General features: G+C 64.4%; 55 protein-coding genes and 7 tRNA genes (2 of these 62 only partly in view). 24 read left to right on the forward strand and 38 right to left on the reverse strand.

What is annotated here, in order from left to right:
- Both J2X52_RS12680 and J2X52_RS12685 read left to right on the forward strand, forming a co-directional pair.
- Positions 1 to 429, forward strand: the 3' portion of a protein-coding gene (locus J2X52_RS12680; RefSeq protein ID WP_310153868.1) for a hypothetical protein. Its footprint begins 171 nt before the window's first position; the window shows 429 of its 600 coding nt (coding positions 172-600); its start codon lies off the left edge, out of view; its stop codon occupies positions 427 to 429.
- A 762-nt stretch (positions 430 to 1,191) separates the two neighbouring features.
- On the forward strand, positions 1,192 to 1,386 hold the full coding sequence (locus tag J2X52_RS12685) for a hypothetical protein (RefSeq protein WP_310153871.1): 195 nt from the start codon (positions 1,192 to 1,194) through the stop codon (positions 1,384 to 1,386).
- A gap of 28 nt (positions 1,387 to 1,414) precedes the next feature.
- On the opposite strand, the gene J2X52_RS12690 is transcribed toward J2X52_RS12685, so the two are convergent.
- The 5 genes from J2X52_RS12690 to umuD all read right to left on the reverse strand — a co-directional run bounded on the left by J2X52_RS12690 (position 1,415) and on the right by umuD (position 5,531).
- Complete coding sequence (locus J2X52_RS12690; protein ID WP_310153874.1) at positions 1,415 to 1,963, reverse strand: hypothetical protein; 549 nt, start codon at positions 1,961 to 1,963, stop codon at positions 1,415 to 1,417.
- Positions 1,960 to 2,886, reverse strand: coding sequence for an SOS response-associated peptidase family protein (locus J2X52_RS12695; RefSeq protein ID WP_310153877.1), 927 nt, complete (start codon positions 2,884 to 2,886; stop codon positions 1,960 to 1,962). Before J2X52_RS12695 ends, J2X52_RS12690 begins: the two co-directional genes overlap by 4 nt.
- 68 nt (positions 2,887 to 2,954) lie before the next feature.
- A complete protein-coding gene (locus tag J2X52_RS12700; RefSeq protein ID WP_310153880.1) occupies positions 2,955 to 4,205 on the reverse strand; it encodes a Y-family DNA polymerase in 1,251 nt (416 codons plus the stop codon).
- A gap of 2 nt (positions 4,206 to 4,207) precedes the next feature.
- Positions 4,208 to 5,068, reverse strand: a complete 861-nt coding sequence (gene cho, locus J2X52_RS12705; RefSeq protein WP_310153882.1) for an excinuclease Cho — start codon at positions 5,066 to 5,068, stop codon at positions 4,208 to 4,210.
- Positions 5,052 to 5,531, reverse strand: coding sequence for a translesion error-prone DNA polymerase V autoproteolytic subunit (gene umuD / locus J2X52_RS12710; RefSeq protein ID WP_310153885.1), 480 nt, complete (start codon positions 5,529 to 5,531; stop codon positions 5,052 to 5,054). The genes cho and umuD overlap by 17 nt, the downstream gene beginning before the upstream one ends.
- A gap of 192 nt (positions 5,532 to 5,723) precedes the next feature.
- Between umuD and J2X52_RS12715 the strand changes: the two genes are divergently transcribed.
- From J2X52_RS12715 to J2X52_RS12730, 4 genes are all read left to right on the forward strand, one after another.
- Positions 5,724 to 6,254, forward strand: a complete 531-nt coding sequence (locus J2X52_RS12715) for a hypothetical protein (protein ID WP_310153887.1) — start codon at positions 5,724 to 5,726, stop codon at positions 6,252 to 6,254.
- A gap of 118 nt (positions 6,255 to 6,372) precedes the next feature.
- Complete coding sequence (locus tag J2X52_RS12720) at positions 6,373 to 6,651, forward strand: hypothetical protein (RefSeq protein ID WP_310153890.1); 279 nt, start codon at positions 6,373 to 6,375, stop codon at positions 6,649 to 6,651.
- Positions 6,652 to 7,222: 571 nt separating this feature from the next.
- A complete protein-coding gene (locus tag J2X52_RS12725) occupies positions 7,223 to 7,600 on the forward strand; it encodes a hypothetical protein (RefSeq protein WP_310153894.1) in 378 nt (125 codons plus the stop codon).
- Positions 7,597 to 8,187: a hypothetical protein gene (locus J2X52_RS12730; protein WP_310153896.1), complete on the forward strand. Its 591-nt coding sequence runs from the start codon at positions 7,597 to 7,599 to the stop codon at positions 8,185 to 8,187. Before J2X52_RS12725 ends, J2X52_RS12730 begins: the two co-directional genes overlap by 4 nt.
- A gap of 24 nt (positions 8,188 to 8,211) precedes the next feature.
- On the opposite strand, the gene J2X52_RS12735 is transcribed toward J2X52_RS12730, so the two are convergent.
- The gene (locus tag J2X52_RS12735; protein ID WP_310153901.1) at positions 8,212 to 8,775 is read right to left on the reverse strand and encodes a hypothetical protein; all 564 of its coding nucleotides are present in this window, start codon (positions 8,773 to 8,775) and stop codon (positions 8,212 to 8,214) included.
- A gap of 198 nt (positions 8,776 to 8,973) precedes the next feature.
- On the opposite strand from J2X52_RS12735, the gene J2X52_RS12740 reads away from it, so the two are divergent.
- The 3 genes from J2X52_RS12740 to J2X52_RS12750 are packed head-to-tail and all read left to right on the forward strand — an operon-like array spanning position 8,974 to position 10,029.
- On the forward strand, positions 8,974 to 9,321 hold the full coding sequence (locus J2X52_RS12740) for a hypothetical protein (protein WP_310153903.1): 348 nt from the start codon (positions 8,974 to 8,976) through the stop codon (positions 9,319 to 9,321).
- Between the two features lie 5 nt (positions 9,322 to 9,326).
- On the forward strand, positions 9,327 to 9,737 hold the full coding sequence (locus J2X52_RS12745; RefSeq protein WP_310153906.1) for a hypothetical protein: 411 nt from the start codon (positions 9,327 to 9,329) through the stop codon (positions 9,735 to 9,737).
- Positions 9,718 to 10,029, forward strand: a complete 312-nt coding sequence (locus J2X52_RS12750) for a helix-turn-helix domain-containing protein (RefSeq protein WP_310153908.1) — start codon at positions 9,718 to 9,720, stop codon at positions 10,027 to 10,029. The genes J2X52_RS12745 and J2X52_RS12750 overlap by 20 nt, the downstream gene beginning before the upstream one ends.
- Positions 10,030 to 11,478: 1,449 nt before the next feature.
- Here the strand turns inward: J2X52_RS12750 and J2X52_RS12755 are convergent.
- From J2X52_RS12755 to J2X52_RS12830, 16 genes are all read right to left on the reverse strand, one after another.
- Complete coding sequence (locus J2X52_RS12755; RefSeq protein ID WP_310153911.1) at positions 11,479 to 12,009, reverse strand: hypothetical protein; 531 nt, start codon at positions 12,007 to 12,009, stop codon at positions 11,479 to 11,481.
- 178 nt (positions 12,010 to 12,187) lie between these two features.
- Complete coding sequence (locus J2X52_RS12760) at positions 12,188 to 13,270, reverse strand: hypothetical protein (RefSeq protein WP_310153914.1); 1,083 nt, start codon at positions 13,268 to 13,270, stop codon at positions 12,188 to 12,190.
- Between the two features lie 84 nt (positions 13,271 to 13,354).
- On the reverse strand, positions 13,355 to 13,912 hold the full coding sequence (locus J2X52_RS12765) for a hypothetical protein (RefSeq protein WP_310153917.1): 558 nt from the start codon (positions 13,910 to 13,912) through the stop codon (positions 13,355 to 13,357).
- Between the two features lie 95 nt (positions 13,913 to 14,007).
- Entirely contained in the window at positions 14,008 to 14,883 is an 876-nt protein-coding gene (locus tag J2X52_RS12770) for a DUF4747 family protein (RefSeq protein ID WP_310153919.1), read from the reverse strand.
- A gap of 515 nt (positions 14,884 to 15,398) precedes the next feature.
- Positions 15,399 to 17,177 carry a hypothetical protein gene (locus J2X52_RS12775; protein WP_310153922.1) on the reverse strand — a complete coding sequence of 593 codons (1,779 nt, stop codon included), beginning with the start codon at positions 17,175 to 17,177 and terminating at the stop codon, positions 15,399 to 15,401.
- Positions 17,177 to 18,706, reverse strand: a complete 1,530-nt coding sequence (locus J2X52_RS12780) for a hypothetical protein (protein ID WP_310153925.1) — start codon at positions 18,704 to 18,706, stop codon at positions 17,177 to 17,179. Before J2X52_RS12780 ends, J2X52_RS12775 begins: the two co-directional genes overlap by 1 nt.
- Position 18,707: 1 nt before the next feature.
- Positions 18,708 to 19,427: a hypothetical protein gene (locus J2X52_RS12785; protein WP_310153929.1), complete on the reverse strand. Its 720-nt coding sequence runs from the start codon at positions 19,425 to 19,427 to the stop codon at positions 18,708 to 18,710.
- Positions 19,427 to 19,873 carry a GNAT family N-acetyltransferase gene (locus J2X52_RS12790; RefSeq protein WP_310153931.1) on the reverse strand — a complete coding sequence of 149 codons (447 nt, stop codon included), beginning with the start codon at positions 19,871 to 19,873 and terminating at the stop codon, positions 19,427 to 19,429. Before J2X52_RS12790 ends, J2X52_RS12785 begins: the two co-directional genes overlap by 1 nt.
- 2 nt (positions 19,874 to 19,875) lie before the next feature.
- On the reverse strand, positions 19,876 to 20,406 hold the full coding sequence (locus J2X52_RS12795) for a DUF6445 family protein (protein ID WP_310153934.1): 531 nt from the start codon (positions 20,404 to 20,406) through the stop codon (positions 19,876 to 19,878).
- 587 nt (positions 20,407 to 20,993) lie between these two features.
- Entirely contained in the window at positions 20,994 to 21,212 is a 219-nt protein-coding gene (locus J2X52_RS12800; protein ID WP_310153938.1) for a hypothetical protein, read from the reverse strand.
- Between the two features lie 857 nt (positions 21,213 to 22,069).
- Positions 22,070 to 23,488: an AAA family ATPase gene (locus tag J2X52_RS12805; protein ID WP_310153941.1), complete on the reverse strand. Its 1,419-nt coding sequence runs from the start codon at positions 23,486 to 23,488 to the stop codon at positions 22,070 to 22,072.
- Positions 23,488 to 23,967, reverse strand: coding sequence for a hypothetical protein (locus J2X52_RS12810; protein ID WP_310153943.1), 480 nt, complete (start codon positions 23,965 to 23,967; stop codon positions 23,488 to 23,490). Before J2X52_RS12810 ends, J2X52_RS12805 begins: the two co-directional genes overlap by 1 nt.
- Positions 23,964 to 24,269, reverse strand: a complete 306-nt coding sequence (locus tag J2X52_RS12815) for a hypothetical protein (protein ID WP_310153946.1) — start codon at positions 24,267 to 24,269, stop codon at positions 23,964 to 23,966. Before J2X52_RS12815 ends, J2X52_RS12810 begins: the two co-directional genes overlap by 4 nt.
- Before the next feature lie 610 nt (positions 24,270 to 24,879).
- A complete protein-coding gene (locus J2X52_RS12820; protein ID WP_310153948.1) occupies positions 24,880 to 25,869 on the reverse strand; it encodes a hypothetical protein in 990 nt (329 codons plus the stop codon).
- Positions 25,870 to 26,040: 171 nt separating this feature from the next.
- On the reverse strand, positions 26,041 to 26,739 hold the full coding sequence (locus J2X52_RS12825) for a hypothetical protein (protein WP_310153953.1): 699 nt from the start codon (positions 26,737 to 26,739) through the stop codon (positions 26,041 to 26,043).
- 418 nt (positions 26,740 to 27,157) lie between these two features.
- Positions 27,158 to 28,408, reverse strand: a complete 1,251-nt coding sequence (locus J2X52_RS12830; protein WP_310153956.1) for an integrase arm-type DNA-binding domain-containing protein — start codon at positions 28,406 to 28,408, stop codon at positions 27,158 to 27,160.
- A gap of 744 nt (positions 28,409 to 29,152) precedes the next feature.
- Here J2X52_RS12830 and J2X52_RS12835 point away from each other — a divergent pair.
- On the forward strand, positions 29,153 to 29,857 hold the full coding sequence (locus tag J2X52_RS12835) for a protein phosphatase 2C domain-containing protein (protein WP_310153959.1): 705 nt from the start codon (positions 29,153 to 29,155) through the stop codon (positions 29,855 to 29,857).
- A gap of 15 nt (positions 29,858 to 29,872) precedes the next feature.
- Here J2X52_RS12835 and dnaQ read toward each other — a convergent pair whose 3' ends face one another.
- The 3 genes from dnaQ to J2X52_RS12850 are packed head-to-tail and all read right to left on the reverse strand — an operon-like array spanning position 29,873 to position 31,734.
- Positions 29,873 to 30,598, reverse strand: coding sequence for a DNA polymerase III subunit epsilon (dnaQ, locus tag J2X52_RS12840; RefSeq protein WP_310153961.1), 726 nt, complete (start codon positions 30,596 to 30,598; stop codon positions 29,873 to 29,875).
- Positions 30,599 to 30,611: 13 nt separating this feature from the next.
- Complete coding sequence (gene rnhA, locus J2X52_RS12845; RefSeq protein WP_159679220.1) at positions 30,612 to 31,058, reverse strand: ribonuclease HI; 447 nt, start codon at positions 31,056 to 31,058, stop codon at positions 30,612 to 30,614.
- Positions 31,059 to 31,080: 22 nt separating this feature from the next.
- Entirely contained in the window at positions 31,081 to 31,734 is a 654-nt protein-coding gene (locus J2X52_RS12850; protein ID WP_310153966.1) for a methyltransferase domain-containing protein, read from the reverse strand.
- Positions 31,735 to 31,776: 42 nt separating this feature from the next.
- Between J2X52_RS12850 and gloB the strand changes: the two genes are divergently transcribed.
- Both gloB and J2X52_RS12860 read left to right on the forward strand, forming a co-directional pair.
- A complete protein-coding gene (gloB, locus tag J2X52_RS12855; RefSeq protein WP_310153969.1) occupies positions 31,777 to 32,541 on the forward strand; it encodes a hydroxyacylglutathione hydrolase in 765 nt (254 codons plus the stop codon).
- 11 nt (positions 32,542 to 32,552) lie between these two features.
- Positions 32,553 to 33,704 (forward strand): transglycosylase SLT domain-containing protein, encoded by a 1,152-nt coding sequence (locus tag J2X52_RS12860; RefSeq protein ID WP_310153972.1) that lies wholly within the window; start codon positions 32,553 to 32,555, stop codon positions 33,702 to 33,704.
- 103 nt (positions 33,705 to 33,807) lie between these two features.
- Here J2X52_RS12860 and J2X52_RS12865 read toward each other — a convergent pair whose 3' ends face one another.
- Positions 33,808 to 35,799 carry a SurA N-terminal domain-containing protein gene (locus J2X52_RS12865; protein WP_310153975.1) on the reverse strand — a complete coding sequence of 664 codons (1,992 nt, stop codon included), beginning with the start codon at positions 35,797 to 35,799 and terminating at the stop codon, positions 33,808 to 33,810.
- Between the two features lie 249 nt (positions 35,800 to 36,048).
- Between J2X52_RS12865 and J2X52_RS12870 the strand changes: the two genes are divergently transcribed.
- The 4 genes from J2X52_RS12870 to J2X52_RS12885 all read left to right on the forward strand — a co-directional run bounded on the left by J2X52_RS12870 (position 36,049) and on the right by J2X52_RS12885 (position 37,058).
- A complete protein-coding gene (locus tag J2X52_RS12870) occupies positions 36,049 to 36,330 on the forward strand; it encodes an HU family DNA-binding protein (RefSeq protein ID WP_159679230.1) in 282 nt (93 codons plus the stop codon).
- Positions 36,331 to 36,350: 20 nt separating this feature from the next.
- Positions 36,351 to 36,425 (forward strand) — tRNA-Val (locus J2X52_RS12875).
- Positions 36,426 to 36,440: 15 nt separating this feature from the next.
- A tRNA-Asp gene (locus J2X52_RS12880) sits at positions 36,441 to 36,517 on the forward strand.
- 464 nt (positions 36,518 to 36,981) lie between these two features.
- A tRNA-Asp gene (locus J2X52_RS12885) sits at positions 36,982 to 37,058 on the forward strand.
- Between the two features lie 296 nt (positions 37,059 to 37,354).
- On the opposite strand, the gene J2X52_RS12890 is transcribed toward J2X52_RS12885, so the two are convergent.
- Positions 37,355 to 40,150, reverse strand: coding sequence for a TonB-dependent receptor (locus J2X52_RS12890; protein ID WP_310153980.1), 2,796 nt, complete (start codon positions 40,148 to 40,150; stop codon positions 37,355 to 37,357).
- 250 nt (positions 40,151 to 40,400) lie between these two features.
- On the opposite strand from J2X52_RS12890, the gene J2X52_RS12895 reads away from it, so the two are divergent.
- From J2X52_RS12895 to arsC, 6 genes are all read left to right on the forward strand, one after another.
- Positions 40,401 to 41,810: an SH3 domain-containing protein gene (locus J2X52_RS12895; protein WP_310153985.1), complete on the forward strand. Its 1,410-nt coding sequence runs from the start codon at positions 40,401 to 40,403 to the stop codon at positions 41,808 to 41,810.
- 25 nt (positions 41,811 to 41,835) lie between these two features.
- Positions 41,836 to 42,933, forward strand: a complete 1,098-nt coding sequence (locus J2X52_RS12900; RefSeq protein ID WP_310153988.1) for a dipeptide epimerase — start codon at positions 41,836 to 41,838, stop codon at positions 42,931 to 42,933.
- A gap of 155 nt (positions 42,934 to 43,088) precedes the next feature.
- Positions 43,089 to 43,868, forward strand: a complete 780-nt coding sequence (locus tag J2X52_RS12905) for a hypothetical protein (RefSeq protein ID WP_310153991.1) — start codon at positions 43,089 to 43,091, stop codon at positions 43,866 to 43,868.
- Positions 43,865 to 44,332: a GNAT family N-acetyltransferase gene (locus J2X52_RS12910; RefSeq protein ID WP_310153994.1), complete on the forward strand. Its 468-nt coding sequence runs from the start codon at positions 43,865 to 43,867 to the stop codon at positions 44,330 to 44,332. The genes J2X52_RS12905 and J2X52_RS12910 overlap by 4 nt, the downstream gene beginning before the upstream one ends.
- Before the next feature lie 70 nt (positions 44,333 to 44,402).
- Entirely contained in the window at positions 44,403 to 45,689 is a 1,287-nt protein-coding gene (locus tag J2X52_RS12915; protein ID WP_310153997.1) for a cation:dicarboxylase symporter family transporter, read from the forward strand.
- Positions 45,686 to 46,036 (forward strand): arsenate reductase (glutaredoxin), encoded by a 351-nt coding sequence (gene arsC / locus J2X52_RS12920; RefSeq protein ID WP_310154000.1) that lies wholly within the window; start codon positions 45,686 to 45,688, stop codon positions 46,034 to 46,036. The genes J2X52_RS12915 and arsC overlap by 4 nt, the downstream gene beginning before the upstream one ends.
- Before the next feature lie 100 nt (positions 46,037 to 46,136).
- Here arsC and J2X52_RS12925 read toward each other — a convergent pair whose 3' ends face one another.
- Positions 46,137 to 47,711, reverse strand: a complete 1,575-nt coding sequence (locus J2X52_RS12925) for an FMN-binding glutamate synthase family protein (RefSeq protein ID WP_310154050.1) — start codon at positions 47,709 to 47,711, stop codon at positions 46,137 to 46,139.
- Positions 47,712 to 47,998: 287 nt separating this feature from the next.
- On the opposite strand from J2X52_RS12925, the gene J2X52_RS12930 reads away from it, so the two are divergent.
- Together J2X52_RS12930 and J2X52_RS12935 are read left to right on the forward strand one after the other, a co-directional pair.
- The gene (locus J2X52_RS12930; RefSeq protein ID WP_310154003.1) at positions 47,999 to 48,250 is read left to right on the forward strand and encodes a hypothetical protein; all 252 of its coding nucleotides are present in this window, start codon (positions 47,999 to 48,001) and stop codon (positions 48,248 to 48,250) included.
- Positions 48,247 to 48,555, forward strand: a complete 309-nt coding sequence (locus J2X52_RS12935; protein ID WP_310154006.1) for a hypothetical protein — start codon at positions 48,247 to 48,249, stop codon at positions 48,553 to 48,555. Before J2X52_RS12930 ends, J2X52_RS12935 begins: the two co-directional genes overlap by 4 nt.
- Positions 48,556 to 48,564: 9 nt before the next feature.
- Here J2X52_RS12935 and J2X52_RS12940 read toward each other — a convergent pair whose 3' ends face one another.
- The 10 genes from J2X52_RS12940 to kdsB form a co-directional block, all read right to left on the reverse strand.
- The gene (locus J2X52_RS12940; protein ID WP_310154008.1) at positions 48,565 to 49,539 is read right to left on the reverse strand and encodes a GGDEF domain-containing protein; all 975 of its coding nucleotides are present in this window, start codon (positions 49,537 to 49,539) and stop codon (positions 48,565 to 48,567) included.
- A 180-nt stretch (positions 49,540 to 49,719) separates the two neighbouring features.
- A tRNA-Leu gene (locus J2X52_RS12945) sits at positions 49,720 to 49,806 on the reverse strand.
- Positions 49,807 to 49,910: 104 nt separating this feature from the next.
- A tRNA-Gly gene (locus J2X52_RS12950) sits at positions 49,911 to 49,986 on the reverse strand.
- 46 nt (positions 49,987 to 50,032) lie between these two features.
- Positions 50,033 to 50,106: transfer RNA gene (locus J2X52_RS12955), tRNA-Cys, on the reverse strand.
- A gap of 75 nt (positions 50,107 to 50,181) precedes the next feature.
- Positions 50,182 to 50,257 (reverse strand) — tRNA-Gly (locus J2X52_RS12960).
- A 36-nt stretch (positions 50,258 to 50,293) separates the two neighbouring features.
- On the reverse strand, positions 50,294 to 50,893 hold the full coding sequence (gene pgsA / locus J2X52_RS12965; protein ID WP_310154011.1) for a CDP-diacylglycerol--glycerol-3-phosphate 3-phosphatidyltransferase: 600 nt from the start codon (positions 50,891 to 50,893) through the stop codon (positions 50,294 to 50,296).
- A gap of 18 nt (positions 50,894 to 50,911) precedes the next feature.
- A complete protein-coding gene (uvrC, locus tag J2X52_RS12970; RefSeq protein WP_310154053.1) occupies positions 50,912 to 52,801 on the reverse strand; it encodes an excinuclease ABC subunit UvrC in 1,890 nt (629 codons plus the stop codon).
- Between the two features lie 32 nt (positions 52,802 to 52,833).
- Positions 52,834 to 54,261 carry a thioredoxin-like domain-containing protein gene (locus J2X52_RS12975; protein ID WP_310154015.1) on the reverse strand — a complete coding sequence of 476 codons (1,428 nt, stop codon included), beginning with the start codon at positions 54,259 to 54,261 and terminating at the stop codon, positions 52,834 to 52,836.
- Between the two features lie 7 nt (positions 54,262 to 54,268).
- Positions 54,269 to 54,751 carry a low molecular weight protein-tyrosine-phosphatase gene (locus J2X52_RS12980; protein WP_310154019.1) on the reverse strand — a complete coding sequence of 161 codons (483 nt, stop codon included), beginning with the start codon at positions 54,749 to 54,751 and terminating at the stop codon, positions 54,269 to 54,271.
- Positions 54,748 to 55,380: the 3' portion of a 3-deoxy-manno-octulosonate cytidylyltransferase gene (kdsB, locus tag J2X52_RS12985; protein ID WP_310154023.1), read on the reverse strand. It continues 138 nt past the right edge of the window; the window shows 633 of its 771 coding nt (coding positions 139-771); its start codon lies beyond the right edge, outside the window; its stop codon occupies positions 54,748 to 54,750. The genes J2X52_RS12980 and kdsB overlap by 4 nt, the downstream gene beginning before the upstream one ends.

Genomic DNA, 55,380 nt, shown 5'->3' on the forward strand with positions numbered 1-55,380 from the left:
GCGTCGTTTGCGCTGACTCAGCAGCAAAAGAGCAACAAGACGATCGACCGGATGAAGCAGGAGGCTGCCGACTTGGGCGCCAACGGGATCCTGCTGCAGGGCATCGGCAAGGAATACGCCGGCAGCGTCGGATCAGGGTATGCATGGGGAAACCGCGGATCCGCCTGGGGCTTAGGCTCTAGTGCAGCGACCTACAATCAAGCAGGCACGGGCATGGCGATTTACGTCTATCCGGCTTCCGTGATGCCCACCCCGCCGCCTGCACTTGGAGGGCGCGGCGCGATCGAGGCTCCGCAGGCCCAGGCGCCCGCACCCTCAGTCCAGCCGGACCAGCCCGCTATTCCGCAGGCAGACCAGCCCACCGCCCAGCCCCAGCAGGCCGCGCCGCAGTCGTCCAGCCAGATGCGATGGAAGCCGCGCGGCACCTGATTGGCAGCACCGCCTTTCGACGACCGTCTACTTATCGGGTGCATCAGCGCAGAGTCGACTGACAGCGCCGATGTCCAAAGGCCGTTCGACATCCCGAATTTGTTAGCTGCAGTGCCGTCGGACTTTGGCGGTATGGATAGGCGATGTACCAGGCCATCTGCTAACAGCTAAGCAAGTCACACAAATTTTACGGAGCAAGGCATGGACGAGACCTCTCTGAATTTCGGCGCGGCACCGCGATACACCGCTTCACCGGGTGACAGCCCCGAGCGACTTGAGACCGAGATCATCACAGGTTTGATCAAAGCGCATCGGGCAGGCGAGTCGAGCCTGAGCGCTCTGTGCGCGGGGGCCGCCACTACCCCTGGGATCTGGCAGAACGTGATCTCCGGTTTACAGGCGAAGGGGCTCTCTGTAGAGACCACCAATCCCACGGAGCCTGGTGTTTTTATGCTTACGGTGAGTGACCCGAGCGACCGATTTCCAGCGCCTCCGATCTCGTACGGTTAGCGCGCACCGCCATCCTTCGCCCCTCTCGTCCGTCAAGGTCGGTTGCCGCGTCGGTTGACTGCCATACGCCGAACCGGGTTTCCCTGACATCTAGCTGACGGGAAGGCCCATGCAGGTTCACCTCGCAACATGAGCATCGTGTACCCACAGCACGTGCGCGCGTCCCGCCGTCTCTTCCTCCTTGGTAGTTGGGTGGCGGCAGGTTCGCAGGTTCGTCCGGCGCACGCTGCTTCTCTCAGAGGGAGTCCGCACGTGATCGTCATTAAGGAATCCGGCAACGGCCGATACGAGGTCTATGCGGAAGACCATCACTGGGAGGCCTTTCCGGGTCCATTGGGAGCGATCCTCACCGCTGAGGGCCTAGCGAAGCGCCTCGCGCCGGCGTGCGGCGGCGAGGTCACCATCGAGACGCCGTGGGGCAGTAAACAGGTGCGCGCGTCGGTCTAGGTGTCGCAGGGCTCGTCGTCGCGCTGGATCAGTGCGGTTTGGTGGCCACGCCAATCCCCACGGACTCCATCTTACGGAGCACTTTCCGCAAGCCGTCGTGATAGTCGGCAAGCGCCCGGTGGGCAATCAGGTACTCCGCGCCGTAGATGTCTTCCTTGCGATTTCGATCGATCAGGGAGACCGCACGCGTCTCAAACCACAGACGCAAGGCGCCGAGTTCGGCGTCGACGTCAACGTAGCCGAGGCCTTCGCAAAAATGTTGATAGGCCTTCGGCGATGACAGCTCCGGCCCATCGTCCCAAGCTGGAAGCGGCGCCGCTACCGGGGGCAACGCGTCGTTCTTGGCGCCCCTCGTCTCGAACAGGGCGAGCAGTTCGCTCTCGAAGTTGGAGAGGCCTTTTAGAACCTCGTAGTGCACCAGCACCGGGTCTCGCGTGCCGATCATGCGCGCGCCGGCAGCGTTCGTCGAACGAACCCATAGCTCCATCAGCACGCATCCGATCGAAGCATCGATTCCGCCCCACGCGATCGCGACGATTTCTGTGGGGTCCGTGGCATCTGGTGTTTCCGAAGTCATGCCGCCTCGCGATGTTCGTAGTAGGGGTGTCGCTTGTCGTCGAAGATCGCGTACAGCGCGGCGAGGTTGCTCGGGTCTGGATTGAGCCAGGCGTCGAGGTGCTCGGGCTTGATGTTGATGATGGTCCGGTCGTGGCCAGCGGCGGCTACCTCGGGTTCGGGCTCGTCGGTGATCGCGGCGAACGACAGCAGATCCGGCTCAACGCCTTTCGGGTCAATCCAGTGCGACCACAGGCAGGCGATCAGCATGGGCTCGCCGGTACGCGGTACGAACTCGAGCACGCGGTTGCGGCCGTCGATCTCCACGTTCTCATAGAAGCGCTCCGCCACCATCACACCGTGCCGCACGCCGAATTGGCCGCGCCAGAACCCTTCAAGGTTGTCGCGCCTGGCGTTGTACGTGCCCGGATATTTCACGTCGTAGTCGGCAGGCTTGCCCGCCGGCCGGCACTGGTAGCGCATCGGCTTCACCACACGCTGTCCGCCCTCCGAGACCATCACCGGACAGTAGATGCCTGGGAAGACGCGTGCGTCGGATGGCTTGAATTCGGTGCGCTTCAGCGAAGCCATTCGCGCCTTCGCCGCGTCGACCTTCTTGGTGCCGATGCGCACATCCTCTTGCGCCTTCTTTGTGACCTTGGTCTCCAGCTTTCGCTCGGCATCGGCCACCCGCTTTCGCTGGGCGAACATCTCCTGCTCAAGTTGCGCGATCGCCTCGGCATCCGCCGCGCGCAGGCTGGCCTGCAGCTCCGGCGGCCCGATCTCCATCAGCTCCCGAATCAGCGCGCGCGGCGCCTTCGCCATCGGGTTCAGGCCACGATCCCACCAAAATGTCTTCACGTAAGCGTCGACGTCCATCACCACGCCGGGGAAGTGGCGCTTGAATGCCTTGAACTCGGCGTACACCTGGGCGGAATAGCACATGGGTCGGGTCCTATCGATCGGCAGCGGCAGCGTAAGCCCGCCTGGGTGGCGTCGCAGTCAATTCGATCTCAGCAATGGAGGCGAGGCAGATCAGTGACGCGGGTCGTGTAATTAGGCGAGAGCAGGTTCTGCCGCATTCCCCACTCGGGGCGTTCCTTCCAGCCCGTAGCGCCTAGACCAGCAACGCCACGGCCGAACTTACGGTTGATGCCATCCAGGGTGGCCATTAGTTGCGCATTGCCCGCGACAGCAGGAGTGAACAGGTCGCCTTGGCGGTCCTCCGGGCGAGACAGGTCCGTCAGGGTTACGCCGGCCTTCTTGTAGCCGATGCCTGCCTTCAGCATTCCGCGGAACAGTTGCCGAACGATAGAAAGGATCAGTCGCGAGTCGTCCGTAGCGGCTGGCATGTTGATCATTCGGCTAGGCGCGTGCTGCGGAAGCTCAGCACGGAATCTGTCGCTCAGCGCGAAGATGCCCACGGCGCCGGCCACTAGGCCATCCCGGCGTAGCTTCTCGCAAGCCCGCACCGCGAAGGTAGCCAAAGCTTGAGCAACGGCCTCGTGGTCCTCAACGCGGTCGGCGAATGAGCGGCTGACCATGATCTGCTGTTTGTCGGGCGCAACTTCCTCCAGCTCGATACATGCATTGCCCTGCAGTTCGCGCTGCGTGCGAGCTAGCGTCACCCCGAACTCCCCGAGGATGGTGTCGGAGGGAGCGTCTCGCAGTTGGGCAGCGGTGGTGATCCCCATGTTGGCCAGGCGCAGCCCCCACCGCCCCCCTACCCCCCACAGATCGGTTGTGGGAAACGTGGCCAATACGCTTGCGCGGACTGAGGTGTCTGTGAGATCCACGACGCCTGCCCCTGACTTCGCAGCCTTGTTGGCAGCTTTGGCCAGAGTTTTGGTCGGCCCGATCCCGATGCAATTCGGTATGCCAGTCCAGCGATGCACCTTGATGCGCAGTCGATGGGCGAAAGCTTCGCGATCGCAGATCCCGGTCATGTCCAGGAACGACTCGTCGATGCTGTAGACCTCGACCCGCGGCGCCTCATCTCGGAGGATGCCCACGACGCGCGCGCTGATGTCGCCATACAGCGCGAAATTGGCCGAGCGCATCTGGAGTCCATGGTGCTTCACGAGGTGCTTCAGTTCGTGGGCGGGCTGGCCCATCTTGATGCCCAGTGCCTTCGCCTCGGCCGTTCGCGCAATCGCGCATCCGTCGTTGTTCGACAGCACCACGAGAGGCGCACCGCGCAAGCGCGGCTGAAAGATACGCTCGCAGCTCGCATAGAAGTTGTTGCCGTCGACGAGGGCGAACACAGTCAGGCGACCAGCGGCACGATGCGGTGCGCACCATCGAAGACGGGCGCGCGGAGGATGCGGTATGCGTCCCGGTCGAACTGTCCGGTGCTGCCGCGGATGCGACGGGCCGCAGTGAGCGTGGTTGCACTGCCCAGGTACTGCCAGTCGCGCACGACGTGGTACTGGCGCATGTCGGTGCCACGCTCCTCCAAGGCGATGGCGCCATTGAAGGGCCACGCGGCCACCTGGCGATCTTCCAACACCAGACGCAGGCGCTCCTCGTGCTCGCCGACCGTCTCGCCGCCATGACACGCGCCGGCGCACTGCTTGAGCATTGCCCGGAAGCACGGACGGCCCGGCGTGCCGCGCTCGATGCCGAGCAGCGTGTAGCAGAGCCGGTTCTCGTCAGCGAGGCGGCGCAGCGCGGTCATAGCTGCGCGCGGGCTGGAATGTAGGCCGTACAGAACCGGCGCTCGAGCCGGGTCAATTTCAGCGGAGTTCACCACGGTCACTTTTCCGAGGTGCAGCGCGATCGAGAATTGGCGTGTTGTGCGGCGGAGCTTGCGGTTGTAGAGCGGATGGGTGGCTTTGATCATCTGCGCTTCGAGAAGCTGGGCGCCGATGTCGCCCGCCGTGCGGATGTGACTGATGCGGCGAGACTGCCGCAGGAGCCTGGCCTCTTCGGGCGTACGGAAGTGGTCCATGACTCGCCCGCGGATATCGATCGACTTGCCGATGTAGAGCGGGAGCACGTCATCCTCAGGCCCCATGAACGTGTAGACGCCCGGCGCGCGCGGCAGCGCGTCGATCTCAGGGCGCAGGTGCTCTGGGTACTCGTAGAGTGCGGCGGCTTCCCGCCTGCGATCACGGACGGGCCGCACGGGGCACCGATGCACGCTTTACCTGGCGCGCAATGCTGACGACCACGAACACCTCCACCTCAGTGGTGGCCTCGATGATGATCGGAGGCACTTCCGGATTGGCCGAGTGCAGCTCGATATGGTGCTCGCAGATGCGGAGGATCTTGCAGGCTGGCTGGTTGCCTTCCCAGGCCGCCATGACCAAGCTGCCACTCTGCGGGGTGATCGATCGGTCGACCACAAGCAGGTCGCCATCGAGGATCCCAGCGCGCGCCATCGAGTGCCCGGCAGCTTTGTAGATGTATGTGGCCAACGGGTTCCGCACGAGAAGCTTGTTGAGGTCCAGTTCGTCCTCAAGAAAGTCTTCGGCCGGCGATGGAAATCCGAGCATCGCGGGGACCGCGCCCAGCGGGAGATACAACGGCGGCGAGTCGACAGCGGCGTAGCCCGCGAACGACGCGGGGAAATCGATCAGGGTGAACATGGAAAGGCTCCAGCGACGGTGCGCAAGGTGCCGTTACGCCGTCTCGCGGGATGAGACTAGGGCTTACTCTCAAAGGGCACATGAGCTTCAACCCGACATCGCGTTCCAACGCTATCGCTCCGCCTACGCCCAGCGCATGCTGCTGTTCACCTGTAGGCTTTCGCGCCGGGGGCTATACCCAGAGGACTAGCCGTGGAAGATGCAGCGCAAGAGCGTTACGTGTTCTTGCGGTTCGCCGAGGCGGACGCAAGCGAGGCGCTCAACCTCGTGCTGGAAGCGAAGACCGAAAGCCGGCCCCTCATCCAACGCACTCTTCTTCAAGTTTCTGTTCTTGCGTACATGCGTCCGTTTCGCTGGGCCAACTCTCGCTTCAGACAGTCAGATGGATCGCGGCCTTACAGGATCCGATTGGAAAAGCTCGCATATGTCGCGGAGGAGCATCTCGAGCTTCACGAGATGCTCGAGTCGTATCGCGACTCTGCCTATGCCCACACTGATCTGAAGGTGAGGCACCCCACGCTGCGCTTCTGGGAGGGGCATCGCTGGGAATTCCCCATCGCGTTCAAGCCAGTTGACCGCGCTCCGCTGAATCTGCGAATTCCAGCGCTCCAGAGGCTTTTCTCCTCGCTTCAGAGCCAAATTGAGGATGAAATTCAAGCTTGTGAGACCTCGTTCAAGAGTCAATACGGTGCTTCAGCGCTCGTAGATGGTCTCGATCCTTAGGCGTAGGTAGGCAGTGGCCGACGCCGTCGCAGCCCGTGCGACCGACGCGGGGATGATGGCCGGCATGCCTTCCAGACAAGCCACCAAAGCCGCCCTCCGCCGCTCTCGAGAGCCAAGGGTGATTCCACCCGCCGGCCTAGCCGAAATGCCATCGCTCGGTGATTCGGTCTACAACGACCGGGGCTGGCGCAACCCGCTACGCGGCGAGCACTTCGATCGGTCGTTGTGGGAGGCCTACAGAATCCGCGCCGACTCAGCGCCTGCGCTAGCCAGCGTGCGGCTCGTTGACGACGGGACCTTCGAAGTGAGCAGCAGCGCAGCCTTCGCCAAGGTGGCCGACCCGCAGGCAGCCTTCGAGCTGGCGGCGGGGTGGGCAATGGCGTCCTTGGATCGCTAGCTCGTACACTCGCTCAAACGCCTTTTCTGCACGGAGTTCAGGTCGATGCGCGCCTTAACGCTTGCGTTTGTCGTTCTGGCTTCGTCTGCTAGCGCGACCACGCCTTCGCTCTGGATCTACTCCTACACGAGCCTCGACGGCTTGCGAACTTACGTGAGCCGTCCGCCTCACCCCCATCTCGTTCAAGGCGAGGTGCGGATGATCCCGAACATGAAGGCCGCAGCGCAGTACCCGGTCGTGCAGACGCGGCCGCGCGCTGAATTTCGTGGTTACTCCTGCACCTCCGACTGCTCAGGCCATCATGCGGGCTATGAATGGGCCCGCACGCGCGGAATCAGCTACAACGGCTCCTGCAGCGGAAATTCTCAGTCCTTCATTGAGGGTTGCTGGGCATGGGTCGAAGAGCAGGCCCAGCGGTAGGGTGCCTAGATTTGCTCCCTAGCTTCCGCATGACGATCCCTGCATCACCGCGTAGAGCACCAACTCGCCGCTAGGAGCGAGAGGGAGCGCCGCCTCCTGTGAAGCCTTTAGCCGCTGTACGATCTTGGCAATTGATCACATGGACGTTGACATGGGAATCCTGCGCATCTTCAAGCGATTGGCGGCCTTCCCGGACTCGAAGCGCCTCAACGAGCGTTGGTGGCACCGTCTGGCCAACGTCGGTTTCGTCGGGCTACTCCTAGCGTTGCCTCTCACGATCTTCAAGATGGTGGTCCTCGACCAGCGAGCACAGTGCTTTCGGCACAGAGTCGAAATGGATCTAGCCGGCCATACCTCCACCTGGGACTGCAAATCCGGCCTGATCGAGTTCGCAACTGCCGCCCCTGACTGGCACAAGGAGTGGCTGCTCGGGCTCCTCATCATCTTCGTACTCCCGCTGCTCGTGTACTCGCTCGCTTACCGCGTCGCGCTGTACGTGGGCATGGGCGATCGCTGGAAGGCGTCATGACTCAGGCCCAGATTTGGACGGCTGTGCTCTCGGTTCTCGGCAGCTCGATCGGCGCTTTCGTAGCGGTGAAGCTGGCCTACGGCAAATTTCGCAGCGAGCGCCTCTGGGATGCGCGCTATCACCAATTCACAGAGATCCTAAACGTCGTCCACCAGATCGAAGCGGCCGCAGATTTTCGCTTAGCGATGCTTTCGCACGAGCCAACTCGTGTCGACGGATCGGGTTCGGATTCCGCAAGTCGGGCGGAACTTGAACGGTTTACCGCCATCGCCGGACTACTGCATGACAACGAATTCTGCGCACGCATTAACGAGCTGGACTACCGCCTTTGGCAACGTGATCGCGCCCTTGTAGACGACCTTCGCGGCGAGGTAGACGAGCTCATGCGGGAGACCGCGCAGCGATTTCATGCCAACGAGGTTAGGAACTTGGCGATCGCGGCACGACACGATTTACAGGACATCGCTCGGGCTTCCATCGGTACAAGTAGAGTGCCGCGGTGGCTGGTCCGCCTCTGGAATGTCGTTGCACGCCTCTTCCTAAGAAGCGGCAGCGGCCGCAGATGGCCAGATGATCCTCAGGCTTAACCAGGCGATCTCCGAGCGCGGGCCTCACTGCCCCAAGCTGTGCTCGTAGCCAGGCGCGCGCAGCAGCAGGATCTGGAACTCCGCACACATCTGAAGCTTGTCCTGCAGCGTTATGAGTTCGTCTGGATCCTGTCCCACCATGTCGCGGCGCAGCTCGCGGTTCTTCCATTTCAAGGGTTCGACCATGGAGCTTTCAAACCGCCAGCCGCCGTCATGGACATAGGCGTTACGCATGTGCCGCGCCATTAGCAGCGCGGGTGCGTTGGCGAGCTCATCTTTCCGCCGGTTGCGAATCGCGAAGCCCCAGGTGTCATGGATAGACGAGATCACCATCTGTCGAGCGACTTGCTTGACGACCCGATCAGCCCAGGGAGTCAGGTCACGGCATTGAAAGATGAACCGATAAGACGTCCCAGAGCTGTCAAATGGCAGGAAGGTGATCGCGTCTTCCCTTACGTGAAGGGTGTGCACCGCTCCAGGCTGCTCCGGTTCTGCCATGAGCCGATAGCCCGCGAGCGCGTGGAAAAGAATCTGGCGGCTCAGGCTTAGCGCAGCCATCGTGCGGTCCAGATCCTCCTGCTCAGTCATGCCGCGTGCCAATCCAGGCCCGGCGGGCCGACGTCGGTATGCTAGCCGAAGCCCAACAAACCGTAATATCTCGCAGCGCCAGGCGCGCGGCCGACCCTTGCGGCACCATCTTCGCCGCACCGCCTGCGCTGGTCCGCTGAGTCTCACCCCACGCGACAACCGTCCAGCAACCTTCAGCCCTCACAGAGGAGGTGGGGAATGAACTGGAGCATGGTTCTACTAAGAGGGGCACGGCTGCCGGCGCTGGGGGTCTTTGTCGCGCTGGTGATCATGTGGGCGGCCGGCAACATGCAGGCCACGCCACTCGGCGCTGAGGTCTTCGAACCCTTCCGCTGGGCGGGCTTGGCCGCTATGAGCTTCGCTGCTCTGTCCTACAGCCACTTCATGTACCGCCTGATCCGCTGGCAGCGCAATGAAGGCGACCAGGGGTGCGACCGCTGCGGTGGCCCAACAGGCTTCCTGCAGACAGGGCGTGTGATCCGCGGAAACCAACTCTCGGACTTCCGGCGCTGTTACAACTGCGGACGCGCATCGCCGCAGGAGTGATCCCGATGGACATTTTTGAAGTGGAGTTCCCTTTCCATCGTCCACGGCGTGGCCCATTTCCGTGGAAGCCAGGATCGCGAATGATGACCTGCTTGGCGGAGTTCCAGAGTCATCTGGAAGCGGACGGCATGGGACGCATGTTGTTGAATCGCGTTAGCGTCCATAAGCCGGGCACCTACCCAGAGCGTACGTTCTACACGCGAACCTGGGTGGATCCCGATGGAAATGAGTTCGGAAAGCCGGACTTGAAGATCACCGCCAGCTATCGGTTCAAGCGTCTCTGCTCCGGTTACGGGAGGCTTTTTCGACTCAGCACTCAGGACCACTACTACGGACTTCCGGCAATGAAGATCCCTTGGCTGTGCTCTGAATGCGTTTGCGATGTAGATGTAGAAGATGACGACGCCACTGTTTAGTGAGACCGAAGCGGCGGAACGCTTGGGAATCAGCAAAGCGACCCTTGCGCGCGAGCGCATTGCTGGCCGTGTCTGCCCCATCAGAATTGGGACACGCATCATCCGATACACAGACGAGATCATTGACGAGTATTTGCAGCAGTGTCGTACCCCTGCGAACTGCGGCGACGGTAAAGCTATTCGGGTAGCTAGGTCAGCGACCAACAGCCGTTCCGCCGCCAGCATCAAACAAACCTTGTCTCGCAGTGACGCGCACCTGCTGGCACTCAGAACGTTTCGCAAAGGCCGTTGATAGCGTGATTCGACGATGAGCACGATCTGGCAGCCGGACCACCGCACTCGGGGGGCGCGGCGGCGATTGCGTCTGATGTCCCCTGCCAAGAGGCGATGAGGTGAAGTAACTGAGTGAAAACCCCGCTCGGCTGCCCTGCTCTCCTAGCGCTCACACATGCTTGTCAGCGGAATTGCCGCACCTCATGCTCTGAGCCCACCAACCGAGAAACATGCATGGACGCCGGAATGACCATCTCATTAGGAGGTGGCGACAACGCCGCCGCTTGGGCGCAAGCGTTTATGTCCGCCGCTGCTGTTCTTGTAGCGGGCCTGCTTCCTTGGTGGCAGAGGTACGTGGAGAGCCGGAGAAGAACCCGCGCGATGGTCGAGCTGATCAGCTACTCAACCTTCCCGGCGACACGCCTTCTTGAGTACTTCGAAGGCAAGCACCAAGGGAGCGTGCTGACGGCGTCTGCACTCAGGCACGTTTCCAACACCTACGACTCAATCGGATATCTCGACATACCGAGCCCCACCTTGGCCGTCCAAGTACAAACCGCTGCCGCGTCGGTAAGAACTATGCTTTTGCTCACCGAGACATTCATCGCCGGGAAAGAAACAGATCAACGCCACGCTGCGGCTATGGTCAGGCGCCAATTGGAAGTCCTTGAACAGGCCAAGAAGAACGCAGTTAGGGAGACCAAGGTCGAGCCCCGTTTCGGTGCCCGTATTTTCTGTCGGAGACGATCCCGTCTAACTGGCTTGGGCTTATGCCGCTCGCCTCCGCTCGGCAGGTGCCCACCGCGCCAGGTCTTCCAGCGCCTTGTCGGGCCAACGTACGCCTTGAGCTTGGCAATCGCCGCACTGAATTCTTTAGCGGCAGGTCGCCAACTCATCCAAAGGGTGATAGAACAAAGATCCCGCCAAGCGGGAGACAAAAAGGAGGTGCCCTTTGACCAAGCTTTTGAACTCCCCCACCTCGGCCGCGCGTAGCGGTGCTACGCCCGGATAGCTGGCCTGACGGGGATAACCAAAGAACGCAACTGTGTCGGAGGCGGTGCCTCTTGGCCTCGAGCGGTGCTCGACGCTACGCAGGGTCTAGAGGGCCAGCACCGCTGAGTGCCGACGTACGCGGCACGAAGGCGACCCGAGAGCCTAGGCTGCGTTCGCCTCCTGACTGCAGGCTACCCTCTCTTCTTAGGGGAGGGCGGCAACTTCGGCTTGATGAGCCCACCTTTTACGGAGCGCGTTGGAGGCGGAACTGGGCGCTGCTGAACACCAGACTGACCACCGCCCGGAGGCCTTGGGCCTGAATCTTTGGAACTACTCATCGCTGTCGTCTCTGGACCCAAAGGGATTTAACGGATGATCCTCCTTGATAGTCCTCGTCGGTGGCGGTTCAGGGGGGGATCGCGGACCTTCGTCATCGCGCTTATCAGGCAAATCAGGGCTCATGAGATAGAAGTCATCAGTTCGTGTTCCACGATGCTACTACCGAAATGGTCCCGGAAACGAAGCACATCGGCAGCGAATACACGGCGTAGGAAATACTGTGGTGCAGGCGCTGGGAACGCAGCGTGTTGACCTCTGCGTTCATCGAAGCGCACTTGATAAAATACTCACGGACGGCCGCGTCCATCTCCTGCTCTGCCACATTCGATGCCGTCGTATAGAACGAACCAAGCTCTTGCCAGTACTTTTCAATCTTGCGAGCTGTCGGCAAACACTCATAGTCATGCCCCCACAACGCTCGTACGTAGTGAAAGCAACTTGCGACGAAGAGCGCGACGTTCACAACGTAGCAAACCAAAAAGATCGCGAACCATGCTGTCCCGGCGGCTTCATCAGTTACTGCCTTGAGTAGTATGTAGGCATTCGCTGTTCCGAGCACCGTCAGCACCGCGAGCTCGAGCTGTAGTCGTGAGTCTATTTTATTTCGTGCTTCTTGCTCGCGGTGATCCATCCTCTCGTAAAGCGCCAACAGGTCCCCTGAGTTCATCTCTGCTCTTACCTGCGGAATTTTTGGTGAATGGAAGTCTAGAGTCGCGCATTCTGCCTCTATCCTCATAGCCTCTGCTTTGCGGCGCTCAGTTGCCTCCGGGCGTGAACCTGAGCGCGGCACGGGTTCGACCTTACAAGCCTCGCAAGCGCAAAGTTGACGACAGCAGCGATCAAAGCTAGCTCTTCTTTCGCTGAGCTTCCCATCGATCCTGCTCGGTCACTGAGAGTTCGCTGGGATTGCCAACCCTGCCGATCGGATCCAACCTGGCCGCTTCCTCGTGAGCCCACACCAGCCATGACCGGCGCTCTTCGTCTAAGCCTTCCGCGGACTCAGTGGATCGGCAGAGTTCGCGAATTAGCCGTGCATCCTCATGAGCGCGTGCCGCCAGGATCAGCCGCTCCAGGCGGATTGTCTCTTCCTGTTTCAGACGTGCGGCCTGTCGTTCGGCCTCCTGCTTCTGCTCGTGTCTCAAGTGTTCTCTGGCCCGTTCTTCCTTCGCCTCTCGATCGCGAGCGCAACGCTCTAGAAGCGCAGTCGCGGTGTCGGCGATCTTGCTCTCCAAAGGCTTTTTCGGACTGTCACGCAACGCTGAAACACTGGACTCGTAGCTACCTCTCCGGATGGCCAGCTTTCCATTACCAGTCAGCCTCTGCTCTCTTGATAGCCAGGAATACTCTGATGGAACGAAGCTCTGATCACGGCTCTCAAGCATGTTGATTTCGATTGAGCCGCCCAGCGCATGCAGCCGCGTCTCGGAGGCAGTCACCTCCCACCTTCCGCCTCGTTCCTCAGTAGCCCGGATGATCGCGTCAAAGATCAGCAGTGCCCGTTCGAGGCTCGTCTTCGACACGCGCAGATCGAGCGCAACCTCGTTGCGTGGCTTGATCAGAAGCCCTTTGTCCTCCGATGCCTTCCTCAGCACCCGGTGCGTCGTCCGAACGATCGGCTTGCACTTCGACAGGTCTACCGCGACTTCAATCGAAGATTGAGACTCAGGAACAGGAAGTGCGGGATCCCTTGGGGGCGGCGGGTCGAAGTAGACCGTATCCAACCAAGCTTCTCTAACCTGCGGCAATTTGGGCTTTCGATCGCGGCTCTTCGCCTCGCGCGCCCAGTGCCCCTGCTTCGGCAACGGTACGCCGTGCTTCCTGCAGGCCTTGGCAACCGCCACGTCGGAGACACCAAACCTTGCTCCGACCTTGCCGAGCGAATCTGACCACACTAGACGGAAGAGATCCGTTCGACTGATAGAGGTCATTGCCATCGCCGACCGCCCTAAGCGCTGTTGGTCTTTAAGGGTACTAGCTGACTGGAGAAGCCCCAAAGAGCGGAAGTTGACAGATCACGGCGGCGCGGCCTGAGCGGCCTGAGCGGCCTGCTTGGCTTCTGCCTCAGCTCTCCTCCGCAACTCTTTCGTAGCGTGCGTCGAGTAAATCAACGCCATGCGGTAGATAGACAAAGCAGCGGCCAAGGCGGACATCAGGGAATATGCAAGGAAGAAGAATCCAACGGCACGAAACCCCTTTGCGACCGCAATAAACACGAAATTGGCCCAAGGAGCCAAAGAGCCCTCCGGCGCCATCGAAAGCACCGCAGACATGATCCTCGCCCCACCCACGAAGGCAATTGCTAGCGCCACAGCTTGGATGACGATGAAATGGAAGAACGACGTAGCGATGTTGGTTAGGGTGGACTGCTTGCCCTCCACCCGAATCTGACCAAATCGAAGCTTAAAGCTGTCATCTCCCAGAGATAGCAGCAGGGCAAATGCCGCAATGGAAAAGCCCAAGACGGCGGGTATAACCGTCGCACTCAGATCCCACCAGTTGCCATTCCACCAGTAGGGAGCACATAGCAGTGTCAGCACCCAAGCTGCCAGGAAAAATGGGGACGTGATCAAGCAACTCCAACCGCCATACCGCTTCCAGTAGCCCGAAAGTTCGCTTCGGACCCCTTTGCAATTCTCACGTAGCTTATCGATCACACCCCCTCCCTTCACCTCGTTCTGAACTTCATTGCCGCCGTCTGCGCAACGCGCTTGAAGGCATCCCAATACGTTTCGCTTTCCGGATAGAAATCACCCCTCTCGGCAAATGGCTTGCCGCTTTTCGTCGACTTCTCCGTTGGGCTGCCTTGAATGTCGTGCCCTTTAGCTTCGACATAGCCGTTGTCCGCTGCAATCGCCACAAGCGTCTGGGTCTTCTCGTTGAGATCCAGGTACTTACTTCTTTCAGCCACCAACTCTACGTTCAACTGATCCGCATTTTGATCACCAAGAGACTCCTCGAACTCCGCTAGATCCGCCAAATCGTAATCTCCGGGGTTCGGTTTTACTGCGTGGATGATCAATCGCCTGATCTTTTTCCAAGCCAGAATCTTTGAAACGGCCTCTCTATCTGGGAGAACAGTAACCTTCGGAACTCCAAACTGCTCAACCAAATCAGCATCCATGAAAAGATCTGAGAGGTACTTCGCCATCAGCTTCGGCGAAATCCCCCCCTTTCTTGCTGTGGTCACGAAGAAGATCTTGTGAGAAGCGACGTCAAAGTAGAACGAGCAGCGTCTAAGGTTCGGCCTCAAGTGCTCTGGGATGTCGCTTAACTCATCGTCAGAAGCACTGTCTTCGGTCTCAAGATTGATCCAAGGCAACGATGGATCAAGGTGCGAGAACGTTGAGATCTCTCCTTCAAGTGCGTGTGAGACCCCATCGCGCTTCAGTGCCTTGAACTGAGTCATGAGCGCATGGCGATCCCCATGGATGCGCACCCGCTTCTTCAGCTTGTAGGCATCCCGGAAAAGTTTTTCGTATTGCCCCGGCGGGTGCGGATGAAGCACCACATTGACGCCACCGATTTCAAATACCTGCTGCATCCTGTCCCCCTTCGGACTCACGTGTCTCAGCGCTTCGAGCGCTGTGCACGGGATCATCAGGGATCGCTATCAGCCACAACAGACCTGTTCAGCCCTAGTGGCTGTAGGACTTTTCCTACAGCCAGATCGGGGTTACGGCAATGTTGCATCATCTGAGTCGCACCATAAGCGACTGGGCCATCGTTTCTTCAGAACAATGACCAGGCCATAGAGCAAGAGCGGCGGATACAGCGGTAGGATTAGAGCCTAATCAGAGAAGCCAGCATGGCCCGTCCGGTTCGAATCGTCTTTCTCGTAATGCTCGTCGCGCTCTTGGCGGGCTGCAAGCTCGGCGACCCGAACGCGAAGGCCGAGTACGGAGAGTCTTCGGGTCTTCCCAAGAACTGTCGAGCCATCGTCCAAGCGAACGTCGACGGCTACCGGTCAGGCCAATACACAGCAGACGAAGTGGTCAGCTCTTTGGAGCGCAACTGCGGTGCTAACGGTCACTCGTGGGGGCACCAGTAGCGAACTGGTTAGCGGCCTTGCGCAGACACAGCCGCGGGAACGATCGAGCGCGCAATGATCTGCTCGACTACTTCGGGCGTCAGGCCGGGGTTCTCCTGGATCATCAACCGCCCGAGAGACTGGCTGTCGACCCCCCTGCTTAGCAGGTTCAGCGCAGCAGCCGTCAGCGTGCCTGTGACGGGATCGATATAAGCGCCTGCACCCATCATCGTGCCCACCAGCCCGCGTTCTGCAGAGCCTGAGGTGGGCGGTTCCTTCATCAATTGACCGATGCGAGCGAGGTCTCCGATGTTGCCACGCCGTCCAGATGCCATTGCCTCTTTGCCTGCCCTTGTCGACGAGACCGCACCCAGAACCTGAGCGGGCGGGATCTGCCCCTCGGACGCCTTGGCGACAAGAGGCGTCAATGATTTTCGGCTGCCGTACTCGCGTCGCAGTTCGCGCCAAAGCAATGCGTCTTCAGCCGAGATCGACTGGTCCATCGCCTTCCGCACAGCGGACTGCACGTTGCCCAGGAAGTGAGCGGAAGTGCCACCGTTCTTGATGATGTTGTTCAGTTGCGCATCGAAGGCTTGATAGGCGCGTCCTGGAACGACCACACCATTCGGACCTGTCGTGGCCTGAGAGTAGAGCGCATCAATCGCTGCATCGACTTCGCTCTGGATCTGAGCGCCAGCCATCTTGGAGTTCGTGCCGATGTTGCCGAGACTGCGAACGAGCTGGTCGTCGACCTTCATGGCATTACGCTCGGTCAGCGCGTCGAAGAGCGCGGACTGTCGATCGCGAGCCTGAGCGTAGACATCCGGCCCGATGTTGTCCGCGTCCTCCCCGATCTCTCGCGCGAGTTGTCGGTTGAACTGGCGAACCTGACCTTCGTAGCGACCCTGCGCACCGGTAAACGGAACGCTGCGGAGCATCGACTGAGTCCACTTGAGGAACCGGCTATCGCTGAGCTGCGCCGGTGTCAGATTGATTCCCATATCAGACGCCTGACGGGCCAACTCCTTGCGCTGGGCAGGGACGCTGCCACTGAGCGCGCCTGAGACTGCCGCGGGCGCTCCGACGCGCACCATGGACGGACCTAGCGCCCCAGCAAGGCCTGCGGCGAGCTGCTGGCCCTGTGTGCCGCCCTGCTCCCGTGTGATCGAGGATGCAGCCGATCCAGTTGCAGTGCCGGCCACTTGGAGGCCTGGCTGAGCGCTTAGTAGCTCCGCTAAGCGATTGACCGGCGCCTTGGGCGTCTCTGCCAAGCGAGCGAGCTGGTTAGTGCTGGCCGTGGCCGTCGCAGAGCGCCCCATGCCCACCAAAGCATTCAGACCGCCACCGACACCGAGGGATAGGCCGGTGCCAGTCAGCGCCTCGCCGACGTCGCCCAGTACGCGCTCACGAGCGTTCTGCGGAGTCGGCAGGCCGATCTGGTCTGCAACACGCGCACCGGCATCCCGGTATGACTGCGGCTGCACATCACGGCCAGTGATTGCGCGCTCGATGGGCGTTGCGATGTAGGCATTGAAGGCGTCGCCGCCGATCGCGCCTAAGAGTGACCCCGCGCCTTGTACGACCGACCGCGCACCCAGCCCGTAGCCGCGCCGCTCGGCACCACCTTCTCGCAGCGGGTCGATCAGTTGGTCGAACGCCGACTCGCGCGTTCCCCCCTCGATATCGATCTCGAGCGGATCGTCGTCCCAAGGCGTGGCGGATCGACCGCTGAAAGATTGCAGTGCAGCTTGGTTCGGCGCCGTACTAGCCGCGCTGACGATCGGGTCGTTGTCCCAGGGGTTGGCCATCAGCGCTTCCTCCGACGCGATCCATCAGGTGCGATGAACAGGGTTCCGCTTGGCAGCGCCTCGTAATCAGCAGCGCCCGAGATGCGGACAGGCGGCGCGTCCTGAGCCTGTCCCGCCACCCCTGCCTGCTGATCTGCGTACTTTTCATTTAATTCGCGAATGGTCCTCAACGAGGCCAGACGAGTTGGCACAGGGAGCTGATCATTAGCCAGATCGCCTGCCATCTCCTTGTAGAGCTGCACGTCCTTATCGGACTGCGGCCCCTGCATGCGAGGCATCTTGGATGTGAGTTGCCCTGCAATGGTCCGAAGCCCGGCGGTGTTCTGCGCGCCGGGCGTGGACACACCGAAGAATCCTGCCGCTCTATCCGTCGCAGCACCCGCCCCGCTGCCAGTGGCGCCGCCGAGCAACTTCTCAGCCGCGTCAAGAAGGTCGAGCGTTCCAGTTGCATCGCGCGAGCGGGTTGCGTCGAGAGCAGCGGTTTCCGCATCGGCTTTGACAGCAGCCTCTTGGCGGGTTCGTTCCACCGCGCCCTGCGTCTCAATCTCCTGCTGACGAGGCATGAAGCCGAGCTCTGTGCCCAGCTTGGCCGCCTCCGTGGCGGCCGCCTGCTCTTCGGGTGCTCGACTCACGCCGAGAGCTGGATTCGCGCCTCTGAACTGAGCAGGCGTGAGATTACGCGTCGGCAGCTCGTAAGCATCGGCTGCACCGTTGTTAGCCATGTCCGCCTGGATGAGCTCCCAGTCGCCTGGCGAGAGGTTTTCGCCAATACGTGCGGGACCATTCGGCGTGTTGTACAGCCCAGGAGCGGGCGCTTGGCTGCCCGGAGCTGCAGCACCCGGAGCGCTCGGAGCACCACCGAACGGCACGAACTCTCCCGTCTGCTCGTCGTAGATCTCAAGTACGCCAGACCGCGGATTGGTGCGCCGCAGACGCTTGCGTCCGTCTGCACCTTCGATTTCATCGAAGCCGTAGCCTCCGGTGGCAGGACGCGCTCGAGTTCCCGCGAGCACGCCAAGCGCTTGTTCTCGATCGCCCTCAGGCACCTGATTGAGCAGCCACTCTGCATAGCGCTGCTGAGAAGGCGCTTCTCCGTTGGCTCCGGAGTAGGCCTGCACGATCGACTGCGCCGTCCCGTCGATGAGCTGCTTCGTCTCCGGCGTGTACTCCGTGGGAAAGCCCTGCATGCCCATGGCGGGGAACTCCGCCGCCATCCGCTGATACAGCATGGGCCGAGCCTGCTCCGGCACGGAGATCAGCATCTTGGACATGTTGACCATCGTGCGGCTCCGACGGTCGTCGTCGTACTCGAGTCCCTTGTTGAGTGCGAAGCCGGCCTCGGGATCCGTTGCGATTGCCTTCTGCACAAGGCCCTGCCGTTGCTCGGCGGGAGCACCGTAGGCTTGCCCAGCGAGCTCAGCCAGCATGTTGCGACGCTGCTCGCCGTCCTTGACCAGGCGCTGCTGCGTACCGATCTGTTGGCCACGCTGGAACGACCCGACGATATCGAAGTTCTTCAGCTCAGCCATATCACTTGCCTCCCGGGTAGCGGTTGTTTCCGAACGCGGTGGCGTTTGACCACGCATTGGCGCCCCCTACCTGCACGTTGTTGTTCGAGAGCACACCCGACGCGTATGGCGTCTGGTAGCTGCTCTGACGCTGGCCGTACTGCCCAGCTAAGCCGGCAAGCCCATTGAGTGCGCCACCCCAAGCATTTGCCTGATTGAGCGCGCCATCTGCCTGCGCCTGCCCCTGTCCCGCCAGAATCCCGCTCAGCGCATTTGCGTTCGATTGGCCAGCGGCGCCGGCGCCTACTGCCGAGCTCTGCCCCAAGCGCGCCATATCAAACAGGGAATTCCGATAGCTGCCGAGCTGCTGCGCTGCGAGGCCCTGGCCGAACTGCATCAGGTCAGCTTGGTGTCCGCCGGAATACAAGCTGCCGCGGGCTGCAGCACTACGGTCTCGAGCCTGCCCGCCCTGTTGCTGCGCCCAGAGGTAGTCAGGGCTGTCCTGAAAGCCCGAGTAGTCGCCAGAGTTCAAGGCGTTGAGCCCGCCCAGGGCGCCCTGACCAGCGTTGAGGTACGGCGTGATGTTCTGCTGGAACTGATCACGCGCGTTGCGCTGTTCCATGATCGCCGCGTTGCCGGCGGCGCCCTGTGCCGATGCGGCATTCTTCGATGCATCGGACTGCATCTTTGCTGCGCCCACAGTTGCGACGCCAGCGATCACTGCTGCTGTTACTGCACCCATCAGAGAGTCCTCACGTAGACGGTTTCGGAGTGCGCATAGCCCATGCGCTGGTAGATTTCCGCTGCCTGGGGCGGGCTGTTGGAGAGGTGGATCATGAAAATTCCGTCGGCACCTTTGTCGCGACAGGCCGGCTCGATGGCCGCTAGAAGCGCTTTCCCGGCGCCGGCGCCCTGTGCGCCTGGATCGACGTACCAGACGACTTCGTGGGCCATGCGTCGCGCGCCGTTGAAGAGAAATGGGACTACGAAGAGTCCGACCATCCCGACCACACGTCCGTCGAGCTCCGCAATCAGCATCACGTGTTCCGAGGCCAGCGTTTCCGCCAGGCGGCGCACGGTGTCCTCATCGAAATCCGCATATCCGCGATACGTCGTCGTCGAGTAGAAGTCGCGACTCATCCTCACGATGTCATCGACGTCGTGCTCGGTGGCTTGCCAGACTTTCATGCCTACCTCGGAGAGAAAAAGGCGATAGCGATCAGCCGGCCGTCTTCAGGGCCGCTGCCGAACGCTGCGAATGGGTAGCGCGAGTGGAAGCGCGAGCTCTCGTAGATCAGTCCGCGGCCCAGCCTCATCTCGACGAGCTGGGTCATCTCCCACTTTGACTCGTCGTTCCAGTCGCCCTTGATCTGGTCGTAAAGGTCGACGTTGCCCGGGTCGATGCGCTCGGCACCCGTAGCATTGTGGCGCCAGAAGGCAGTGCCGCCCTCGCCTTCGCTGAGGTAGACCACCGCGGCGTGCGTCCCCCAGCCCATGTCGGAATGAACGGCGTGGTTCGGTGTTTCGCCGTTGAAGTTCAGTCGGTATCCCATGCCGAGCATGTCGACCGGCCCGCACCGGGCTTCGATCGCCGCACACAAGCCCGGCACCTCGACCAGCGCGACTCGCTTGTAGACCTCGCCATCTGGCCCGGGCCAATCAACGAACTGCGCGCACAGCCCCGCTTGCCGGACTGAAGCCGGCAAGAAGCTGTCGATCACTAGAAGCAAGTTCGTTCCCCAGCCCCGGGGAGGGACACGACTCCTTCCCCGGGGCGACCAATCACGAGTACCGGACCATCAAGCAGCTTTGCTGAGGCCGGAAGATGGTGGGCTTTCCGCCTGCGCGGAAATTCCCAATCCTCTCTTTAAGAATAGCGATCTGTGGGTGTAAATCGTTCCCGAAGCAAAGCGCACACGGGCTTCGTGGAGGCGAGCGCGGTACATGTTGTCCGCTGCCGTCCGCAGTTCGAAGAACGTTCCGTTTCTCATGCGAAGTTGGCGGGATCTCACTCCAACGGGCTCGGGAGCCCGCCGCCGCCAACAGACGGATAACGCATCGACCGCGGCAATCCACAACGCCTCGTCAGAGACTCGGATCCCACGCATGGCTGCATAGGCAGTCACGTATCGAAAACCGTGCTCAGCCACTCGCTCTACCTGGGACGCATCCCCCGCGTGGAAGAGCAGTAGAAGCGCAGGCCGAATATCGTGGATGCCCTCTCGCATGAAGGAGAGCGCTGCAGCTTGCTCAGGAAGGTGTCGCCTAGACCACCGGTTTAGCTCAGATGCTTGCACCGGCCACCCCGTCAGTTGAGGGGGAACACGGCAGGCGAGAGCTCATAGCTCACGCTCGCCACCTGACGGGAAGCGGAGAACCAAAGCATCGTGCCGCAGAGGCAGTTGCCGGTTGTGCCCACTTGGCACCACAGCTCGTGTTCCATCCACCAGCCTCGTGCAGGCTCACCCAACGCCTGCTCCGCTATCGCCTGGCGAAGTTCGAACTCCTGATGCTCTTCAATCTGCATCGGCTGCCCCCCGGCGGTGCGGCAGGTTCCGCGTTACCCGTCGCTTGCCCTCCTCCGTCCGCGGCCCAGTGCTCATGCCCCCGTGGAAGCGGCAGCGGCGTTTCCCTGGAACGCTAAGGGCCTCGCAGGGCTGACCATCCCTTCGCCTTGAAGCGCCACAGGGAACGCGGACAGGCGGCACCTTCGGTTGATGGACTGCCCGCTGAAAATCGCCCAAAGCCTCAGACGGCGCGCCAGAGTCACGCGCGCGCGCGCATACGTGTCGATTAATTCCGGGCGCGGGACCAGGCTTCCTCGCCCATGCCTCCACTATGGAATTCAGCACGGCACTGTTCGTTCCCTGCAGACCGGGCCGCCGCATGCTCTCGATCACGAGGAGCGCCTCGGTTGACGGGTAGTAGTCGATGCGGACATTTCTGGCCCGTCGTTCCCTCTGCGTACGGTTCGCTGACGGATGCCGGCTCATGCAGACACCTGCTTCTCGCGCGCGTACTGGGCCGCGGGATCTTTTAGGGACTGGCGAAATTCCGGAGCTGCGGACAAAGCGTCTCGCGCGCACGCGCATGGGCGCGATGCGGGAAGTCGAGCGCTTGCCACCCTCCCATCTCTCATCCCATCACTTGAGACCGTGCTCGCCTCAAATCTGGCGGGACGGGACAACCCCACACCCCTATAGAGCTGTCCCAGTCCCGCCAAATTGGCAGCACCGGCCAGCGGAGAGGGCGACGCCATGCGCCCCTTGCGGCGCGCGCCATGGCTAACGCCCGCATCCTCGTAGCTGTGGTGGGACTGGCGGGAGTCCCGCGAAATGTCCCGCGAGATCCCTGCTCGCAGCGCCGTTTCTTTGCGTTTTTTAATCACTGGCGGGACTCCCCGCTATCAGTCAGGGCGTAGACCGTGGCCGCCTTCCCCCGGACAGTTGCCGCGGCGCTCTTGATCAGACGCTCCTCCACGGCCCTGTCGATCGCCTTGTTGGCGACGTCGGACGACATGGACGCCAGCTCGCGAATGCGCCGCAGCGTTACTGGCTCGTCAGTCCCGCGAGCCTCCAAGGCCTGCACAGCCTCGACGACACGGCGGACTCGCTCGGCGGTCGTTGCCTCTGCCTTCTCTTCCTTCGCCTGGCCCTTCTGCTCCGAGCGCCGAGCGCGGACCATCTCGTGGACCTTTCGCCATGACCGCTCAGCGAGCTCCCGGGGGGCGTCCAACTCAACTGCAGCCGGCCCCCATTCCGTGGATACCCAGCGGAAGAAGATTGGCGGTGGCGTGATGCCCTTCGAGCTGTCCAGCGAAATGAGCGCTGTCACCTTCTCGGGCCGGCCGGGCGCCGCCATCTGTCGCAGCACTGTCCGCGCGTCGTTCTCTGGGAAGGGATCGTCCTCGCTGCCCAGGTTGACGAGCAGCCCGGTCTGGCGAGCGTTGTTGACGAGCGCAGTGCCGCCGCGGATGTCCGTCGTCGACACGTTTAGGTCGGCCAGGTTCGCAAGCGATGCCTGCGAGACGTGGTGGGACAGGACAACAGGAACCTTGAGCTCTCTGGCGATCCGCTTCAGCGCCAGAACAAGGACTCTGAAACCCGGGTTCGATTCTTCCGCATCAGACAGCGTGCTGGCTGTCTCGAAGATCAGAAGGCCGAGTGGTGCCGGAGCATTCGTCAGCGGTTCGAGCGCTTCGATGATGGCGTCCACGGTGCCGGTGGGTAGCGGCTGACCGTCGAGCACCATGACCAGCGTCTTGGCCGCCACGAGGCCGGCGTCATCGAGGTTCGGCACCAAGAGCCGCTCTCGCACGCAAGCACCCTCGCGCTCGCCTAGACATGCGATCTGGGCGGCCACCTTCCGTGCGTATTGCTGTCGGTCGTCTTCGGCCGAGTACACCACCACGCTTCGGTCTGACTCGGGCAGCAGGCCGCCGGCGAGACTGTGGCCAGTCACCATCGCCACCGCGATGCCGATCTTGACGGTCGTTTTGCCCTCGCGGCCGGCAGCGGCAAGGATGCTCACCTCTCCGGAGGGAAAGAGCCCCGTGTTGCCCTCGCGAAACGCGTGCGGCCATGGCTGCAGTGCGGCCAGCAGCTCCTCCTCGCTCCAAGGAACTAGCTGGTCCCGTAGAGCCTCGGAGATCGATGGGCCTTGCGTGCGTCCACCCACCGACTCACTAAGCGCCCTGGGTGCGGCCCCATACGCTCCAGCCATCACCTCGTCCCGCGGATCGCAGCTACGCTCCAAAAGCGCCGCACGCTCCGCCCTCGCGTCGAGAGATGCGGCCGAGACCATCACGCGCCCACCGCCTTGGCGCGCCAGTTAGGCCTGAAGGGCCGGAGGATCGCTCGCGCCTCTTCCACTCGACGGAGTGCCAAAGCGAGCCGTTGGTCGTCTTCGATGCTGAGGAGGTGCCACTTCGCGAGCTGCTGGCCAGCGATATGGATGATCAGCGCTTCATGCTCGAGCGCTTCGAGCGCTGCGCCCCATTGAGACTCGCGTGCTGCGATACGTGCCTGGTGCCGAGCCGCAGGAGTGTCTGCCGGCAAACGCTCCGGGAACAGGTCCGCGATTCCAAGACCGATTGCGCCAAGAACATCGCTCGTCTCGCATCCGCCGAAGCAGTGAACTAGCAGCCGCCCCTCATCCGCCTCGGTAACACTGAGCTTGCGGCTCTGCCCCCCACACGCAGGGCAGCGGGCTCGATAGCCGCGGCCAGACGACTGCACGCCTTCGAGCCTGGAAAGCAAATGGTCAAGCGGCGCGGCACTCACTGACCGACACCCATGTAGAGCGGCTTCGGCGCACTGTTGCTCGATCGAGCCGGAGCATAGCCGACCCGCACGAACCAACCCAACCGCAGTCCCGCGAGAATCACAGCGCCGAACCGACGCTGCTCATCGGGCAGATGCAGGCCCTGCTGGGCGGCCCATGCGCGATAGCGCTCGCAAGTCCAAGGCTGAGATTCGGATGCAGCGAACCGCTCGAGTAGTGCGGCAGCCTCCACCGTCCAATCACTGGTGGAGCTGTCTGCTCCGAACAAATCCACCGACGAATGAGGGACCGGCGAGCTCATGCTGCACCGTCCAGCGTGCTTGCCTCCGCAGACATGCGAACGACAGCACGTCGCACTCCATCAAGGTTTGCGATGACAGCCTGATACCGCTCGGGCGTCGGATCCTCAGCCAACCGGAGGAACTGCGCCTGCAAGGCATCGCCCAGGTCAATGAGACTGGGCACGGGGACCAACTTGTCAGGCCGATACAAGGCGCGGAGAAGCGAGATGTCGCTCACTGGACACCTCCAGGCGCAGAGGCGCTTGGGTGCGCCTTGCCGCGACCACTGGCAACCCCTATGCGGGCCGGCAGCGAGTAGAGGCTATCCAGGTAAACGAACCGCTTCTTTCCGATCGTGACCGTCTCGAGCAACCCTTCCGAGGCGAGCTCATACGCCTTCGATCGGCCGATACCGACCTTCGTGCACTCAGCGACGAAGGGTCGGAACTCTCGATATCCACCTGTGTCCATCATCTGCGCCCTGTATCCACGTCTGTGGGAATGGGGGCAGGATGATTAGAGGGCTAAGGATAGATAACGGGGGAACTCAGACAGATAACTGGAGGTACTCGCCGGGGCAGAAATCGCCATCTGGGAAACAAAGATCTGCCCCGGCACAACTTCGCTCTTTTATGAGCTGTTGCCACCGGTCTCACGATTCTTCCTGCTATCCCTTCGCCAATCCTTGACCCACCGCTCGACGCTTCTGGCGTCGGGTGTGTTCTTGACTCCGTAGAACTGCATGAAGTTGTAGATGGCGGTGGTTCTATTGCTTCGATAGGCTCTCTGGAACACGCGCCAAAGGCTGTACGCGAGGAATCTGTCAGGAGCAGTTCCGTCGAGCTTCTTGATGGGCGAGAGAGGAGGATTGTCCAGCAGGCCCCTCAACTGGTCGGTCTTGCGTCGATGGTAGGCAGCCAGCTTTAGCGGCTCCATTCCTATTGCGCCCCAACGAGCTGGATCCTCGATTACGGCGATGGCCTCAAGCAGTTCGGACGCCTGCTTGCGCAGTTCTGCGGGCTTAACTGCGTGTCGAACAAATGACGAACCGTAAAAATAATCTTCAAAAGCCGCTGCGACACCGCGGGAGACGCCGTATACATCCTGCTTTGCAAGCCACTCAAGATGCCGCTCTATACGCCTATTACGACGTCCTGTTGAATTCTCGATCTCCACCAAATCTTGGAAATCTTGGGGAGTCCGTTGAACTTCAGCCCCTCCCCTTCGAATGGTTGGACCATACGTGCCTGTGATGTCTTCCAAGGTGCGCACTCGATAGCAGCTTTCAACAATCTCGCGAGCTCGAGCGGATACCGGATCAGGCAAGGAAACGCTTTTACTTGCTCTATGTGCAGCCGCCCACGCGCGCTCGCTTGTGGGGTGCGCAGAAAGCCAAATTCCCACTGCGCTAATCTCAATCAACTTTCCGCACTGCATCCAGGCTTCTTCAAGAAGCGTGAGGACTGACTCAGCGTCCTGCAGAGGGTCTGAGACCCAATCAAACTCCGGTCTTCCATCTTTAAACGCGAGTAGCGGCTGCTCACCCACTTTTGAGGTAAGCCGCTGGAAGTCGGCAAATTCCTCGCGCGTTGGTGGCTTTATGTGGCTCAGTCTTTCCATTGTCGTTGCGCTCTAGTTAGGCGTGCACGAAGATCCGAAGCATGGAACTCGGCGCTTGCCAGCTCCTGCACCAAGGAATGGGCGAGCAGGATCGCAACGTGCCGAACACCCCTCTGATCCGAGGAGTGACCGGAACGCATTCCTATGCGACGCATATCAACCTTGCCCACATCAAATTTCACTCGCTGATCCGTCGTTGACGATCGCCGCCAGGTCAACAGCTAGCTCTCTGATACCGCTAAACCCCTGCACCATGTCCTCGACCTCCCGCTCTGCTTGCTCGCGGGTGATCTCCACACCCTTGCGCCGATGCAGTGCGATGCGACCTTCGATAAGGATCTCGTGCCCCTCGCGAGCATCTGCATCGCGCTTTGCAATTGCATCAGCCTCCCGCTGCAGCCTCTCGGCGTGCAGTTTCTGTCTGCCCGCTACATAAGCGTCTTTGAGCGCGCGCAGACGATCAGAAGGAAGACTGAGCGGCGCCCCCCCGCCATCTACCTCCCATTCAACGCAGTCGCAATGAGAGAACCAGATGCCAGGCACGCGTTCCGGCGCGTCGCGAGCGTCCTGCCAATCGACTGCATTCTGGAATGTGACCCCCTCGCATCCCTCGTCAACGACTTCCCAGCCGAGCTGATAGGCGCGCTCGATCAGCCCGACCTTGCTGACCTCCTCGACAACCATGCCGCCCTCAGCGTCGGGATACGTCATCACGATTGGCGACACATTCAGTGCAGCGAGCCAATCCAGCGCCTGCGCGCCATGCTCCAAGAGCGTTCGAAGGGGCACGTCAGCACACAGAAATTGCAACAGCGGGTCTGCAGAGAGCGGACAAGAATTCGGCGAATTTTCACCTGATTCGATCTTCATGATCAGGCCTCCAACAGACGCTTGGTCAAGCGAACGCCGTACCAAGAGGCGACGAATCGGGCGTAGTCAGGCGAGTACTTCGCGGCATGCCTGACCAACGCCCTGCGATAGGCATTCTCGCGCGCCGGCGGCCGCTTGCCTTCAACTTCGGTCGAACAGTTGGCGCATAGGACGCAGGTGAACATGCCGGCTGCGTCCTCCCGATGAGACGTGCACCTGCGAGTGGGCCCGAAGGCGCTCGTCACTTCTATATCGCATCGGTCGCACGAGTTGTGCCACCGCGGAAAGGACATCCGTGCAGGTATAATTTGCGTTGCCATGATCGTTCTCCATAGGAACGTTTGTGGAAGGCGAGCCGGGTGTTGACGCACCCGGTTTCGCCGCTTTGCCGGCTCATGCCAGCTTGAAGACATCCGCCTTAGCGCATGCCAGTTTTCTCAGTTGCCCTCACGATTGACGCAACGTTGTCGCTTTCGGCTTGGATGCGGTCGCAGTAGTCGGCCCACGCAGTCATGAGCTTTTCCCGCTTCACGAAAAGATCCGTGCGCCTGTAGGCGGCTTCCGTTTTGTCTTTCAGCGAGTGCGCGAGCGCCTGCTCAGCAATCTCCCGCGGAAACGCGGTCATGTCGGCAGCCCAGTCACGGAAGGTGCTTCTAAAGCCGTGCGAAACAACGCCGGGGCTCAGCTCCTTGAGGACCTTGAGCGGTGCAGCAGTCGTCATCGATGCATTCTTTCCCTCGCCGGGGAAGATGTACTTAGCGTCGATCCGGGGCATTGCTGTCAACACGGCGATTGCTTGATCGGATAACGGGATTCGATGCGCCTTGCCCGCCTTCATGCGCTCGGCCGGAACCGTCCAGGTCGCGCGTGCAAAGTCGATCTCGCTCCATTGCCCACCAGTGACCTCACTGGGACGACTGGCTGTGAGGATGATTAGCTCGAGCGCTCGGGCACCCAAGCTGTCTTTGGCGCGGAGCTGCTGCATGAAGCCGCCCACCTCGGTGTATGGCAGGGCTGGCCGCGGCTTTACGGCTTTGAGCTTTGCGGGTTTGGGAAGAAGCTTGTCGAGGTGCCCTCGCCACCGTGCTGGGTTGGTTGCAGATCGAAGCTTTCGTGCTGCTGCCCAGTCCAGCACCGCTTCGAGCCGCTGCCGGACACGTGTCGCTGTCTCTGTCTTGTCGTACCAGATGGGCTCAAGCGTGCGCAGGATCTCGGGAGTATCGATCACCGTAACCGGCAGGTCCCATAGATCACTCGCATAGGACTTGAGTGTGTTCTCCCACTGGCTAGCGTGTTTCTCATTGCGCCACGACGAACGATGCGCCTGGATGTACTGCTCAATGCAGTGGCCAAGCGATACACCACGTGCTCGATCGATCGCCGCTTGTGCTTTCGCCTTTGCGTCTGAGTCGATCGGGTCGATGCCCTCTCGAATAGATGCTCGCGCCCGCCTTGCAGCTTCTCGTGCCTGTTCGAGCGACACGTCGCGTTCGGGCCCCAGCCCCTTGTCACGATGCTTCTGGGTCGCCCTGTCGCGATAGCGGAACACCCAGGAGCGGCTGCCCGATTGGGAGATATAGAAGTACAGACCGTCGCCATCGCTGTAACGGCCGGGCTCCTTCAGCTTCCGGACCTTCAAAGCCGTCAGCTTGTTGACCGCTCTCGCCATCGTTCCCTCCCCTGTTACCTACATAAAGGCACGGATTTAGGCGAACGTCAATGGATAAGAATGGACGATCATCCAGCCAATCCGGCGGTTTAAACGGCTTCGAGACGGACAACCGGGACATCGTTGGACTTGACCGGACAAGAGTTGGGCGGACCCCCTCTCCGCCAGATTCGCAAACGCCCCGCAAGGGGCGTTTTGCGTTTCTGGCGGAGAGGGGGGGAGTTTGATGAGAACCCCCGGTTCGACGGATTCGCCGGGAGCGAATCCGGACAGCCGAACGGCTGGCCCCGGAAGCGCGAAGCGCTGGAGGGGTGAGGCCCATGGATGGGCCGAACAATCCCCGGGAGACGACGCGAGTGACTCCTGCTGACGGCCGGGAAGCCGCACCTCACCACTGCGTCCAAGACACCTCGCTCAGAACTTCGCGAACCACGCGTCCAATCTCCAGGATCAAATGGCTGACCAGCCATCCGGCCGTTCAAAAGCGGCTCCAGCTTCCGCTGGGATGACGCTGCAAAACCCAACGTGTTCGCACACCCAGTCCACGCAATGCACCACGTGCACCACGCTTGCCCTATGCTCCCGAACGGGTCCACCGTCACAATACCGAATGCGCCTTCCTCCCCAGTTCCGGACGCTCCGCGTCGTGTCTCGCGCCGACTGCCGAACCTCGATGGCCGCCGCGATGGGACCGCTGCGTTGTCAGCGGCAGACACCCCGGTCGGCCATTGCCAGGACACACGCATGATCGAGTTCGGCCACCTGACGCACATGGGCCTGCGGCGCGATCTCAACGAAGACACTTATTACGGCGACAGCGAGCTCGGCCTCTGGCTGATCGCCGACGGCATGGGCGGCCACGAGTACGGGGAGGTCGCCAGCGCCCTCGCGCGCGAGACGATCGTCCGCGAGATCCGCCAGGGCACCGCCCTGCCGCAGGCAATCCGCATCGCCGACGAGGAAATCATTCGCGCCTCGCGCCGGCGCAACGACAGTCTGCCGATGGGCACCACCGTCGTGGCCGCGCGGGTGAGCGGCAACCGCTTCGAGGTGGCGTGGGTCGGCGACAGCCGCGTGTACCTGTGGCGCGACAGCAAGCTCGCGCAGCTGTCGCAGGATCACAGTTACGTGCAGGAACTCATCGCCCAGGGCGCGATCAGCATTGACCAGGCGCGCAGCCACCCGCATCGCAACGTAGTGACCCAGGCACTGGGCGTCACCGATCCGCAGACGCTCAACGTCGAAACCCTGTCGGGCGAGTTGACGCCGGGCACCCAACTGCTGCTGTGCAGTGACGGCCTGACCGAGGAAGTGGACGACCGCGCAATCGCGCGCGTGCTCGCGCATCTGGAATGCAGCGCGCAGGAATGCGTCGACGGACTGGTCGCCGCCGCGCTCGATGGCGGCGGCTCGGACAACGTCACGGTGATCCTGATCCGCCGGCACTGAGCGCCAGCGCGGATTTCAGGCGGGCTCCAGTTCCACCGGCGCGCCCACGGGATCCCACAGACACACGCCTGCCTTTTTGCGGATCGCCTCGACCCGCGCCGCGTGCGCGGCGAGTTCGTCGGCTTGCACCACTAGCACAGGCCGCGCGCCGGCTGGCTGCGCAAGTACCACATGGCGCGTCGCACGCTCGGGCTCGGCCATCGCGCCGAACCCGATCTCGTGCTGGCCGGCGGTGAGCGCGAGATACACCTCGGCCAGTAGTTGCGCATCGAGCAGTGCGCCGTGCAACTGCCGATGGGCATTGTCGACGCCGAGTCGGCGGCACAGCGCATCGAGCGAATTGCGCTGACCGGGATAGCGTTGCCGCGCGAGCAGCAGCGAATCCTCCACCGTGACCCGCTGACGCAGATTCCCGTAGTCCGGGCCCAGCAGCGACAGCTCGTTGTCCAGGAAGCCGACGTCGAAGGCCGCGTTGTGGATGATCAGCTCGGCGCCTTCGATGAACTCGAGAAACGCATCGGCGATGTCGGCGAACGGCGGCTTGTCGGCGAGGAATTCCAGACTCAGGCCGGTGACCTCGGCCGCGCCCTGTTCGAAATCGCGGTCGGGCTTGATGTACTGGTGGTAGGTGCGGCCGGTCGGGCGCCGCTCGACGAGCTCCACGCAGCCGATCTCGACGACGCGGTTGCCCTTCTTCCATTCCAGGCCGGTGGTTTCGGTATCGAGAACGATCTGACGCATGCGTGTCCTTCCGTCAGGCTGCGGCGGTGCGCTGTTCGCGCGCGGCGGCACTGGCCAGCGCGTCGACGCGCTCGTTCTCGGGATGGCCGGAGTGACCCTTCACCCAGCGCCAGTCGATCTGATGGCGCTCGCAGGCGATCTGCAGGCGCTGCCACAGATCCTGGTTCTTGACCGCGCCGCCGCCGGCGGTCTTCCAGCCGCGCTTGATCCAGTTGCGCATCCACTCGGTGATGCCCTGGCGCACATACTGGGAATCGGTGTGCAGCACGATCTCGCACGGCTCGCTCAGCGCTTCGAGCGCAGCGATCGCGCCCATGAGTTCCATGCGGTTGTTGGTGGTCAGGGGCTCGCCGCCCGACAGTTCACGCTCGGTCGCCTTGTAGCGCAGCAGCGCGCCCCAGCCGCCGGGGCCGGGATTGCCGAGGCAGGCGCCATCGGTATAGATCTCGATCGACTTCATCGGTGTTCCGGAAACATGAGGATCAGGCCGCCGGAGCGGCCAATGGCATCGGCATCGCACGGCGACTGCGTGTCGGCGTCAGCGGCAGATGCCGCTTCTGCCCGCGCAGCGCGTAGGCCGCGCGCAGGCCTGGGCCGTTCTGGGATTCGGTGACGGCCTCGGGGCGCCAGCTGGGACCCACGCCGGTGGAAACCGCATCCGGCGCAAGGCCGGCATCGCGCATCCGGCGACGCCAGGTCAACGGCTCGGCGCTGGCGATCCCCGTCCCCCGCCAGCGCCAGCGATAGGGCGTCAGTGGGTTGAGGACCAGCAGCCACAGATGACCGCCGGGGGCGAGTACACGCGCAGCCTCATCGAGCAGGCCCAGTGCATCTTCACCACCCCCGACCACATGCTGCAGCACGACCGCGCCGAAGGCTTCGCTGGGCAGTGGCAAGGGCGCGGCGCAGCGCACCGGCCCGTACAGCGTGTTCCCCTGCCGCACCAGGCATAGGCCGCGGCCCTCGACCTGCAGATCAGGCGCCGCGGGCGCCAGCCACAACCAAGGAAGGCCCGGGTGCGAGCCCAGGGCCTGGGCCACGAGCGCGTGCTCGCTGTCGAGAATCGCGCGGCCGGCCGGGGTCTCGAACCAGTCGCGGGGACTGCCGGCTTGACCGGCCTGGGAGATCGCGGGCATGGTCGGCATTGTAATGGCTTCCAGCCGCCGCCGAGCCGACCGATGCGACTGCAGCCGTTGCCCGCCTTCGAGGACAACTACATCTGGACGCTCGGTGACGCGTCCGGTAACGCCATCGTGGTCGACCCGGGCGAGGCCGGGCCGGTGCTGGCCGCTGCCGAAGACGGCCTGACCCCCATCGCCCTGCTGCTGACCCATCACCACGCCGATCACATCGGTGGTGTGGACGCGCTGCTGGCGCGCTGGCCCGACCTGCCGGTATTCGCGCCCGACGATCCCAGGATCCCCCAGGCGACTCGCCATGTGGGCGATGGTGACGCCGTCGAAATCGCCGCCTGGCACTTCGATGTGCTCGCCGTACCGGGCCATACCCGCACGCATGTGGCCTTTCACGGGCACGGGCATCTGTTCAGCGGCGATACCCTGTTCAGCCTCGGCTGTGGGCGGATGTTCGAAGGTACGCCGGCCCAGATGCTGACCTCGCTCGATCGACTGGCCGCTCTGCCTGCCGATACACTGGTCTGCTGTGGTCACGAATACACCCGGTCCAATGCCGCCTTCGCGCGCGTGGTCGACCCGGACAACGCAGCGCTGCGGCGCCGTGAACAGGAGATTCTCGACATGCGCAGCACCTCGCGCCCCACCTTGCCCGTCACGCTCGCCAGCGAGTGCGACTGCAACCCCTTCCTCCGCGTCGATACAGATGCGGTCCGGGCTGCTGTTTCGCGTCAGGCCGGCATCGCCCTGATCGACCGGGTCGACGTGTTCGCCGCCCTGCGGCGCTGGAAAGACGGCTTTCGCGCATGAGGCCGGGGCGCATGACCCGACTGGCCGTAGCACTCTTCGCACTTTCGATTCCGGCAGTCGCCGGCTTCGCCGCCGATGCACCGGCCAGCGTCTCCACGCCTTCCATCGCGCCGCCAATGCTCGCCGCCGCCTCCACGCCGGCAGTCACCCGCAACGGCCAGGACGTGTACCACCGCTTCATCGAGGGCCTGTCCGAGCCTGCGTGCACTGCGGAGGCTACCGAACGCTGGCGCTCGCATTTTGGCCATGTGCCGCGCCAGCTGGCTTCGCGCGGCAATGACGTGCTGCCGCTGTTCGCCTACGTGGTCGAAGAGGTGCGCGCACAGCACCTGCCGACCGAGTTCGCCCTGATTCCCTTCGTCGAGAGCGGCTACCGCCCCGGCGCGCGCAGCGCATCCGGGCCTGCCGGCCTGTGGCAGTTCATCGCGGTGACCGCGCGCAACCACGAGATTCCGATCCGCCCGGGCTACGACGGACGCCTGTCGCCCGCCGATTCCACCCGCGCCGCGGTGCGCTATCTCAAGACGCTGCACGGCATGTTCGCCGGCGACTGGCGCCTGGCCGTCATGGCGTTCAACGCCGGTGAGTACCGCGTGTTCGGCGCGCTCAAGCGCGCCGGCCAGGAGGCCCGGGATGCAACACCCGACACGCTGCCGATGCCGCAGACCACCCAGGCCTACGTGCGCAAGCTCCATGCGCTGTCTTGCCTGATCAAGGAAGCCGGCGAGCGCGAGACCTGGATGGCGTCGATGGACCGGGAGGTGCCCGCGCTGACGGCGATCACGGTACCGGACGGAATCCGCGATCTCGACACCCTTGCCAGCCGTCATGAGACCGACGCCGCGCGCCTCAAGCGCCTGAACCCTGCGCATGTGGACGGCCGCCTGGCGCGGATCGGTCAACCGGTCACCCTGCTGGTCCCGCAGGCCGCCGCCGCGCCGCCTGTGTTCATGGCGGAGGCGCCGCCCGAGGTCGACATTCCGCCGACGACCGGTGACACCGCCGGCGCTGCGCGGCGCGTGCATACCGTCAGCCCCGGCGAATCCCCCTGGTCGATCGCCAAGCGCTATGGCCTGCGCACACAGGAACTGCTGACGCGCAATGCACTCGATGCGCGCAGCGTGTTGCGGCCGGGCATGGAATTGCTGATCGACGAACGCTGACGCTTGCCGTGAGCGCGGAGCGCGCGGATGTCTCGTCCCGCGCAACACCTCACACGAAAAAGCCCGGCGAAAGCCGGGCTTTTTCGTTGCACATCAAGCGAGATTACAAACGCGCTTCGTTGACCGTGATCTTCATCTGGCGACGCAGGCTGCGCTGCAGCACTTCGGCATCCTCGCTGCCCAGCAGGCTGCCCAGCTGCTGCCGCAGCATCGCCCGCTCCTGCTCGCTCGCATCGTCCGGGTTGCCCGGCTCGACCCTGGTCACCGCGAATACCACCGCGCTGCCGTCGGCCAGCATTACCTTGCCCGGCGTCGGCGCCTCGCCACTCGGCGGCGCGGCGCGGAAGTAGGCCTGACTCGCTGCAGCGTCCGGCACCGGCGCACCGCGCGGAATGCCCGGCACCTCCTGCGCCTGCAACTGCCGCTCGCTGGCCAGCGCCTGCAGGGTCTTGCCACCCGCGATCTCGGCGACCATCGCATCGGCAGTCTGCTCGGCCTGCTTGCGCGCCCGGTCGGCCCGGACCTCGGCAATCACCCGCTCGCGCACCTGCTCCAGTGGCTGCGCGCGCTCGGGCGTGTGGCTGGTGACGCGGATGAACACTGTCTGGTTCGGACCGATCTCGATCGGATCGCTGACCGTCCCGTCCTGGGTCAACGCTTCGGAGAACGCCGCCTGCACCACCGCGTTGTTGGCTGCAATGCCGCTGCCGGCGCCGCGCGCGAACGGCGCGATGGTCTGGATGGGCACGCCGCCGACTGCCGCAGCAGGCTCCAGCGACATCGGGCTCTTGTTGATCTCGTCGACAATGCGGCCGACCTGCTCGTTGTAAACACGCGAGCTGTCGCCCTCGCGGACTTCCTTTTCCATCTGCGCGCGCACGTCTTCGAACGCCACCGGCTCGCCGGCATCCACCTCGCGCAGCTGCAGCACATGCCAGCCGAAGTCCGTCCGCACCGGCGCACTGACCGCGTCGGGCTGCAGCGCGAACAGTGCGTCTTCGAACGCGCCGGCCATCATGCCCTTCTCGATCCAGCCTAGATCACCGCCGCCGTCTCTGGAGCCGGGATCGTCGGAATTTTCGCGTGCGAGCGCGGCGAAGTCGGCGCCCGGCGCCTGCGCCTGGGCAGCGATGTCGGCCGCCTTCTTCTGCGCGGCCTGCTGCGTGGCGTCGTCCGCGCCGGCCGGCACTTCGACGAGGATGTGCGACGCCAAGCGACGCTCGGCAGTCGTGAAGCGCGACTTCACCTGTTCGAAATGCGCGCGCACCTCCGCCTCGTCGACCGCTCCGCCGTCCGCGCCGGCTTCGCTCTTGAGTTCGAGGTACTCGAGCGCGACCTTTTCCGGCTCGCGATACCGCGAGGCATGCGACTCGTGCCACGCCTGCTGCTCTGCCTGCGACACCTCGGCAGTGTCGACCGCCGGGGGCGGCACGACGACGAAGCTGACATCGCGACGCTCCCCGAGCAGCCGCATCAGGCGCCTGGACTCACCCTCGGTGACGAACGCGGTCTCGGCGATCGACTGCGGCACCAGAGCACGCTGCAGATCGATGCGGATGCTTTCCTGGAAATCCCGCGGTGTGCGCGGCGGCTGCGTGGACTGCAACGCCATCTGGTAACGCTGCGGATCGAAACGGCCCTCGACCTGGAACGCCGGAATCGAACGGATGATCTCCTGCACCTGCGCATCGCCGACGACGATGTTGGCGCGATCCGCGGCCAGGCCGAGCACGGCGCGGTCGATCAGCTGCTCGAGCACTTCGCGCTTGCTTTCCATCGTTTCGAACGCGCGCGCGTCGAAGGCTTCGCCTTCCTGCTGACGGCGCTGCTCGCGCATGCTGTCGAAGGTCTGCCGGAACTCGGCGGCGCTGACTTCCGCCGAACTCCAGGCGAACTTGCGCACCAGCCACCAGTCCGGCGCGGACTGCCACCATTTCGGCGGCGCCTCGACCTTGGCCGCATAGTCGGCATTGTTCTGGAACAGATACTGCTCCATCCCGAAGAACGCGAAGGGGACCGCGAGCACCGCCACGATGGCGATGGCGATCCAACCACTGGTCTTATCTCGAAGCGCTTGCAGCATGGTTTCGGACACGGGATGGCGAGCCGCCCAGTGTACCCGCAAGGCTTCGCGCGCGCAGGCATAGCCCCCGTCCACACCGCGCTGCAGGCGCTCTTGCACCTGTTCATTCGCGATCCGGAATCCGGTCGTAATCGCCTGGGGGATCGCGTACCATGCGCGCCTGACCGGAATCCCCGTCCGGACCAGCAGCGCAATGCGCCGCCGGCCGGATGCTCCAGACGTACGACACGTCGCTATCTCAAAAAGAAGAGGAATTCACTGATGGCAAACCTCACCAAGTCCGACATCATCGCTTCGGTTGCCGAGAAGTCCGGCCTGTCGCGCGCCGACGCTGGCCGCGCTGTCGACGGCCTGCTCGACACGATCACCGAGGCGCTGAAGAACGGCGACGCGGCCAACTTCGTCGGCTTCGGTTCGTTCGTCGCCCGTCCGCGCGCTGCACGCACCGGCCTGAACCCGCAGACCAAGGAGCCGATCCAGATCGCCGCTTCGACCGTGCCTGCGTTCAAGGCTGGCAAGGCGCTGAAGGATGCAGTAAAGTAAGCGGCTCGATTGTTCCGCATGGGTGCTTAGCTCAGCGGTAGAGCGTCTCCTTTACACGGAGAGGGTCGGGGGTTCGAAACCCTCAGCACCCACCAAGAGTTTCAAAGCGCGGAGCGGTAGTTCAGTTGGTTAGAATGCTGGCCTGTCACGCCGGAGGTCGCGGGTTCGAGTCCCGTCCGCTCCGCCAATTCTTCAAACAGAAAACCCTGCAGAGATGCGGGGTTTTTTGTGGCCTGTGTTTTTGCGGGTCATGCGTGCGGCGTCCGCGCGGCGCACGGGTGATATCCGCACTTCGCACGAGCGCCTCGACGCGCAGCCGCGTGTGATGGGTGGCGGGTGCGCACCTGGGCCGTACATCGATGGCGTGCGTCCCCAAGACCACGCACACGACTTGGGCGTCTCCACCGCCCGGTGGGAATCGAAGATGCGATGACACCTATCGCGCGCGCATGCGCGCGACACCTCCGGCGCGTCGCATCGATTCGACCGCCCGCACTGCCACGACACGCTTTGCACAAGCGCGGACGGGCGAAGAAAACACGTAACGCCGGGACCGTCACAAGCGGTTTCGGTGCAGCGCACAAGCCAGTGAAAGAAAAGTGGATCTCCCCTCTTCCCAAGCGCGAACTTTCATGTAGAATCTCGCGCCTTGGAGCGGTAGTTCAGTTGGTTAGAATGCTGGCCTGTCACGCCGGAGGTCGCGGGTTCGAGTCCCGTCCGCTCCGCCATTTGCAAGCGAAAACCCCTGCAGAAATGCAGGGGTTTTTCGTGTGTGCCGACGTCGGCGCAGCGCGCCCGAACGACCGCAACTGCCCTTGGCGTAGGCACGCGCAAGCCTCGATGTCGCTACTGGAATCCGCATCCGGATCGACCGCGGCCATCTTCAGCTTTGCCGCTTCACGTCCCAAGGCGTTTCGTCAGGCGCGCCGCCACAGATCAGCGTGACGCGTATGCCGCAGTTGCGACGCAATATTCTTCGTTGTGCGTGCTGTGTGCCACGCCACGCCCCAACACGTCATGGCCGTCAGAAGTCGAACGTGATGTTGGCGAACACCTGACGCCCGATCGCGCTGTAGCTGCTGGCGAAGTATGGCCAGGCGGTGTGCGAGTCATCACGCGGCGGCATTTCATCGAGCAGGTTCAGCACGCTGATGCCCAGCGTCACGTCATCGGTGATGCGACGCGAGACGTCGGCGTTCCAGATCACGTAGCCCGACGTACGGCCCGGCAGTACATTGCCGTTGTAGTTCGGCCGACTGCCATAGCGATACCCGTAAAGGCTGGTGTTCCAGGCGTCGCTGGACCAGCTGGCGCGCCAATTGGCGCGGCTGCGCTGGCTGTTGTATTCGACGGTGCTGCGCACATCGCGCGGCGCTTCGTCGCCGAACTGGGCGACTTCGAATTCGAGGACGTGGGTGTAGCCGGCCTGCAGGTTGAGATCGCCCCAGCGGCCGAGCTCGAGACCGTAGCGGAGCGAGGCATCGAGACCTTCGGTGCGCATCAGTGACGCGTTGATCGGATAGGTCGCGAAGCGGGTGATGCGACCGTCCGGATTGAGATCCGAAACCACACGCTGCACGGCCCCCGCATAAAACTGGCAGGCTTGCGAATTCGTATCGACCGCACGGCCATCGCGATCCTGGCCGAGCCGGCAGTTCGCTTCCTGTTCGAGGTAATAGCTGTTCGACAAGGTCTGCACCCGTCCTTCGAGTTCGATGCGATACCAGTCCACGCTCGCCGACAGATTCGGCAGCACGTCCCAGACCACGCCCAGCGTCGTCGACTTGCCCTTCTCTTCTTCGAGCAGCGGGTTCGACGACTGGGTCATATAGGTCTGGTAGTTGAACGCCGCCGTGCACGCAGGCGTTTCGGCAGCGATGCCGTTGAGCCGGCACAGATACTCGTCATCGACGATTGGATTGGAACCCGTGGTGCCGGCGTAAATCCACAGCAGATCAGGTGCACGGAAGCTGGTTGCATGCGCGCCGCGCAGCAGCAGGGTGCGGAAGGGGCGCCATTCCAGGCCTGCCTGCCAGGTGACCGCATCGTCGACTGACGTGATGTCGTCGTACTTGTCGTAGCGACCGGCGAGCGTCGCTTCGAGGCTCGCGAGCACCGGCACGCGGAATTCGAGACCGAGTGCGAAGCGGTCACGCGGACCACCGCCAGGCGTACTGGTCAGGTTGTAGACGCGGTCGGGTCCGGTGTAGTCGACAGTCGTGCGCGGATCGGGGGTCAGCGAGTATTCCTGCTTCGCGGCTTCGAGCACCGCCGCCATCTGCAGCGATCCGGCCGGCAGATCGAACAGCGGACCGCTGAAGACAAACTGCGCCTGGTCGGATTTCGACACGCCGCTACTGACCACCGTGGTGGTGAGCTGGTCGTAGAGCGCGGCCGAGCCCGGCGCGAACAGCCGATCTGTGTAGAACTCGCGAATCTCGTTGCCGTCCGGCGCGATGCCCAGCACCGGACCCATGTAGTAGTCGCGCACGGCGCGAGTGAGGAAGCGAGGACGCGTGGTGGTGATCTCGAAGCGCGACGAGGTCAGGCTCGCGTCCCAGTCGAAGCGGCCGTCGCCCAACGTGCCGCGCAGGCCCGCATTGATCGACCAGGCCCGCTCGTCGTACTCGATGTACTTGGTGCCGCCCACTTCATCGGGCAGGAAGATGCGCTGCGCCGTCACCAGACCGCGCACCGGATCGCGCACGGTGAACGGCCCTTCGCCGATGTAGTAATGCGTCTGGCTGGAACTCTTGTCGTTGGCATCGCTGCCGAGCAGCTGCGCGTAACCGGTGAGGCGATCGCTGAAGTCGAAGCTGCCCGATACATAGGCCGAGGTCTTGCCGTAGGCGTTCTGGAGCGAACGCGCGTTGTAGTAATCGAGCGCGCCGCAGCGGTTGGGCACGGCGACGGTTGTGGCCGAATGGAAGGGCGCGAACGCTGGATTGGTCGCCTCGCACGCGTCGAGCATCGCCTGGTAGGACGGCGACAGCGCACCGGTATCGGTCCGCCATAGATAATTCTGGCCGGCACGGAAATACACGCCGCTGATCGATGCGGTCGGCCGCTCGGGATTGGTGCGGTACTGCGGATGCGCCAGATACGTCAGATCGCGCTGCGTCGCGACGATCTCCTCACGATCCAGCCGCTCCAGCGCGTAGGTCAGGCTCCAGCGATCGCCGGTGCGCCCGCCGGTCCACTGGAACAGGCCGGTATCGCCGCCGCCCTGTGTCGACGTGCCGCCGCGCAGGCGGATCGTGTCGCCGCTGAAATTCTCTTTGGTGATGATGTTGACCACGCCGGCAACCGCGTCCGAGCCGTAGATCGCCGAGGCGCCACCGCTCATGACTTCGATGCGCTCGATCGCAGCTGCCGGAATGCTGCCCAGACTCACCGCCGTGCCGTTGGAGCCGTAAGGCTGCGGATAGTCGGCCAGGCGCTGTCCATTGAGCAGGATCAGCTGATAGCCCGGCCCCAGCCCGCGCAGATTCATGAACTGCCCGTTGGGGGAATTGCCGGTCTGGTCGGATTCGTTGAGCGTGTTGCCGGTGAACTGGGTCAACGTGCCCAGCGATTCCCAGACCGTGCTGAAACCCTGTTTTTCGATGTCCTCGGCGGTGATCACCGTGACCGGCGCCGGGCCTTCGATCTCGGTGCGGGCGATACGCGATCCGGTGACCTGCACCTGATCCAGCGTGCTGACGCGTTCATCAGCAGCCGACGACTGCGCAAGAGCGGTTACCGGCGCCGCGAGCACCAACAGCAGCGCAGCACTCAGACAATGGAAGACGGGCGGGTGCTGCGTGGGCTGGCAGGACATTTGTGACGGACTCCCCTGGTGACATGACGATACGGCGCACATCACCGGCAGGCACGCCGGTACGGCGCATCGAACACAACCCGGCCGTCCCATGGGCCCCCTACCGGACGGGTATGATCACGTGATTACCACCCGCTCCGAATCGATGTCAATTGATGCGCCGCCTTGTCCCGGGGCGAAAAGCAAATACTCTCGAGTGCTCGACCGCAGACCGGTGCGCCGCTTCGCGCGCATCGACGCAGGAGCCACGATGCGTTTCAAACCCCTGTCCCCATTCGCCACGCGTTGCATGCTCGCGACGCTGCTGACCTTGGCAGCGTTGTTGCCGGCACCCGGCGCCACCCAGGCTGCGTCGCCCGCGAGTGTGATTCCCGGCCTTGCCGCGCCGATGTTGCCGCCGGACTTCTGGATCGCCCGCCTCGACGCGCCGGACGCCTTGGTCCTCGATGCAGTCGCGATCGATGCGCAGAACGCGGCGATGCGCCGCGACGACGCCTCGATCCATGACCCGCTCGCCCTGCCGGCACAGCTCGACCGGGCCAAGGTCACCGGTTGGATCGAGGCCCTGTCAAAGCGCCCGACGGCGCCCCGGTTCACCATGGCGGGGGCCGTCGATGCCGCAACCGTTGACGCCTGGATGCACGCGTTGGCGCTCGACGCCCTGCCCGCGCAGGTGACGCCTCTTTTCGGTCTGGTCGTACGCCGCGTCGACCTGCGCGCGTTTCCCACCGCGACGCGTGTCTTCAGCCGCCCCGAGGACACCGATATCGACCGCTTCCAGGAAGATGCCCTCTTCCCCGGCGCGCCGGTCGCGGTGCTGCATGCCAGCCGCGACGGCGACTGGCTGTTCGTGGTCAGCGAGCGCTACCGCGGATGGGTCGATGCACAGCATGTGGCAATCGGCACGCGCGACGTCGTCGCCGGTTACGCCGCGCGTGCGGCCGCAGGCATCGTTGTCACCGGCGCCACCGCGCGCACGGTGTTCACGCCCGAGGCGCCTGCGGTCTCGGACCTACAGCTCGAAATGGGCGTTCGTGTGCCGCGCGCCGATTGGGATGCAAGCCGCGTGCTGCATGGCCAGGTGCCGGCATTCGGCCACATCGTCGAACTGCCGGTGCGCGGCGATGACGGCACGCTGTCGTTCGCGCCGGCACTCCTGCCGGCGTCGGCGGATGTCGCCGGCGACGTGCTGCCGTATACGCGCGCCGCGCTGATCCGCCAGGCCTTCAAGTTCCTCGGTGAGCGCTACGGCTGGGGTCACGCGTATAACGCGCGCGACTGCAGTGGATTCGTTTCGGAGATCTACCGCAGCTTCGGCATCCTGCTGCCGCGCAACACCAGCGCGCAGGCGACGAGTCCGGCCTTGAACCGCATCGAGGTGCCGGCCGCTATGCCCTATGCACAGCGCCTGCAGCTGCTGCGCGAGGCCGAAGTCGGCGACATGGTGTTCATTCCGGGCCACGTGATGATGATCATCGGTCACGTCGACGGTGAGCCCTGGGTGATCCACGACACCGCCGGCATGAGCGTGCGAAACGCCAACGGCGCGATCGCGCGCCTGCCGCTCAACGGCGTCGTGGTCACGCCCATGACGCCGATGCTGTCGGGCGAAAACGGCACCACCATCGACCGCATCACCGACATCCAGCGCGTGCGCTGACGCGCGCGCCTCACCGGACACGCCGATGAAGATCACCGACATCCAGCTGGGCATGGTGCGCGTGCCGCTGAAGACGCCGTTCAAGACCGCGCTGCGCACGGTGGAGCGCGTCGACGACATCATCGTGGCGATCCACACCGACACCGGCCACATCGGCTACGGCGAGGCCGCGGCCACCGCGGTGATCACCGGCGATACCCACGGCTCGATCGTCGCGGCGATCTCCACCGTCATCGCGCCGCGGCTGGTTGGCCGCGAGATCGCCGATCTCAACGCGCTGACGCGGCTGGTGCAGACCGCGCTGGAACGCAACACCAGTGCCAAGGCCGCGGTCGAGATCGCGCTCTACGATCTGTTCGCGCAGCTGCACGGCACGCCGCTGTACCGGATCCTCGGCGGCGGCGATCCGGTCCTGCGCACCGACATCACGGTCAGCGTCGACACCATCGACAAGATGGTCGCCGATGCGTTGTCAGCCGTCGACCGCGGCTACGACGCGTTGAAGATCAAGGTCGGCAAGGAGCCGCGCGTGGACCTCGAACGCATCCGCGCGATCCACGCCGCGGTCGACGGCCGCGTGCTGTTGCGGCTCGACGCCAACCAGGGCTGGACGCCGAAACAGGCCGTGCACGCGATGCGCCAGCTCGAGGACGCCGGCATCGAACCCGAGCTGCTGGAGCAGCCGGTCAAGGCGCACGATCTGGCGGGCCTCAAATACGTCACGGACCGCGTGCACGTGCCGGTGATGGCGGACGAAAGCGTGTTCGGTCCGGTCGAACTGATCGAGCTGATCCGCATGCGCGCAGCCGACATCGTCAACATCAAGCTGATGAAGACCGGCGGGCTGTCGGACGCAATCAAGCTCGCCGACATCGCCGGCCTGCACGGCATCGACTGCATGATGGGCTGCATGCTCGAGACCAGCATCAGCGTGGCCGCGGCGGCGCATTTAGCGGTGGCCAAGTCGGACGTCATCACCAAGATCGATCTCGACGGACCGTCGCTGTGCGCGTCGAATCCGGTCGAGGGCGGCGTGCGCTTCGATGAAGCGGAGATCTCGATCGGCGATGCACCGGGACTCGGTATCGTGTCGATACGCGACATGCAGCCAATCGCAAGCTGAGGTGCGGATGGCCTCGACGCGGCTTCCGCGCGGTGCCGGGCGTGAGGTCAACGAGCCCGGATCCGCGTGCATGATCGAACATCGCAAATGCGGCACGTCGAACATCCGGCGCGCATGCATCCCCTGCTCCACCCGTGACCCAGGAGACGACACCCATGGCCCCATTCCATCGACGCGCCGGCGTCACCGCGCTGCTGCTGGCCAGCCTGCTGCTCGCCGCCTGCGCCACCACGCCTTCCACCGGGGCATCGCCGGTCGCTGATGCGCAGCAGCTGATCGTCGTGACAGCCGACGACTGGGACGCCGCTCAGGCGCGCATGCAGCGCTTCGGACGCGCCGGCGACGGCGCCTGGCGCGCGGTCGGCGATGCGGTGCCGGTGATGCTGGGCCGCAGTGGCAGTGGCTGGGGGATCGGACTGCATCCGCCACAGCACGGCGAGCCACAGAAGCAGGAAGGTGACGGTCGCGCCCCGGCCGGCGTGTTCGGCATCGGCGAGGCCTTCGGCTATGCGCCCACCGGTGTGGGCGCCCTGCCCTACCTGCCGATGCAGGCTTCGCATTACTGCATCGACGTGCCGGCCTCGCCGCTCTACAACCGCATCGTCGACGCCCGCGAGGTGGGTGCGGCGGCCGTGGACGGCTCGAGCGAACGCATGCGTCTCGATCTGCACAACGATGGCGACGTGCGCTACCGCCAAGGCTTCGTGATCGAACACAACGCGAACGGTGAAGCCGGCCGCGGCAGCTGCATCTTCGCCCATCTGCTGCGTCGCCCCGACGAGACCACGGCCGGCTGCACGGCGATGAGCGATGCCGAAATGGATACGCTGCTGCGTTGGCTGGATCCCGCGCGCACGCCGCGCTTCGTGCTGCTGCCCGAGCCCGAGTACGCGCGCCTGCAGACCCTCTGGCAGCTGCCGGCACTCGCGCAGTGAGCGCCGCCGCGCCGCCGGTGTCGCGCCTCGCCACGCTCGAGGATCTGCCGCAGATCCTCGAGATGATGCGGGCCTTCTACGCCGAGGACCGCCTGCACTTCCACGAGCACGCGACGCCGCAGGCGGTGTCGCAGTTGCTGTCGGAACCCGGCTGCGGCGCGCTGCTGCTGCTCGGCGCCGATGGACGCGACGGCTACATGGCCCTGACACGCGGCTTCAGTCTCGAACAGGGCGGGCATCATGCCCTGCTCGATGAGCTGTATATCGCCCCGGCCGCGCGCGGGCGTGGTCTCGGCGCGCAGGCATTGGCGCTCGCGAGCACCCTGGCGCACGAATGGGGCGTTGCGATGCTGCGTCTGGAAGTCCACCACCACAATCCGCGGGCCAAGGCGCTGTACCTGCGTGCGGGCTTCGTCGACGGCCAGCGCGACACGCTCGGGCTCGCGCTGGCACCGCGCAGCTGATGCACCCGCGCCTCCTCTGCGCACACGGCCCGTGGCATGCTGCGGCGGTCCATCCAAACCGCTGCGCGCCATGACCGAAGCTGTTCCCGAACGTCGCACCCTGCCCGCCTCCGTCCGTGTACTGCTCGCCCTGTTGGCGGGCGCCGTGGCCGGCCTCTCGCTGGCGGCCTGGGATGCGGACATCGCGCTGCGCGTGGCGGAAGTCGCGCAGCCGGTCGGGAAACTCTGGCTCAACGCCCTGCAGATGACCGTCGTGCCCTTGGTTGCGGCGCTGGTCGTGGTCGGGATCAACGGCGCGGCGGATGCCGCCGCGTCCGGACGCAATGCGCGCATGGCGATGGCCACGTTCGCCGTGCTGCTGGCGGTCTGCGGTGCATTCGCCGCGATCGCGGCACCGGCGCTGCTCGCGATGGTGCCCCGCGATGAATCACTGGTCGCCGCCTTCCGCGCGGCGATCCAGGCGCCGGAAGCGCTGCCGCAGGCACCGAGCTTCGGTCTGTGGATCACCAGCGTGATTCCGAGCAATGCCATCGCCGCCGCAGCCGCCAGCGCGATGCTGCCGCTGGTCGTGTTCTCGATGTTCTTCGGCTTCGCCCTGACCCGCCTCGAACCCGAGCGCCGCACACGCATGCTGGAGCTGGTGCGCACGATCGGCGACGCGATGATCGTCGTCGTGCGCTGGGTACTGTGGGCCGCGCCGTTGGGCGTGTTCGCGCTGGTGCTGGCGGTCTGCGCCCATGTCGGCCTCGGCGTGCTGACTGCGCTGGGTTACTACATCGCGCTGCAGTGCGTGCTGTACATGGCGATCACGCTGCTGATGTACGGCGTCGCCGTGCTGGTCGCGGGCGAGCGTCTGCGCCGGTTCGCCGCCGCGCTGTTGCCGGTGCAGGCGATCGCCGCGAGCACGCAGTCGTCGCTGGCATCCCTGCCGGTGATGATCGACAGCGCACGCAATCGTCTGGGCTATCCGCTGGCGGTGACCTCGCTGGTGCTGCCGATGGCGGTGTCGCTGTTCCGCATCGCCAGTCCCACGCAATATCTGAGCGTCGTGGTGTTCATCGCCTGGATGTACGGCGCGGCGCTGGGGCCGGCGCAGCTCACGATCGCAGTCGGACTGAGCGTCGTCATCAGCATGGGCTCGGTCGGCCTGCCCGGCCAGGTGAGCTTCATGACCAACAATCTGCCGGTGACCCAGGCGATGGGCCTGCCGGTCGAACCGCTGGGCGTGCTGCTTGCCGTCGACACCCTGCCCGACGCGTTCGCCACCGTGGCCAATACGACTGGCGACGTCGCCGCGACCGCGGTCGTCGCCCGCCATGGCAGCGGGGCGGAGCCCACCGATCTTTCGACGACATGACCTACACCCTGTTGCACAACCCGCGCTGCTCCAAATCGCGCGCCGCGCTCGAACTGCTGCAGACGCGCGGTGTCGACGTGGAGGTCGTGCGCTATCTCGACACGCCACTCGATGCCGACGCCCTGCGCACGATACTGCGCCGCCTCGACATTGCACCGCGTGCGCTGCTGCGTACCGGCGAAGCTGTCTATCGCGAACTAGGACTCAACAACGAGGCGCTGGACGACGGTGCGATCGTCGACGCGATGGTCAGACATCCCGAACTGATCGAGCGCCCGATCTTGGTACGCGGCGAACGCGCGGTCATCGGCAGGCCGACCGAGCGGCTGCTGCACCTGCTCGACTGACGAGTAGCGCCCGTCGTAGGCGCGCGCTTGCGCGCGAAGCGCAGTGCCGCGATCCGCCCATCGCGCGCAAGCGCGCTCCTACCCGGTCAGCGATGGCGCGTCAGTGCTTCCGCTTCGCCACATGCATCGCCGATGCACGCGCCGGTGGCGCGAAGCTGTCGGCGCGCGCACTCGGCCAGAAGGTCTTGAACACCGCGTGCTCGGGTAGGCCGGTCAGCAACTCACCCGGCTCGAGGAAGCGATACAGCGCGGCGAGTGAACGCACTTCAGTCGGCGAGACACGTCGCAGGATGTGCTCAGGCCCGATCTGCATCGGATGCTCGAGCCCGGCCGCGCCGATCATGTCGCGCAGCGCGCGCAAGGTGTTCTGGTGGAAATGGAACACGCGGTTGGCCTTGTCCGGCACGTCGAGCAGGCGCCAGCGCGCCGGATCCTGCGTGGCCACACCCGTGGGGCAATGGTCGGTATGGCAGGTGCGGGACTGGATGCAGCCCAGCGAGAACATGAAACCGCGGCCCGCGTTGCACCAGTCCGCGCCCATCGCCAGCGCGCGGGCGATGTCGAAACCACTGGTGATCCTGCCGGCAGCCGCGACGCGGATGCGATCGCGCAGACCGATGCCCACCAGCGTGTTGTGCACCAGCATCAGTGCTTCCTGCAGCGGCAGGCCGACATGGTTGATGAACTCCGACGGCGCCGCGCCCGTGCCGCCTTCAGCGCCGTCGACGACGATGAAGTCCGGCAGGATGCCGCTGTCGAGCATTGCGCGGGCGATGCCGAACCATTCCCAGGGATGTCCGATCGCGAGCTTGAAGCCCGCCGGCTTGCCGCCAGACAGCGTGCGCATGCGATCGAGGAATTCCAGCAGGCCCAGCGGCGTGGAAAACGTGGTGTGCGCGGCCGGCGATTCGCAGTCCTGCCACACCGGAATGCCGCGGGTTTCCGCGATTTCGGGCGTCACCTTCGCACCGGGCAGCATGCCGCCGTGGCCCGGCTTGGCCCCCTGCGAAAGTTTCAGTTCGACCATGCGCACCTGCGGCTCGGCGGCGTGGCGCGCGAACAGGTCCTCGTCGAACCGCCCCTTGGCATCGCGACAACCGAAGTAGCCCGAGCCGATCTCCCAGACCAGATCGCCGCCATGCTCGCGGTGGTAGGCCGAGATCGCCCCCTCGCCCGTGTCGTGATAGAAGTTGCCGCGCTGGGCACCCAGGTTGAGCGCACGGATCGCGTTCGCCGACAGCGAGCCGAAACTCATCGCCGAAATATTGAACACGCTCGCCGTATAGGGCTGGGCGCGTTCGTCGCCAACCGGCACCCGGAAATCATGCGAGGCGGCATGCGCAGGCACCAGCGAGTGGTTGATCCACTCGTACTGTGTGCCGTACATCGGTAACTCGCTGCCGAACGGCACCACGTCACTGACGTTCTTCGCGCGCTGGTAGACCAGCGCGCGTTGCTGGCGCGAGAACGGCACCTCGTCCTGATCATCCTCGATGAAATACTGGCGGATCTCGGGGCGGAACGCTTCCAGGCCATAGCGGAAATGCGCGGTCAGCGGATACGTGCGGCGCAGGGTCGCACGCGTCTGCGACATGTCCAGAATGCCGAGCGCCGACAACGCCAACAGCGGGACTGCCGCGATCGCCCAGCCCACCGACTGGTGCATCGATGCCATGACGACCGAAAGCAGCGCCAGGACGACGCAGAGTGCGAATGTGAAATAGCGGACCATCGGGTTCCCCTCGAAAACAGCCGGCATATGGCGCGGCACGCCATCCATCCGGGACGATCAGGAAGAGCAGCCACCGCCGATCGGCCGGGGTGCATGTTGCGGGCATGGTAGGTAGCGTTCTGTCACGGAGCCACCCCAAACTGAACATTCCGTTGTGCGCCGATCCGCTTCACGGCGGTTTGTCGGCGCGCTGCCTACTGTCGCTGCGAACCCACGCATTCCTCGAGTCCATGTCGCAGTCGCCCTACAACCCGGTGATCCTGGCGGAAATGACCCGGGCGGCCCGCGCCGACAGCCCGGATGCCGACTGGCATGAGCTGGAGCCGCTGTTGCGCGCCCAATGGGAGCGGATCCCGCGCACGGTTGCATGGGAGATGGCCCGCCCGGAAGCTGCCTCACATTTCCGCACGATGTGTGGGCTGCCCGATGCGGCACCTGTGGTCGGCTTGGGCAGCAGCGCGGCGCGGAGAATCCACGGATGATCACGCCCCGCACCCTCTGGCGCGTCCTGGTGATGCCGACCTACATCCTGATTGCAGGCGCCGTCTTCGCACTGGCGCTGCGCAACACCGCGGGCTCCATCCTCTCGCCGCTGGCTCCGTTTGCGCCCTGGGCCATCGTGATGGCGGCCGCTCTGGCACTGCTGTCGATTGCGGGCGTCATATTGCGCTGGCGGCGACGCTTGCGTGCGGTCCGGCGCGTACATGCGGCCAGCCATGCCCGTGTCGGGGCGGAATGGCACGACAGCGATCAGTCAAGCGTCGTCCAACACGCCGGTCGCGGCTGAGCCGACGCCTTACAACGGTGGCGCGACCGCGATCGTATTGCCGCCGTCGCGTTTGGCCTGATAGAGCGATGCGTCCGCACGTGCAAACCAGTCCTGCCAGTCGCGTTCCGCCGACAGCATCGCGCCGCCGACGGCCACGGTGATGTGGCCGCCGGGACCGATCAGCCGCGTTGCGACCGCTTCGCGTATCCGCTCCGCCGCGCGCGTCAGCGCCTGTTCCGATGCCATCGGCATCAACATGACGAATTCCTCGCCACCAAACCGGTAGACGGCATCGCCTTGCCGCAACTCCTCGCGCAGCAGCGCTGCGAGATCGACCAGCACCGCGTCACCGGCTGCATGTCCGAAGGTGTCGTTGACGGCCTTGAAGCGGTCGATGTCCAGCACCAGCAATCCCATGCGACCGCTCTGGCCGGTGGCGATCGCGTGGCGGAGATCGTCCTCGAGCACGCCGCGGTTGGGAATGCGCGTCAGTGGATCCACGCTTGCCAGTTGTTCCAGCGACGCGCTGTGCGTGCGGAGACGGCGCGCGAACACCATCGAGAAGCCGTAAACCAGCGACCACGTCACCAACGTACTGACGTGGTAGGGACCGACATCGCGCCACAGCAGGGTCGCGGATGCGCACAGCAACAGCGTCGCACCACTCCAGGTCGCCACCCGCAGCGGCGCGAGGTAGTAATTGGTCATCAGCGCGACGTATACCCAACCGCTCGCGGCCGCGCCCATGGTCAGGCATGCGAGCGCAGAGAATCCGGAATTGAGTACCACCATCCATGCACCCGCGCGCTCGGTCCCGCCTTCGCGCCAGGCGAATCGCATGATCACGAGCATCGTCAGAACGACCGCCGCGTCCAGCGCCGCGATGCCCCAGTCGCCGCGTGAGAGCCGCCACAGCAGAAAACTCCCGAGCACGACCGCGGTCACCGACCCGAGCAGGGTGATGATGGTCAGCCGGAAATCGTTGCGCAGTCTCGCAATCATGGTGGTCGCGCCCGCTCCCGGGGCATGCCGCGGCGTACAGAGTCCGCCTGCCGCCCCGGCTCTGCGTCCGCTGTGGTCCGACCCTGCGCCCCCACCGGGCACGCGACTGTGAAAGCGGCGCGCCGATCAGGCGGAGCGTGACGGGAGTTGCGGGCTCCGCCTGCAAGGCGTTGCCAATGATGGTGCCCGGAGCCGGAATCGAACCGGCACGACCTTGCGGCCAACGGATTTTAAGTCCGGTGCGTCTACCAGTTTCGCCATCCGGGCAAGCCGTCGGCAGCGTGCCGCAGCGCGCCGCCGATTGGAACCACCACGCGGAAACGCGCGGCGCCAGATACGAAAAAGCCCCGCATCTGCAGGGCCTTTCGAACTGGAGCGGGAAAAGGGGCTCGAACCCTCGACCTCAACCTTGGCAAGGTTGCGCTCTACCAACTGAGCTATTCCCGCTTGGAACCGAATTGTAACCCGCCTGCGCCCTGTAGGGTGCGCCGGCTGGAGGCCTGGGTCGGAATCGAACCGGCGTACACGGATTTGCAATCCGCTGCATAACCACTCTGCCACCAGGCCGGTGACGCCGTGCAGGACCAGGTCCTGTCGACAAAACGAAACCCCGCATGCAACCCGGGGCTTCGTCTTCGAAACTGGAGCGGGAAAAGGGGCTCGAACCCTCGACCTCAACCTTGGCAAGGTTGCGCTCTACCAACTGAGCTATTCCCGCTTGGGAGGCGAAATTCTACCCGTCGCCGGCGGGGTGTCAATACTTGTTCTTTTCTGCGGCGCGCATGATCGGCCACGCCGCGCGCAGATACAGCAGTCCCGACCACAGCGTGAGGATCGCCGCGATCGCAAGCAGCCAGTCGCCGACGATGAAGATCTCGCGGCCCAACCATGGCAGCGGACGCGGCGGCTGGTCGGGGGTCACCGAGTACAGCAGGCACAGCAGCGCGACCATCTGCGCGATCGTCTTGATCTTGCCGATCGCCGCGACGCGCACGGTCGCACGCTGACCGAGCCCGGCCATCCATTCGCGCAGCGCGGACACCGCGATCTCGCGGCCCACGATCACCGCCGCCCACAGCGCCATCCACGGCGTCGGATGGCCCTGCACGATCAGAAACAGCGCGACGGCGACCATCAGCTTGTCGGCAACGGGATCGAGAAACGCGCCGAACGCGGAGTACTGGTGGTACCTGCGCGCAATCCAGCCGTCGAGCCAGTCGGTGATCGACGCGAACCCGAACACCAGCGCGGTCGCGAAGTTGGTCCACTGGAACGGGAGGTAGAACACCAGCACCAGCACCGGGATCAGCATGATCCGCAGGAGCGTGATCCAGGTGGGAATCGTGAATTTCATTGGACGCCTGTGGGGGATTCAGTCGTGTCCGGCGCCTGGGCCGGGGTCGAGCCCGTGTAGGGTCGCATAGATGCGCTGCGCGAGCGCCGCGTTGACACCTTCGACCTGGGCGATCTGCTCGGCGCCGGCGGCCTTCAGGCCCCCCAGACCGCCGAAATGCTTCAACAGGCTCGCGCGGCGGCGGGGGCCGATGCCGGGAATATCCTCGAGCCGGCTCGTGGTGCGTGCCTTCTGACGGCGTCCACGATGACCGGTGATCGCAAAACGATGCGCCTCGTCGCGCACCTGCTGCACCAGCTGCAGGCCCGGCGATGCGGCGCCGGGCTTGAGCGCGCGCCCGTCCGGCAGCAGCAGGGTTTCGTCGCCGGGCTTGCGCGCCTCGCCCTTGGCCACGCCGACCAGGCAGATGCCGGTAATGCCCAGCGTGTCGAGCACCGCGCGGGCCTGCGCCACCTGGCCGGTGCCGCCGTCGATCAGCAGCACGTCGGGCAGGATGCCTGCACCTTCCGCGGCCGCGGGCACGTCGGTGCCCGCCTCTACCGCGGCGACTTCGGCGGCGCGCGCATCGGCGGCCTTGCGAAAGCGCCGGGTCAGCGCCTGGTGCATCGCCGCGTAATCGTCGCCCGGTTCGATGCCGGCAATGTTGTAGCGCCGGTACTGGCCGCGCACCGGACCGGCCGCGTCGAACACCACGCATGAGGCAACCGTCGCCTCGCCCATGGTGTGGCTGATGTCGAAACACTCGATGCGTTGCGCGAGCTGGCTGAGCCCGAGCATCTCGCGCAACGATTCGGCGCGTGCGTTCTGCGCAGCCTGGCTGCTCATTTCGGTCGCCAGCGAAATCTCGGCGTTGCGGCGCGCAAGATCCACGTACCGCGCACGATCGCCGCGGACGCTGGTCTTGATCTGCACGCGGCGACCGGTGGATTCGCTGAACGCCTGCTCGAGCAACAGCACGTCCTCGATCGCGCGGTCGAGCACGATCTCGCGCGGCGGCGTCTGCTCGGCGTAATGCTGGGATACGAACGCGGCCAGCACCTCGGCCGGATCGTCGCTGCCATTGGTGCGCGGATGAAACGCGCGCGTGCCCAGATTGCGGCCGTCGCGGAAGGCGAGCAGCAGCACGCAGGCCTGACTGCCCTGCATCGCGCACGCGAGCACGTCGAGTTCGGCGACCTTGCCGTCGACGTACTGGCGCGCCTGCATGCTGCGCATGTTGCCGAGCAGATCGCGCAGGCGCGCGGCGTCCTCGAAATCGAGCTTTTCGGCCGCCGCCTCCATGTCGCGCGTCACTTCCCGGGTGAGTTCGTCGCTGCGTCCGTCGAGGAACAACGAGGCGCGGCGCACGGCATCGCCGTAGTCCTGCGCCGAGATCATGCCGACGCAGGGCGCGGTGCAACGCCCGATCTGGTGCTGCAGGCACGGCCTCGAGCGGTTGCGGAACACGCTGTCCTCGCAGTTGCGCAGCTTGAACAGCTTCTGCATCAGGTTCAGCGTTTCGCGCACCGCGGTCACGCCCGGATACGGACCGAAATAACGACCGGGCACGTTCCGCGGCCCGCGATGCACCGCGATGCGCGGCCAATCGTCACTCGTCACTAGCACGTAGGGGTAGCTTTTGTCGTCGCGCAGCGAGACGTTGTAGCGCGGCCTGAGCGACTTGATGAGCTGGTTTTCGAGCAGCAGGGCCTCGGCCTCGCTGCGCGTGACCGTGGTTTCCATGCGCGCGATCTGCGCGATCATCGCCATCGTCCGGGTGACCTTGGGCGACGCATTGAAGTAGCTCGCCACGCGCTTGCGCAGGTCCGCCGCCTTGCCGACGTACAGCACGGTGTCATCCGCCGCATACATGCGGTAGACGCCCGGTGCGGTGCTGAGCCCTGCGACGAACGCCTTGCCGTCGAACATCACGCCACCGCTGCTTGCCCTGCGCGGCCCGGTCATTCGCCTATCGGGACGTGACGCACGGCGCCGCTGACCGGGTCGAGCCGCAGCACGGCGTGCGCATCGGTGTCGGCGATCCATACCGCGTCGCTGCCGACCGCCAGACCACCGGGCGCATGCAGGCGCTGCGGCAGCTCGAAGGAGGTCAGTTCGCCGCCGCCCAGCCGCAGCCGGCGCAGGCTGTCGTTGCCGGCGTCGGCGATCCACAGCACCGGCGCGTCGGGTTCGAGCGCGAGCGCCTGCGGATGCTGCATGCGCGCATCGGTGCGTGGACCATCAACCCGGCCGAACTGCCAGGGGTCCTGGCCCACCAGCGTCGACACCGCGCCGGTGCGCGTATGCACGCTGCGGACGGCCGAGCCGCTGGCATCGCAGACGTAGAGCGTCTGCTGCACGCAGGCCAGGGATACCGGCTCGGCGAACGAGGCCATGGATCCGCTGCCGTCCATCACCGCGAGCTTGCCGCTGCCGGCCAGCAGTTCGATCGTCGAGCGGCCGAGATCCAGCCGCCAGATGCGGTTGTCACCGGCGCAGGCGATGTAGAGCCTGTCGCCGGCGAGCACGATGTCGCGCGGCTGGTCGAGCGCGACCGCGCGTGGATCGGTGAGCGCGCCCTCGGCGGTGATGCCCGGGCGACCCGCACCACAGAGCGTCGAGATATCGCCGCTGCGCAGTTCGATACGACGCACCGCGTGGTTGCCGGTGTCGGCGACGTAGAGCACGTCACGCTCGACGTAGAGGCCATGCGGCCGGGTGAACGCGGCCAGTTCCATCGGCCCGTCGATGAAGCCGGGACTGCCGCTGCCGAACTGGCGCAGCACGCGACCGCTGGTGTCGCATTCGAGCACGCGGTGATGGCCGCTGTCGGCGACGTAGAGGAAATTGCCGGACAGCGCGAGGCCGACCGGAAACTGCAGCGGCAACGGCGGCTCGCCACTGCGACGCATGCGGATGGGTTCGACACTGACCGGATACGGCGTGAGCTCGGCGGTCAACGCGTTGACGCGCGCGTCGAGCTCGCGGATGCCGCCTTCGCCGACGATGCGTTCGCGCACCCGGCCCTCGCCATCGATCAACACGACCGTCGGCCAGGCCTCGATGCCGTAGTGCTGCCAGAGCACCCAGTCGGGGTCATGGGCCACCGGAAATTCGAGCTGTTGCCGGTGCACCCGCTTGGACGCGCGGCGCGACTCGCGCTCGGCATCGAACCGCGGGACGTGCACAGCCACCACGTTGAGACGCTCGCGATGACGCGCGCGCAGATGCCCCAGGTCGGCAAGCCGCTGCTGCGACCAGGCCGATGCGAGGTTCACGAACGCGAGCGCGCACACCTTGCCCCGCAGCTGCGCCATGCGCAGCGGGTCGGTCAGGTTCAGCCACTCCAGGCTGGCCGGGAACTCGGGTGCGATCGCGGCGTCGGTCATGCCCGGATTATGCGCGAACGGCCGGGGCGCCGCGTCGATACCGGGCGACAATCTCCCGGGCCGCCGCATCGACCAGTTGCCAGACCGATTCGAAGCCGGCCGCGTCGCCGGTATAGGGGTCCGGCACGTCGTCGCCGCCCTGCCCGGCCCAGTCGAGGAGCAGCGCGATCTCGCCTGTGGCATCTGGCGGCCGGCGGTCGCGGACGATGCGCAAGGTGCTGGCATCGGCGCACAGCAGCACGTCGAAGGTCCGGTAATCGGCGGCGTCGAGCATGCGGGCGCGCAGGCCGGAGATGTCGACCCCGTGACCGGCGGCGTTGCGGATTGCGCGCGGGTCCGGTGGGTCGCCCACGTGCCAGTCACCGGTGCCGCAGGAATCGACCTCGATCACGTCGCGCAGGCCGGCTCCCTCGATCCGCGCGCGGAATGCGCCCTCGGCCATCGGCGAACGACAGCTATTGCCCAGGCACACCACCAGCAGGCGGGTCATTCGCCGGCTGCCAGACGCGCCTGCGCGCGGGCGAGATCCTCTGGCGTATCCACGCCGGGCGGAAACGGCTCGCTGGCGATGCCGAGCGCGACCCGGTGCCCGGCTTCGAGTACACGCAACTGTTCGAGCATCTCGATCTGTTCCAGCCGCCCTGGCGGCATCGCCGCGAACTGCTTGAGAAAGCCCACGCGATACCCGTAGATGCCGATATGCCGAAACCACTCGCCATCCGGCATGACGTCGCGGCTGCGCGCGAAGGCATCGCGCGGCCACGGCACCGGCGCGCGACTGAAGTACAGCGCATCACCTTCGACACTCCGCACGACTTTGACCGCATTGGGATCCAGCAGGGTTTCGACGTCCTCCACCGGCGCACACAGCGTCGCGAGATCAACGCCCGGCTGCGCCGCGAGCGCGGCGACGGCCTGGATGCCCGACACAGGCGCGAAGGGTTCGTCGCCCTGCAGATTCACGACCACGCGCGCGTCATCCCAACCGGCGAGTGCGGCGCATTCGGCCAGACGGTCCGTGCCGGAGGGATGCTCGGGCGACGTCATCGCCACCTGCACCGGTGTGCCGGCGAGCGCCTCACGCACGCGTGCGTCATCGGTCGCCACCCACACCTCGTC

This window comes from Luteimonas sp. 3794, assembly GCF_031456825.1.
Lineage (GTDB): Bacteria > Pseudomonadota > Gammaproteobacteria > Xanthomonadales > Xanthomonadaceae > Luteimonas.

Bases quoted from the DNA above. Each gene is read 5' to 3' on its own strand.
- J2X52_RS12850 (WP_310153966.1), bottom strand. From the start codon at position 31,734: ATGCCCGCGATCTCCCAGGCCGGTCAAGCCGGCAGTCCCCGCGACTGG.
- J2X52_RS12975 (WP_310154015.1), bottom strand. From the start codon at position 54,261: ATGACCGACGCCGCGATCGCACCCGAGTTCCCGGCCAGCCTGGAGTGG.
- J2X52_RS12755 (WP_310153911.1), bottom strand. From the start codon at position 12,009: ATGAACTCAGGGGACCTGTTGGCGCTTTACGAGAGGATGGATCACCGC.
- dnaQ (WP_310153961.1), bottom strand. From the start codon at position 30,598: ATGCGTCAGATCGTTCTCGATACCGAAACCACCGGCCTGGAATGGAAG.
- J2X52_RS12690 (WP_310153874.1), bottom strand. From the start codon at position 1,963: ATGACTTCGGAAACACCAGATGCCACGGACCCCACAGAAATCGTCGCG.
- J2X52_RS12740 (WP_310153903.1), top strand. From the start codon at position 8,974: ATGAACTGGAGCATGGTTCTACTAAGAGGGGCACGGCTGCCGGCGCTG.
- J2X52_RS12940 (WP_310154008.1), bottom strand. From the start codon at position 49,539: ATGATTGCGAGACTGCGCAACGATTTCCGGCTGACCATCATCACCCTG.
- arsC (WP_310154000.1), top strand. From the start codon at position 45,686: ATGACCTACACCCTGTTGCACAACCCGCGCTGCTCCAAATCGCGCGCC.
- J2X52_RS12760 (WP_310153914.1), bottom strand. From the start codon at position 13,270: ATGACCTCTATCAGTCGAACGGATCTCTTCCGTCTAGTGTGGTCAGAT.
- J2X52_RS12905 (WP_310153991.1), top strand. From the start codon at position 43,089: ATGGCCCCATTCCATCGACGCGCCGGCGTCACCGCGCTGCTGCTGGCC.
- J2X52_RS12935 (WP_310154006.1), top strand. From the start codon at position 48,247: ATGATCACGCCCCGCACCCTCTGGCGCGTCCTGGTGATGCCGACCTAC.
- J2X52_RS12770 (WP_310153919.1), bottom strand. From the start codon at position 14,883: ATGCAGCAGGTATTTGAAATCGGTGGCGTCAATGTGGTGCTTCATCCG.
- J2X52_RS12900 (WP_310153988.1), top strand. From the start codon at position 41,836: ATGAAGATCACCGACATCCAGCTGGGCATGGTGCGCGTGCCGCTGAAG.
- J2X52_RS12815 (WP_310153946.1), bottom strand. From the start codon at position 24,269: ATGAGCTCGCCGGTCCCTCATTCGTCGGTGGATTTGTTCGGAGCAGAC.
- J2X52_RS12730 (WP_310153896.1), top strand. From the start codon at position 7,597: ATGACTCAGGCCCAGATTTGGACGGCTGTGCTCTCGGTTCTCGGCAGC.
- J2X52_RS12695 (WP_310153877.1), bottom strand. From the start codon at position 2,886: ATGTGCTATTCCGCCCAGGTGTACGCCGAGTTCAAGGCATTCAAGCGC.
- J2X52_RS12915 (WP_310153997.1), top strand. From the start codon at position 44,403: ATGACCGAAGCTGTTCCCGAACGTCGCACCCTGCCCGCCTCCGTCCGT.
- J2X52_RS12830 (WP_310153956.1), bottom strand. From the start codon at position 28,408: ATGGCGAGAGCGGTCAACAAGCTGACGGCTTTGAAGGTCCGGAAGCTG.
- J2X52_RS12775 (WP_310153922.1), bottom strand. From the start codon at position 17,177: ATGGCCAACCCCTGGGACAACGACCCGATCGTCAGCGCGGCTAGTACG.
- J2X52_RS12980 (WP_310154019.1), bottom strand. From the start codon at position 54,751: ATGACCCGCCTGCTGGTGGTGTGCCTGGGCAATAGCTGTCGTTCGCCG.
- J2X52_RS12780 (WP_310153925.1), bottom strand. From the start codon at position 18,706: ATGGCTGAGCTGAAGAACTTCGATATCGTCGGGTCGTTCCAGCGTGGC.
- gloB (WP_310153969.1), top strand. From the start codon at position 31,777: ATGCGACTGCAGCCGTTGCCCGCCTTCGAGGACAACTACATCTGGACG.
- J2X52_RS12860 (WP_310153972.1), top strand. From the start codon at position 32,553: ATGACCCGACTGGCCGTAGCACTCTTCGCACTTTCGATTCCGGCAGTC.
- J2X52_RS12735 (WP_310153901.1), bottom strand. From the start codon at position 8,775: ATGACTGAGCAGGAGGATCTGGACCGCACGATGGCTGCGCTAAGCCTG.
- J2X52_RS12930 (WP_310154003.1), top strand. From the start codon at position 47,999: ATGTCGCAGTCGCCCTACAACCCGGTGATCCTGGCGGAAATGACCCGG.
- J2X52_RS12750 (WP_310153908.1), top strand. From the start codon at position 9,718: ATGACGACGCCACTGTTTAGTGAGACCGAAGCGGCGGAACGCTTGGGA.
- J2X52_RS12895 (WP_310153985.1), top strand. From the start codon at position 40,401: ATGCGTTTCAAACCCCTGTCCCCATTCGCCACGCGTTGCATGCTCGCG.
- uvrC (WP_310154053.1), bottom strand. From the start codon at position 52,801: ATGTTCGACGGCAAGGCGTTCGTCGCAGGGCTCAGCACCGCACCGGGC.
- umuD (WP_310153885.1), bottom strand. From the start codon at position 5,531: ATGTTCACCCTGATCGATTTCCCCGCGTCGTTCGCGGGCTACGCCGCT.
- J2X52_RS12835 (WP_310153959.1), top strand. From the start codon at position 29,153: ATGATCGAGTTCGGCCACCTGACGCACATGGGCCTGCGGCGCGATCTC.
- J2X52_RS12925 (WP_310154050.1), bottom strand. From the start codon at position 47,711: ATGGCATCGATGCACCAGTCGGTGGGCTGGGCGATCGCGGCAGTCCCG.
- J2X52_RS12870 (WP_159679230.1), top strand. From the start codon at position 36,049: ATGGCAAACCTCACCAAGTCCGACATCATCGCTTCGGTTGCCGAGAAG.
- J2X52_RS12805 (WP_310153941.1), bottom strand. From the start codon at position 23,488: ATGGTCTCGGCCGCATCTCTCGACGCGAGGGCGGAGCGTGCGGCGCTT.
- J2X52_RS12725 (WP_310153894.1), top strand. From the start codon at position 7,223: ATGGGAATCCTGCGCATCTTCAAGCGATTGGCGGCCTTCCCGGACTCG.
- pgsA (WP_310154011.1), bottom strand. From the start codon at position 50,893: ATGAAATTCACGATTCCCACCTGGATCACGCTCCTGCGGATCATGCTG.
- J2X52_RS12825 (WP_310153953.1), bottom strand. From the start codon at position 26,739: ATGAAGATCGAATCAGGTGAAAATTCGCCGAATTCTTGTCCGCTCTCT.
- J2X52_RS12790 (WP_310153931.1), bottom strand. From the start codon at position 19,873: ATGAAAGTCTGGCAAGCCACCGAGCACGACGTCGATGACATCGTGAGG.
- J2X52_RS12820 (WP_310153948.1), bottom strand. From the start codon at position 25,869: ATGGAAAGACTGAGCCACATAAAGCCACCAACGCGCGAGGAATTTGCC.
- rnhA (WP_159679220.1), bottom strand. From the start codon at position 31,058: ATGAAGTCGATCGAGATCTATACCGATGGCGCCTGCCTCGGCAATCCC.
- J2X52_RS12785 (WP_310153929.1), bottom strand. From the start codon at position 19,427: ATGGGTGCAGTAACAGCAGCAGTGATCGCTGGCGTCGCAACTGTGGGC.
- J2X52_RS12890 (WP_310153980.1), bottom strand. From the start codon at position 40,150: ATGTCCTGCCAGCCCACGCAGCACCCGCCCGTCTTCCATTGTCTGAGT.
- J2X52_RS12800 (WP_310153938.1), bottom strand. From the start codon at position 21,212: ATGCAGATTGAAGAGCATCAGGAGTTCGAACTTCGCCAGGCGATAGCG.
- J2X52_RS12745 (WP_310153906.1), top strand. From the start codon at position 9,327: ATGGACATTTTTGAAGTGGAGTTCCCTTTCCATCGTCCACGGCGTGGC.